This is a genomic window from Gordonia paraffinivorans NBRC 108238 (genome assembly GCF_000344155.1).
Lineage (GTDB): Bacteria > Actinomycetota > Actinomycetes > Mycobacteriales > Mycobacteriaceae > Gordonia > Gordonia paraffinivorans.
The window spans coordinates 57,672-114,751 of record NZ_BAOQ01000006.1 but is presented as its reverse complement, the minus strand read 5'-3'; the positions used below and the strand labels follow the sequence as shown (position 1 = coordinate 114,751).

Below are 57,080 nucleotides of genomic sequence, written 5' to 3'. Positions count from 1 at the left end.
CGCCAAGGTCGACGTCGGCAACCCGCACCTGGCCTGCGTCGTGGAGGGACTCACCGCGGAGGGACTCGCCGCGGTCGATTTCTCTGCGGGCGTAACCATCGATGCCGGCGACTTCCCGAACGGCGCCAACGTGGAGCTGCTCACCCCGCCGTCCGAGGACGCCGACGGCGGCCTGTACGCCCGGATGCGGGTCTTCGAACGCGGCGTCGGGGAGACCCGCAGCTGCGGAACAGGCCTGGTCGCGGCCACCCGGGCGGCGCTCGACGCACGCGGGCAGGCCACCGGCGCACTCCGCATCGGGATTCCCGGCGGCGAGGTCACCGTCACCATCCGGGAGGACGGGGCGACCCTGCGCGGACCGTCGATGCTCGTCGCCGACGGCGTCCTGCGGCCCGGCTGGGACCGCTGAGCACGATATTCAGGTGCCCGCCGACCCCGCGGCGTGAGACCATGGATCACGTATGACCGAATCATCTGCACAGATCCTCTCCGCCGAAGACCTCGACGAGCGTCCGGACGACGCCCCGACCGTCGGCGAACTCCAACTCTCCGAGCGCGCCTCGCTGCAACGCGTCGCCGGACTCTCCACCGAACTCACCGACGTCACCGAGGTCGAGTACCGGCAGCTGCGCCTCGAGAAGGTGGTGCTCGTCGGTGTCTGGACCGAGGGCACGGCCGCCGCGGCCAAGGCGAACATGGCCGAACTCGCGGCCCTCGCCGAGACCGCCGGCTCCCAGGTACTCGACGCGGTGATCCAGCGTCGGTCCAAACCCGACCCGGCCACCTACATCGGCTCCGGCAAGGCCGACGAGCTGCGCGAGATCGTGCTCTCCAGCGGCGCCGACACCGTCGTCTGCGACGGCGAGCTGACCCCGGCGCAGCTGACGGCGCTGGAGAAGGTCGTGAAGGTGAAGGTCATCGACCGCACCGCGCTGATCCTCGACATCTTCGCCCAGCACGCCTCTTCGCGAGAGGGCAAGGCGCAGGTCTCGCTCGCGCAGATGGAGTACATGCTCCCGCGCCTGCGCGGCTGGGGCGAGTCGATGTCCCGGCAGGCCGGCGGTCGCGCCGGCAGCAACGGCGGCGTGGGGCTGCGTGGTCCCGGTGAGACCAAGATCGAGACCGACCGTCGCCGCATCCGCGAGCGGATGGCCAAGCTGCGACGCGAGATCCGCGACATGAAGAAGGCCCGCACCACCAAGCGGGCGGCGCGCAACCGGTCGTCGATCCCGTCGATCACGGTGGCCGGTTACACCAACGCCGGCAAGTCGAGCCTCGTCAACGCGATGACCGGGGCCGGCGTGCTCGTCCAGGACGCGCTGTTCGCGACCCTCGATCCCACCACGCGCCGCGCCACGCTCGACGACGGCCGCGCGGTGGTGTTCACCGACACCGTCGGATTCGTGCGGCACCTGCCGACCCAGCTCGTCGAGGCGTTTCGGTCCACGCTGGAGGAGGTCGTCGACGCCGACCTGCTGCTGCACGTGGTCGACGCTTCCGATCCGTTCCCGATGGACCAGATCTCCGCGGTGCGTCAGGTGATCAACGAGATCGTCGCCGAGGAGGGCGTCGACGCGCCGCCGGAACTGTTGGTGATCAACAAGATCGACGCGATCGACGGCAATCGGCTCACCGAGCTGCGCGGCGCGGTGGGCGCAGACGCGGTGTTCGTGTCGGCCCGCACCGGGGAGGGACTGCCCGAACTGTTCGACCGCGTCCGCGAATTCGTCGGTCGCGGCGATGTCGAGATGACCATCGCCGTGCCGTTCTCGCGCGGTGACCTGGTCTCGCGCATCCACACCGAGGGCGAGGTCCTCGACTCGGAGCACACCGAGACCGGGAGCACGATGAAGGTCCGCGTCCCGGCCGCGTTCGCGGGCGAGCTCGCGGACCTCCGGATCTGACAGGCGATCCGGCGGGTCAGACCCGCCGGATGACGGTGACGACCTTTCCGAGGATGACCGCCTCGTCTCCCGGGATCGGGTCGAACAGCTCGTTGTGGGGCATCAGCCACACATGGCCCTTGTCCCGCTTGAAGGTCTTCACGGTGGCCTCGCCGTCGATCATCGCGGCCACGATGTCGCCGTTGTCGGCCACGTTCTGCTGACGGACCACGACCCAGTCGCCGTCGCAGATCGCCGCGTCGATCATCGACTCGCCGACGACCTTGAGCAGGAACAGCGATCCCTCGCCGACGAGTTCGCGGGGGAGCGGGAAGACGTCCTCGACGGCCTCCTCGGCGAGGATCGGGCCGCCGGCGGCGATCCGGCCGAGGACCGGGACGAAGGTCGGCTCGGGGAGCGGCTCGCCGTTGGGGGAGGTCGGGGTCGGAGGCTCGTTCGGGGCTATGTTGACCGCGCGCGGACGGTTGGCGTCGCGCTTGAGGAGTCCCTTGCGCTCGAGCGTGCGCAACTGGTGGGCCACCGAGGAGGTGGAGGTGAGGCCGACCGCGTCGCCGATCTCCCGGATGCTCGGCGGGTAGCCGCGCTCGCGCACCGACTTGCGGATCACCTCGAGGACGCCGCGCTGACGCGGCGTGAGGGAGGCCTCCGCAGCCGCGATGTCCTCGGGGCTGACGGGCTCGTCGGCGCCCCGCGGTGGAGTGCGCTTACCGCCGTCATCGCTCATGGTCGGGTTCCTCTCGATTCCGAACGTGCTGGTAGATGGCTTCGACTGCGGACGAGCCTAACCGAGGATCCCGCCCGCATCAAACATTTGTTCGACGTGTCGCGAGACATTGTCGGAGCCGCGTGGTAGAAATCGAACATCAGTTCATCGAACAGGTGATCGACTGTCGAACGGTTCGAACACCCGGTTCGACCGACCACACCGGAGGGCCCCATGCGCACCGCGACTCTCGCCGACCCGATCCGCGTCGACACCCCGCGCCCCGATGTCGTGCGCGCCGGTACCGGCCGCACCCGCCTCGTCCCCGGCGACGCCGATCGCGTCGTTCCCGGTCGTCGCGCCGTCCCGCGCCGGCGCCCGGCGGACAACCGGGCCGCCGACAACCGACCCGCACCGGAGTCGGTGATCTACGGTCCCCGGATCGCCGCGACGCGGTGTGCGTCGCCGGTCGGCACGCGAGGGCGCGGTCTCGTCCCGGCTCGCGTGGATGCCGACGATCGCGCGCTGCGCGTCGCGGCGCCGGCGGCGATCCGCCGTCGCCGGACCGCGGTCGCGATCCTCGCCGGGGTCGGCCTGGCACTCGCGGTGTGGGTGCTGTCGGTCGTCGGCCAGAACTACGCGGCGTCGGTCGCGCCTTCGGCGGTCGGCACCGAGGTGGTGCACGTGCGCTCGGGTGACTCGCTCACCGGAATCGCCGCCCGGGTGGCGCCCGACCTGCCGCGTGAGGCGGTCGTCGAGGACATCATCCGACTGAACGACCTGCCGTCGAGCGGTCTTCGCGTCGGTCAGCCACTCCTGACGCCGAGGTACCGATAGGCCCGACGGTATCCTCGATGTCACAGGGACCGGCCGAGACACGGCCCGACGCGGCGAACGCCGGCGCCGAGAGGTCCCGCGACCCGCGTGAGGATACGATGCGCTGCCCCTTCTGCAAGAACGACGACACCAAGGTCATCGACTCGCGTGTCGCTGACGAGGGACAGGCCATCAGGCGTCGTCGTTCCTGTGTCGCATGCGGCCGCCGGTTCTCCACGGTGGAGAGCGCGGTTCTGGCCGTCGTCAAGCGCAACGGCGTCACCGAGCCGTTCAGCCGCGAGAAGGTGATGCGCGGTGTGCGGCGTGCCTGCCAGGGACGCGATGTCGCCGAGGACGCGCTGGCGCAGCTCGCCCAGCAGGTCGAGGACACGGTCCGGGCCAGCGGTTCGGCCGAGATCCCCAGCAACGAGGTCGGTCTCGCGATCCTGAAGCCGCTGCGCGACCTCGACGAGGTGGCCTACCTCCGGTTCGCGTCCGTGTACCGGTCATTCGACTCGATCGACGACTTCCAGCGCGAGATCGACGATCTCCGGTCGGCCAGGGAGTCAGCCGAGTCGGTCAAGAGTTCGTAGGACCCGCTTCTCCGACACCGGATAGGCGGTGCCGAGCCGCTCGGCGAACAGACTCACGCGGAGTTCCTCCACCAGCCACTGCGCTTCCTCGTTGACGTGGTCCCGGCGATGCTCGGGAACCTGCGTCAGGCGCTGCGCCCAGCGCTCGGTCACCCGATCCACCACGGCCACTCCGGCCTGATCCCGTGCCGCCGAGGCGGGCAGGGCCTGCAGTCGGGCCTGTGCCGCCTCGAGGTAGCGGGGGACGTGTTGCAGATGCCTACGCGGGGTGGCGGCGACGAATCCGTCGAAGACGAGGTTGTCGAGTTGCTCGGCGACGTCGTCGGCGGCCAGCGAGCCGGCGTGGCGGTCGACCGCCGCGCGCACCGGTGCGACCCGGCGGAGAACCTCGACGGCGAGATCGAAGTAGGCGGGCGCGGCCTCGGCGACTCGCGGACGCACCTTCTCGGCCAACGCCCGGAACGCCTCCGGCGACCGGATTCCGGCGAGAGCCGACGGATCGAGCGCCTCGACGGTGTCGCGGATCGAACGCCGCGTGCAATCGGCGAGCAGCGAGTCGAGATCGGGGTACGGACTCTGGCTCAGCGCGAGCCGGTCGGTGGAACCCAGCGATCGGGCGATCCGTCGCTGCAGCGGCGGTATCGCGAGATCGAGAAGAGCCACGATGCCCCTGCGCAGCAACCGGTCCCGGACCTGCTCGGACGCGGCGTCGACGACGACCACACCGCGCGTGCGGCCGGCGTCGTCGGTGACCGCGTCGATGGTCGGATACCTGGTGAGCTGCTGCCCGGCGACCTTCACGGTCTTCTCCGGCGGGAGGGTGCCGATGCCGTCGGCGGTCCACTCCCGGTACAGGGTCTTCTTGACCGTCTTCGGCGCGGCGGTCTTCGTGGTGCGCTGCAACTCGGAGAGCTCGTCCGAGCGCGCGAGCACGTTGCCCTTGGCGTCGACGACGGCGAAGTGCATCCGCAGGTGGGTGGGGATGCGGCCGGTGTCGAAATCCGCCGGGGTGACGGTCATCCCGGTGATCGCCGACAGTTCGCGCGCCAGCCCGGTGACCAGGGGCTCGCTGCGCGGCTTGAGCCGGGAGAGTGCGAGGTCGGCGAACTGCTGCGCCGGCGACATCGATTTGCGCAGACGTTTGGGCAGCGATTTCACCAGTGCAGTGGCGAGTTCGGAGCGCATGCCGGGCACCGACCAGTCGAAACCGACCGGCCGGACATGCGGCAGCAGTGCCTGCGGGATCACCACGGTGACGCCGTCGTCGGGTGCTCCGGGCTCGAAGCGATAGCGCAACTCCAGGCGGGTGTCGCCCTGTTGCCAGGCGCCCGGGTAGTCGGTGGGCGCCACCGAGGTGGTTGACGCCACGTCCTCGGGCTTGAGGTCGAGCAGCGCGGGGTTCTTTCGACGTGCCTTCTTCCACCAGGTGTCGAAATGGCGGGCCGAGGTGACCTCGGCGCCGATGCGCTTGTCGTAGAACTCGAAGAGTTGGTCCTCGGTGATCACCAGACCGCGCGTCCGCGTGCGGTTCTCGACGTCGGACGCGGCCTCGAGCAGCGCGCGGTTGCGTTCGAAGAACGGATGATTCGTCTTCCAGTCGCCCTCGACGAGGGCATGCCGGATGAACAGCTCGCGCGAGACCACCGGGTCGACCGGCCCGTAGTCGACGCGACGGCGAGCCACCAGGGTGACCCCGTAGAGCGTCACCCGCTCGTAGGCCATCGCGGCCCCGCGCTTGGCCGACCAGTGCGGCTCGCTGTAGGAACGCTTGACCAGATCACCGGCCAGTTTCTCGGCCCAGAGCGGATCGATGCCGGCGACCGTGTGCGCGAACAGGCGTGAGGTCTCGAGGATCTCGGCGGCCATGATGAACGCCGGCGGCTTCTTCGCCAGCGGCGACGCCGGGAAGATCATCAGGGTGGTGTTGCGGGGGCCGGTGTACTCGCGGCCCTCGGTGTTGCGCGCGGCGATGTTCGACAGCAGGCCCGACAGGATCGCCTGGTGGACGGAGTCGGCGTCGACCTCGCCGGGTTCGGCCCCGGGCGGGTTCACCTGCCAGTCGAGGTCCTTGACGATGTCGGTGAGCTGCCGGTGCAGGTCCTGCCACTCGCGGATCCGCAGGTAGTGCAGGAACTCGCGCTCGCACATCTTGCGGAACTGGTTGTTGGAAAGCTCATTCCGCTTCTCGGTGAGATGTCGCCAGAGTTCGATGTAGCCCAGGAAATCCGATCCGGGGACGTCGAAGCGCCGGTGCAGGGCGTCGGCGGCCTCCCGGTGCTCGGCGGGGCGCTCGCGAGGGTCGGGCAGGCTCATCGCCGACGCGATGACCAGGAGGTGGTCGAGGCACCCTAGATCGTGGCCCGCGATGAGCATGCGGGCGATGCGCGGGTCCACCGGTATGCGCGACATCGTGCGGCCGATCGCGGTCAGGCGCGGGGGAGTGCCGTCGCGTCCCGGCTTGATCGCCCCGAGCTCGGTGAGGACCGCCATGCCGTCGCGGATGGCGCGTTCGTCGGGGGCCTGGACGAACGGGAAGTCGGCGATCTCACCGAGCTTGAGCGAGGTCATCTGCAGGATGACGGCGGCGAGGTTGGTGCGCAGGATCTCCGGGTCGGTGAACGCCGGACGCGATTCGAAGTCGTTCTCGCTGTAGAGCCGGATGCACACGCCCGGTGCGACTCGGCCGCACCGACCGGCGCGCTGGCGGGCACTGGCCTGCGAGATCGGTTCGATGGGAAGGCGATTGACCTTCGTGCGCATCGAGTAACGGCTGATGCGGGCGGTGCCGGTGTCGATCACGTAGCGGATGCCCGGCACGGTCACCGAGGTCTCGGCGACGTTGGTGGCCAGCACGATCCGGCGTCCGTCGGAGGGGGTGAACACCTTCTGCTGGTCGGCGATCGACAGGCGTGCATAGAGCGGCACGATCTCGGCGCCGCCGCGGCGTCCTCCGAGCGTTCGCCGCTTGAGCGCGTCGGCGGTCTCGCGGATGTCGCGCTCGGTGGGCAGGAAGATCAGGATGTCGCCGCGCTCGTGCGCCCACAGCTCGTCGATGGCAGCGTCGATGCCCTGGATCTGGTCGAGATCGGCATGCTCTCCGCCGCCGTCCTCGTCGCCGGTGTCGGGCCGTTCGGACAGGCTCAGCGGGCGGTAGCGGATCTCGACCGGATAGGTGCGACCGGACACCTCGATGACCGGCACCGGGTTCTCCGGCGTGCTGAAATGCCGTGCGAACCGGGCGGGTTCGATGGTCGCCGAGGTGATGATCACCTTCAGGTCGGGGCGCTGGGGGAGCAGCCGCCGCAGATACCCCAGGATGAAGTCGATGTTCAGGCTGCGCTCGTGCGCCTCGTCGATGATGAGGGTGTCGTAGCGGCGCAGCATCGGGTCGGTGGCGATCTCGCGCAGCAGGATGCCGTCGGTCATCACTCGCACGAGGGTGTCGGCGCCGGACCGGTCGGTGAACCGCACCGAGTAACCGACGGCGTCGCCGAGTTCGGTGCCCGTCTCGTCGGCGATGCGCTTGGCCACCGAACTGGCCGCGATGCGGCGGGGCTGGGTGTGTCCGATGGTCCCGAGGATGCCGCGACCGAGTTCGAGACAGATCTTCGGCAGCTGCGTGGTCTTGCCCGAGCCGGTCTCGCCCGCCACCACGACGACCTGGTGGTCGCGAATGGCCTCGGCGATCTCCTCGCGTGCCGCGGAGACGGGCAGTTCGTCGGGGAAGGTCAGCTCGGGAACCGTCGCCTTACGGCGCTCGATACGCTGCTGCGCCTTCGCCACGTCGGCGACGAGCCGCGCCCACTTCTCCGGTTCGGGGTCTCGGCCGAGTTGATCGACGCGGCGTCGCAGACGGTGCGCGTCGGCGATCCCCACCTCTCGCAGCGACCGCAGGACCTCGGAGCGGGACGGCGAGGTGGCTGGGGAATGAACCGGCATGATGCTCCCAGGATATGGGGCGGTCGGCCGCGCTCCCACCTCGCCCGGCATCATGATGGGCATGTCTGAATCTTCGGGAGCGCTCTGGCACGGTTTCGCCGACATGGGTGCCGTGACCGCCAACGGCCCCTTCGTCGTGACCAGGGGCGAGGGAACCCGCATCTACGACCGGGACGGCAAGGAGTACCTCGACGCGACCGCCGGCCTGTGGTTCACCAACATCGGCCACGGCCGCACCGAGATCGCCGAGGCGGTCTCGCGTCAGCTGACCTCGATCGCGCACTACTCGAACTTCGGCGACATCGCGAGCGACGTCACGCTTCGGCTCGCCGAGGAGCTGGCGCAGATCGCGCCGGTGCCGGGGTCGAAGATCTTCTTCACCTCCGGCGGCAGCGACTCGATCGACACCGCGGTCAAGCTCGCGCGCCGCTACTGGGTCGAGCAGGGCAAGCCGGAAAAGCGCGTCGTCGTCAGCCGCACGAAGGCCTACCACGGCATGCATGCGGCGGGCACCTCGCTGGCCGGCATCCCGCTCAACCACGACGGCTACGGCGAGCTGATGCACGACGTGCAGAACGTCGACTGGGACGACGCCAAGAGCCTGCTGGGTCTCGTTGAGCGCGTGGGCGCGGAGAACATCGCCGCCTTCTTCTGCGAGCCGATCATCGGCGCCGGCGGCATCTACCTGCCGCCCGAGGGCTACCTCGCGGAGGTGCGCGCGATCTGCCGCGACCACGACATCCTCTTCGTCGCCGACGAGGTCGTCACCGGCTTCGGTCGTATCGGCGGCGACTCGTGGTTCGCCTCGGCGCGCTTCGACCTGCAGCCGGACATGATCACCACAGCCAAGGGCCTGACGAGCGGCTACGTCCCGATGGGCGCGGTCTTCGCCGCACCGCGGGTCGCCGAACCGTTCTTCGCCGGCGGCGTGTGGTTCCGCCACGGCTACACCTACGGCGGTCACGCCGCCGCGGCGGCGGCCGCCCTGGCCAACCTCGACATCATCCGGCGAGAGGGGCTGCTCGCCGAGGCGACGCGCCTGGAGGGCGACCTCGCGGCGGCGCTGTCCCCGCTGGCCGAGCTCGACTCGGTGTCCGAGGTGCGGACCGGCCTGGGCGCGGTGACCGCGGTCCAGCTCGCCGACCCGTCGACCGCGCCCGCCGCGGTGCTGAAGCTGCGCGAGCACGGCGTGAGCACCCGCGCCGCCGGTCAGGGCGCGCTCCAGATCTCCCCGGCGTTCGTCATGACCACCGCGGAGGTGGGCGAGCTGGCCGACCGGATCCGGACCGCCCTGAGCTGAGTCTCCGGGCCGGGTTCTCCCGGCCGAACACCGGTCACAACGCAACGAGGCCCGGCTGCCTTTGGCAGCCGGGCCTCGTTGTCACCGGAGAAGCCGTGTGACGCTTTCGATCAGGCGTTCGCGAGGACCTCGGTGGTGGCGAGGGCCTGGGCGACGCCGGCGACGATCGAGGCGACCTTGAGGGCCTCGAGGATGGCCTCACGCTCGACGCCGGCCTCACGCAGGGTGTTCTCGTGAGCGGCGACGCAGTGGCCGCACCCGTTGATCGACGAGACGGCGAACGACCACAGCTCGAAGAGGGCCTTGTCCACGCCCGGGTTGCCGATGATGTTCATCCGCAGGCCGGGACGCAGGTCGTCGTACTTGCCGTCGAGGAAGCCGCGACCACGGTAGAACACGTTGTTCATGCCCATGATCGACGCAGCACCGAGGGCGGCGTTGTAGGCCTCGGCCGACAGGGTGTCGGCGGCCTCGTCGGCGATCTCGCTGAGCACCTTGGCGTTCTTGGTGGCAGCAGCGGTCGACAGCAGGGTGCCCCACAGCTGCTCCTCGTTCAGCACGGTGGTGCGGCTGATCGAGCCGAGGTTGAGCTTGAGGTCCTTCGCGTACTCGGGAAGGGCTTCCTTCAGGTTGTCGATGCTCATCGGCTCTCCTCTCAGACGCCGGCCGACATGAGCTCGCCGGCGTTGATGGTCGGGTCGCCCTTCTTCCAGTTGCAGGCGCAGAGCTCATCGGACTGCAGGGCGTCGAGGACGCGCAGGACCTCGTCGACGTTGCGGCCCACCGAGCCGGCGGTGACCGACACGAACTGGATCTCATTGTTCGGGTCGACGATGAAGGTGGCGCGATCGGCGACACCGTCGGCGTTGAGAACGCCGCAGGCGGTGGCGAGCTCGCGCTTGATGTCGCTCAGCATCGGGAAGGGGAGGGTCTTCAGGTCCTCGTGCTGTGCACGCCACTGGAAGTGGACGAACTCGTTGTCGACCGAGGCGCCGAGGACGACGGCGTCGCGGTCCTCGAACTCGTCGTTCAGCTTGCCGAAGGCCGCGATCTCGGTCGGGCAGACGAAGGTGAAGTCCTTCGGCCAGAAGAAGACGACCCGCCACTTGCCCGGGTGGTCGTCGGAGGTGACGGTGGTGAAGTAGTCGTCGGGCTGCTGGGCGTTGACCTTGCTGAGGTCGCCGCCGATGACGGCGGTGAGGTTGTAGGCGGGGAACTGGTCACCGATGGTGAGCAGGGCCATGTGTCGCTCCTTCAGCTTGGATTGGTGTACCTGAGTTGCACGCGAAGTTCTTTCGCGGCGTACGAGTACTATCGTGCCCGATTTTCGGAGAAAACGAAAGGTGATTAGTAGCACTATACTGATAGCCATGCCCGATAGAACCTATCAGCCGACGATCGCCGGACTCCGCGCCTTCGTGGCCCTCGCGCAACGTCGGCACTTCGGTGCCGCGGCCACCGACCTCGGCGTCAGCCAGCCGTCGCTCTCGCAGGCGATCTCGGCGCTCGAGACCGGGCTCGGCGTCGCCCTGGTGGAACGCACGACCCGTCGCGTGCACCTCACCCCGGACGGCACGGAACTCCTGCCGAAGGCGATCGCGGCGGTGGAGGCGGTCGACCAGTTCACCGCCGCCGCAGCCGGGACCGGGGACCCCCTGAGCGGTTCGATCCGCTTCGGCGTCATCCCCACCGTCGCGCCGTATGTGCTGCCCGCAGTTCTCCGCGGGCTCGCCGACGAGCTGCCGGACCTGCGTCCGCGCGTCGTCGAGGAACAGACCGCACGTCTCGTCGAGCAACTTCGCGGGGGGACCCTCGACGTCGCCCTGCTCGCACTCCCGCTGGATGTGCCGGGGATCGTCGAAGTGCCGCTCTACCAAGAGGATTTCGTGCTCGCGCTTCCCGCCGGGCACACCCTGGCGGGCAAGAAGCGGCTCGATCCCAGCGCGCTGGCGGACCTGCCGCTGCTGCTCCTCGACGATGGGCACTGTCTACGCGACCAGGCGCTCGAGGTCTGTGCGCTCGCCGGCGTCCGGCCCGACCTCGGGCAGACCCGGGCCGCCTCGCTGACCACCGCCGTGCACTGCGTCGTCGGGGGACTGGGCGTGACGCTGATCCCGCAGACCGCGGTTGCCTCGGAGACGGCGTCGGGCGACCTCGCGATCGCGACGTTCGCCCCGCCCCGGCCCGGACGCCGGATCGGCTTGGTGTTCCGCAACTCCGCGCGGCACGACGAGGCCTACCGGAAGCTGGCGCAGATCATCGGCCGGTTGGTGTCGGCCACCGGTGCGGTGCGGCCGATCTGAGGCCGGCCCACGCGTCGCCGGCCGGTCGGAGTCGACCCGTGGGACTCACTCCGACGCGGCCTCGGCCTGGGAGAGTGCCTCCCACTCGTCGACCAGACTCGAGTCGACCTCGCGCACCATGGTGCCGAGATCGGCGACGATCTGCTCGATCTCCGGGGTCACCGCACTGGTGGGGACTCCTTGGCGGAGAACGCGATAGCAGTCCGACAGGTACCGCAGTACCACTCCCTCGCTGCGGGCGAGGCCGTAGGCGGAGATGAGCTCGGTGAAGGTCATCGCCTTCTCCAGCATCTCGCGCAGCACCGACTTCGGCGACGGCGGGAACGACGACACCCACGGGTGTCCGCGCCGGTAGATGTCGAAGGCGGCGAAGATCTCGTCGCGCAGCGGCTGCGGCCAGGTGATCTCCTCCAGCCGCGCCATGCGTTCCTCGTACTCGATTCCGTCGGCCTTCATCTCCGCGATCGCGGCGTCGCGGGCGGCCTTGCGCTGCGCGATGAGCAGCGGTCGCGGGTCCTCCAGGGTCGACTCCAGGACGGACACGACATCCAGTGCGTACGTGGACGATTCGGGGTCGAGGACCTCGAAGGTGGCCAGTGCGAACGCCGAGAGCGGATTGGTGAGGGCGAAGTTCTCCGGCATGTCGACGCTCATTGCGATGTGCCGGCCGGTCTCGTCGGGCTCGTCGAGCTGCATGACGATCCCCGCGTCGCGCAGGCCCCGGTACAGCTCGATGGTGTGCTTGATGTGGCGCAGCCGGCGATCGCGCGGCTCGTGGTTGTCCTCGAGCAGATGGCGGACGGCCGCGAAGCAGTCGCCGGGTCGCGAGAGCACCTCGAGCAGCATCGCGGTGGTCATCTGGAAGTGGGAGCGCAGCGGTTCCTCGGGGGCGTCGACGAGCTGGGTGAAGGTCTTCTCGCCCCAGGAGACGAAGCCCTCGGGTGGCTTGCGGCGCACGATCTTCCGCAGCTTCTTGGGGTCGTCGCCGGCCTTCGCGACCGCACGCGCGTTCTCCACGTCGTGCTCGGGTGCCTGGGCGACGACGTAGCCGACGGTGTCGAAGCCGGCGCGGCCCGCGCGTCCGGCGATTTGATGGAACTCGCGCGCCCGGAGGCGGCGCACCCGGCGCCCGTCGTATTTGCTGAGCGCTGCGAAGAGCACGGTGCGGATGGGCACGTTGATCCCGACGCCGAGCGTGTCGGTGCCCGCGATCACCTTGAGCAGGCCCTGCTGGGCCAGCCGCTCCACGAGGCGGCGGTAGCGGGGGAGCATGCCGGCGTGGTGGACGCCGATCCCCGAACGCAGCAGCTTGCTCAGGTTGTTGCCGAAGCCGGTGGAGAAGCGGAAGTCGCCGATGGCCTCGGCGATCGCGGCCTTCTCCTCCTTGCTGCAGATCTTCACGCTGAGCAGGGCCTGGGCGCGTTCGACGGCCGCCGCCTGGGTGAAGTGCACGACGTACACCGGTGCGCGCCCGCGCTCCACGAGATCGGCGATCGTCTCGTGGATCGGGGTCATCGCATAGTCGTACTCGAGCGGCACCGGGCGCTGGGCGCCGGTGACCTCGACAGTCTGGCGGCCGGTCCGCCGGGTGAGGTCGTCGACGAAGAACGACACGTCGCCCAGCGTCGCCGACATCAACAGGAACTGGGTGCGCGGCAACTCGATCAGCGGCACCTGCCACGCCCAGCCGCGGTCCGGGTCGCCGTAGTAGTGGAACTCGTCGGCGACCAGGGTGCCGATGTCGCTGTCGGGCCCGTCGGAGAGGGCGAGGTTGGCGACGATCTCGGCGGTCGCACACACAATCGGGGCGTCGGGGTTCACCGAGGCGTCACCGGTCAGCAGGCCGACCTGGTCGGCACCGAACATCCCGCACAGCTCGAAGAACTTCTCGCTGACGAGCGCCTTGATCGGCGCGGTGTAGAACGCCCGCTCGCCGCGGCATCGCGCGAAGTAGAGCGCGCCGGCGGCCACGAGCGACTTCCCCGAACCGGTCGGGGTCGCCAGGATCACGTGGCTGCCGGCGAGCAGCTCGAGCAGGGATTCCTCCTGATGCTCGTACAGGTCGATGCCGCGTTGCGTCCACCATTCGGTGTACCGCTCGAGCGCCAGGTCTTCGTCGTCGACGGGGACCAGCCCGGCCGACTCGGCGGTGGTCAGATCGACGATTGCGGACCCTCGTCTCCGGGTTCGTCGCCGCCGGGGCCGTTCTCGCCGAAGCGGCCTTCGGTGGGTCCGCCCAGGCTGCCGTCGACCGAGCCGCCGTTCCCGGCGTGCTCGGCCAGGAACCGCTCGAGCTCGGCGCCGAGCTCCTCGCCGCTGGGCAGGGACTCCTCGGCAGCGAGCAGCGAGGCGCGCTCCTCGGCCGCCTGGTGGTAGGCGTCGTACTGGGTCTCGAGCGCGGCGACGACCTGTTCGATCTCCGCGTTGCCCTGGACCTCCTGGTCGACCTGCGCCCGGACCTTGTCGGCGGCGCTCTCCAGCGCGGCCAGCGAGAACTCGAGACCGGTCAGCTCCGACACCGCGCCCAGCAGACGGGCGGACGCGGCGGGGTAGTTGGTCTGGGCGAGGTAGTGCGGGACGTGGACCGACAGGCCCGACGCCCGGTAGCCCGCCTCGCCCATCCGCAGCTCCAGCAGCATCGACGCGCTGGCCGGCAGTTTCATCGCCGAACCCCACCGCGGCAGGTCACCGAGCGAATCGGGGTCGGTCCCGTGCGCGGTGATCGACGGCGGCCGCGTGTGCGGCACCGCCATCGGGATCGCGTTGAGGCCGATCACGTCGGTCACGCCGAAGCGCTCGGCCAGCCTGCGGACGGCGTCGACGAACTGTTCCCAGCGCAGGTCGGGCTCGGCGCCGGCGAGCAGCAGGAAGCCGCGACCGGTGGTATCGCGGATCGCATGGAGCGTCAGCTTCGGCATGTCCACGTCGGTGAACGTCTCGCCGCTGAAGGTGATGGTCGGGCGGCGCGAGCGGTAGTCCATCAGCTCGTCGGACGAGAACGTCGCCACCAGCTCCGACTCGAGGCTCTCCCGCAGATGGGCCGCCGAGAGCGCGACCGCATGACCGGCGTCGGCGAAGCCCTCCAGGGCATGGATCAGCACCGGGCCGGTGCCGTCGGCTCGGCTCACCTGCGGAGCGGGAAAGGCGAGCTCGTACAGCGCGTCGTTGCGCGCCGGATTCTCGTCCACGTCGTCCCTCCTTACACGTGTGGCGGCGTCCACGGCGGACGCCGGAGTCGTCGACGTCCGTGGCGGACGTCATCGAGATCATCGGCCCCCATTGTCTCCTACCGCCATTGTCTCCTACGGCGAGGACATGCGGGCACGGGTGGGCCGTTCGAGGGGATCAACACCCGGAGGCGGCCGGTGATTCCCGGGACGGGTGAGGCGTGCGTGGTGTGTCACCCCGGGCGCGGGACGGCCGCGGTGGCACAGTAGTGCGTTGTGACCCCGGCTACCGCTCACCGTCCCACCTCCACGGCACGTCGTGTGCCCGCGCTGCTGCTGGCCGCCTGCGCCGTTCTCGCCGGCGGGGTGCTGTCGGCGTGCTCGGTCAGCGGCGACGCACAGTCGTCGAACGCCGATCTGTCGTCCCGCTCGGTGTCGGCGTCGGACTTCCCGTCCGGCTCGGCCGACCGCATCCCGCCGCCGGCGGTCGGGAACGCGCTCGCCGACGTCACCGGCGCCGCGGTGCCCGGGCAGGCGAAGGACACGAGCTTCGACCCGGCCGACTGCGCGCCCGAGCCGGTCTCGGCCGACGGCGCGGTGGCCTTCCTCGGCTACGGCACGGTGGACCGGTCGACACTCACGACGGTCGTCGCGCACGTCACCGCGCCGCTGGCCGAGGTGGTGGATAGGGCCAGGCGCTGCCCGGAGTTCACCCGCACCACCTTCGGTGCGTCGTCGACGGTGACCACCGAGGTCCTGCCGGCGCCCCCGGCCCCCGACGGCGTCGCGACCGCGACGCTCAGGAGGACGATCGTCACCGGCGGCGAGGCCGCGCCGGTGACGACCAGCACGCTGACGCTGCTCGGCGAGCGCGACGACGTCCGCGTCTACGCCGAATGCCGTTGGCCCGGAGACTCTCCCGTCGCGCCGGAGGATTCCGCGGCGCTCGACGAGCTGTTCACCAAGGCCCTGGCCGCCGCCTTCGGCTGAGTGCTGGCCGCCGCCTTCGGCTGAGTACAGGCTGTGGATGACCCGAGCCGGGTTGTCCACAGTCGCCGCCGGGGCGGGTCGAGGGCGTCGGCACGCGCCGATGCTGTCGGGCATGTCCTCACTCACCCCGAAGCCGTCCTCGCCGCGCGGCCCCCTCGACCCGACGACGCTCCTCACCGCCGTGCCCGCCCTGATCGGTTTCCTGCCCGAGCGGTCGATCATCGTGATCGCGTTCGGCGCGGGTCGCGCGTTGTCGGCGACGATGCGTCACGACCTGTTCCTCGACGGGGCGGGCGCACCCCGACCCGAACTGTCCGGTCTGCTCGCCGATCTCGGGACGATCACCGACTCCTACGGCGTGGAGGAGGTGGCGGTGATCGTCGCCGACGACCGTCATCGGATCGACGGCCCCGAGTACCGGCGGGTCGTCGAACTCGCCGACCGGCATTTCTCCGCGATCGGCGGCGTCGCCGCGGGCTTCGCGCTCGCGGAGTTCCGCGCCGGCGCGCCGTGGACGACGATCTGGTGCCCCGACGACCAGACGTGGGCGGTCGACATGAGCGGAGGACGCAGTGGTCTGCTCGGGGACCCGCACACCTCGCCGACGGCGGTCGCCACGGCGGTGCGAGCCGGGCGGCGCATCCTGGCGCGCCGGTCGGAGATCCGGGCGATGCTCGACCCGCTTCCGGGGGAGTGCAGCCGGCAGCGGCCGGACCGCGACTGCCCCGGCTGCGCAGCCGAGGGCGTCCCGAGATCGGATGCGGCCACGGCGGCCTCACCCGCGGACCTGCTGGAGTGTGCGATCGGGTCGGTCGTCAGGGCGACGGAGCCCCTGGATTGTCGGAGTCTGCCCGTGCTCGACCGCGCCGTGAGCGATGTCCGCGTCCGGGATGCGCTGCTCGGCCTGGCGGTCACCGACCTGCGGGATCGGGCCGAGACGCGGTGGCGCGAACTCACCCGGCGCCTGACCGGCCGCGGCCGGGCGGCCGCCGCGACGCTGCTCGCGCACCTGCACTACGTCGCGGGGGAGGGTGCCTACGCAGGGACGGCCCTCGACGTCGCGCTCGAGGCCGACCCCGGGTACGAGCTGGCGCGGATGCTCGACGAGTGCCTGCGATCGGGACTGCGCCCGGCGAAGGTGGCGCAGCTGGCCGACGTGGGGTACGACGCAGCCGCCCGCCTGGGTGTACGGCTGCCGCCGATCACCAGGCAGGCGGCGGGGTGATCGGCGGAGGTCTCGACTAGACCTTCTCGACGACCTTTTCCACGAACACCGAGTGCGCCATGTCCGGGGAGAGCTCCAGGCCCTCGTGGCCCGGGGTGTTGATGGTGATCGTGCCGGCCTGGTTGGTCACGGTGACACGGGCGTTCGGCACCACGCCGGCCTCGCGCAGCTGCGCGATGAGCGACGGGTCGGACTGCACGTGCTCCGATAGGCGCCGGATGATCACGGCCACGGTGTCGCCCGGCGGGAGCTCGGCGACGCGGGTGGCGCCGTCGTCGGTCGGGGAGAGTTCCACGCCCAGCAGATCCAGGCCCGGGATCGGGTTCCCGTACGGCGACGTCGTCGGGTAGTCGAGGACGGCGAGCAGTCGGCGCTCGACGTTCTCGCTCATCACGTGCTCCCAGCGGCAGGCCTCCTCGTGGACCTGATCCCAGGGCATGCCGATGATGTCGACCAGCAGGCGCTCGGCCAGGCGGTGCTTGCGCATGACCGCGATCGCCAGCGAACGGCCCCGTTCGGTGAGTTCGAGGTGACGGTCGCCGGCCACCCGGAGGAGTCCGTCGCGTTCCATCCGGGCGACGGTCTGGGACACGGTGGGACCGCTCTGGTCCAGGCGCTCGGCGATACGCGCCCGCAGCGGCACGATGCCTTCCTCTTCGAGGTCGTAGATCGTCCGCAGGTACATCTCGGTGGTGTCAACCAGATCGTTCACTGTGCCCAATCCCTTTCGTCTCCGCCCAGATTACCCTGCGCACCCCGGGTGACCTCGGACGCTGAGTGCCGGCGACGCGTGCCTCACCCCTGACCGTACCGGGGTGTGCGGGATGTGACACCGATGCCCCGGCTGCGAGGTGAACCACTAGCCTGAAGGCGTGAGCGATATTTCCACGGCCGTCATCTGGAGCGAGGACTTCCTCTCCTATCGATGGGCCCACACCCATCCCATGAACCCGGTGCGGCTGGCCCTGACGATGACCCTCGCTCAGAGCCTGGGAGTCCTCGACGGCATCGAGACGCTGCCGCCGAAGAACATCGACGACGACGCCCTCACCGTCGTGCACACCCGCGACTACATCGACGCCGTCCGCGCGGTCGGCTCGGGAACGGCATCGCTGTCCGGGCCGCTCCTCGAACGGCTCTTCGGGCTCGGCGACGCCGACAACCCGGTCTTCGCCGGGATGCACGAGGCCGCGCGACTGCTCGTCGGCGGCACCCTGGCCGCTGCGCAGGCCGTCGCCACGGGAGCGGCCACCCGCGCGGTCAACATCGGCGGCGGCATGCACCACGCGATGAAGGCCCGCGCCGCGGGGTTCTGCATCTACAACGACTGCGCCATCGCCATCCGGTACCTGCTCGACCAGGGTTTCGACCGCATCGCCTACATCGACGTCGACGCCCACCACGGCGACGGGGTGCAGGTGGAGTTCGCCGCCGACCCGCGCGTGATGACCGTCTCGCTGCACCAGCACCCGGCGACCCTGTGGCCGGGCACCGGCTGGCCGACGGAGATCGGCGACGGCGACGCGCAGGGCACCGCGGTCAACCTCGCGCTCATGCCCAACACCGAGGACCGCCTGTGGCTGCGTGCGTTCCACGCCGTCGTCCCGTCGTTGATCGCGGACTTCAAGCCCCAGATCATCGTCAGCCAGTGCGGCGCCGACAGTCATCGCGCCGACCCGCTCACCGACCTCTCGCTCACCGTGGAGGGCCAGCGCGCGGCGATGATCGCGATGCGTGATCTTGCCGACAAATACTGCGAGGGACGGTGGATCGCCGTCGGCGGCGGTGGCTACGGCGTCGTCAACGTCGTGCCGCGCAGCTGGACGCACCTGCTCGGCGTCGCGCTCGGCCGGGAGATCGACGTCACCACCGAGATCGACGAATCCTGGTGTGCCACAGCAGAACAGATCGCCACCCAGGTCCACACGGACTATGCGCGCCCGCCCGAGCGGGTCATGGGCGACGGCGGCGACGTCGACTTCCAGCCGTGGGACGGAGACGCCGGGCAGGAGCCGCCGGAGGGGGTGAGCGCGACCTCACAGCGACAGACCGATCGTGCGATCCTGTCGACGCGCCGTGCGGTGTACCCTCTGCACGGTCTCGACCCGGAGGATCCACGTGACTGACAAGGACGCCCCGACCCCGCCGAAGTCCGATTCCGCGTCCACCGCGCAGGCGACGGCCGACAAGCCCGAACCGCGCGAGGCGTGGGACTATCCGCGACATTGGATCGCGGACGTGCTGGCCGCCGACGGCGGCGTGGTCCACCTGCGTCCGATCGTCCCCGACGACGCCGAACGGCTCGTCGAGTTCCACTCCAAGCTCTCCGAACGCACCCGCTACATGCGGTATTTCGGTCCGACGCCGACCCTGCCGCCGCGCGAGGTGGCCCGGATGACCACCGTCGACCACAAGCAGCGCGTGGCGATCGTCGCGATGCTGGGCGGCGAGATGATCGGCATGGGCATCTACGAGGGACTCGCCTCCGAGGGTAAGCCCGAGTCCGCCGAGGTCGCCTTCGTCATCGCCGACGAACACCAGGGACGCGGGCTCGGCCCCATCCTGCTCGAGCACCTCGCCGGCGCCGCCGCCGAGAACGGCTTCACCCGCTTCGAGGCCGAAGTCCTCAGCGAGAACCCGAACATGGTGGCGGTCTTCCGCGACGCGGGCTACCAGCTGTCGCGCAGCTTCGACGGCTCCACCGTGCACGTGGAGTTCACCATCGATCCCACCGAGGCCCTGCTGTCGGTGCGCAACGCACGCGAGCGCGCGTCCGAGGCCCGCAGCGTCGCCAACCTGCTGCGCCCGGCCTCGGTGGCCGTCATCGGCGCGTCGACCGACCCGAAGAAGGTCGGAAACGCGTTGCTGGCCAACATCATCGCCGGCGGGTTCACCGGTCCGGTGTTCCCGGTCAACGGCCCCGCCCGCGTCGAGGAGGGAGAGGACCCGAGGCGCCGCGGTCACGGATCGGTCGCGTCGGTGTCCCCGCGACAGCGTCGGGTGCGGCCGCGCCCGCCGTCGGTGCGCGGCATCCGCGCCTACGAGACCGTGCGCGACATCCCCGACCCCGTCGACCTCGCGGTGGTCGCGGTGCCCGCGTCCCAAGTCGACGACGTGCTCGACGACTGTCTGGTCAAGGGCGTGCGCACCCTCGTCGTGGTCTCGTCGGGCTTCGGCGACTCCGGCGAGCAGGAGGGTCTGGAGAACGAGCGGCGCCTCGTCGCCCAGGTGCGCGAGCACGGCATGCGCCTGGTGGGTCCCAACGCGCTCGGCGTGGCCAACAACGACCCGGAGATCGCGCTGAACGCCACCCTGGCCCCGCACATCCCGGCCGCCGGGCGCGTCGGCTTCTTCTGCCAGTCCGGCGCCCTGGGCATCGCGATCCTCGACACCGCCGCACGGCGCCAGATCGGCCTGTCGACCTTCGTCTCTGCCGGCAACCGCGCCGACGTCTCCGGCAACGACGTGCTGCAGTACTGGGACAGCGACGCGTCCACCGACGTGATCCTGCTCTACCTCGAGAGCTTCGGTAACCCGCGCAAGTTCTCCCGCATCTCGCGGCGCGTCTCCCGGTCCAAGCCGATCATCGCGGTCAAGTCGGGCAAGGGTGCGATGAGCCCGGTGCGCAAGGCGCGCGCCGCCGCCAACTTCGACGACGAGATCGCGCGCATGATGCTCGAGCAGGCCGGCGTCATCCAGGTCGAGACGATCCCCGAACTCTTCGACTGCGCAGCGCTATTCGCCTATCAGCCGTTGCCGCGCGGTCCGCGCGTCCGCATCATCGGCAACTCCTCGGTGCTCGGCAGCCTGGCCGCCGACACCGCCCGCAGCGGGGGACTCGAGGTCGTCGACACCGTAGACCTCGGTGCGGGCGCCACCGAGGAGCAGTTCGAGGACGCGGTCTCGGCGGCGATGCGCGACCCCGGCGTGGACTCGATCGTGGTCGTGTTCGTCCCGCCGGTGGCGGTCGACGCCGACTGGCACGCGCGGGCGCTGGTGGCCGCGGCGAACATCCCCGACGCCGACGGCGCCAAGCCCATCGTGACGACCTTCCTCGCCGTCGACGGCATCCCGCCCGGCCTCACCAAGCCCGGGCCGAACGGCCTGCCCGAGCGCGGGTCGATCCCGTCGTACGCCAGCCCCGAGCGCGCGGCGACCTCGCTGGCGCGGGCCTGGCAGTACGCGAAGTGGCGTATGCGCCCGGAGTCGGAGATCCACCGGCCCGAGGGCACCGACCCCGAGGCCGCGCGCATGTTCGTGCGCGAGGCCATGGCCGCGCCCGACGGGCACGTGGACGGGGCCCGCACCGCGGAACGGCAGCTGTCCGCGGTGGACTCGGCGAAACTGTTGCGCTGGTACGGGATCGGCGTGGTCCCGTTCCGCGAGGTCACCACGATGCACGAGGCGTCGGCGGCGGCCCGCGAACTCGGGTTCCCCGTGGCGGTGAAGGCGACGTCGTCCAAGTGGCGGGGCCGCCTCGACCGCGAGGGCGCCCGTCTCGACCTCCCGGACGCCACCGCCGTCGTCAACGCGTTCGCCGAGCTGCGCGAACTGACCGGCGACGAGGTGCTGCACGTGCAGAAGATGGCGCCGAAGGGCGTCGGCACGGTCATCCGGGTCCGCGACGACCAGTCGTTCGGGTCGGTCATCTCGTTCGGGTTGTCCGGACGCACCTTCGAACTCCTCGGCGACCACGGCTACCGGGCGATCCCGCTCGCCGAGCTCGACGCCCGGGAGCTGATCGACGAGCCGCGGTCGTCGCCGCTGCTGGCGGGATACCGGGGAGAGGAGCCGGCCGACAAGGAGGCGCTCGTCGACCTGCTGCTGCGGATCTCGACCCTGGTCGACGACATCCCCGAGGTGCGCGAGGTGCTGTGCGATCCGATCCTCGCGTCGGTCGACGGGGCGTCGGTGCTGAACGCGCAGGTACGCGTCGGCCCGGTGCCCGACAGGCGGGACACCGGGCCGAGACGGCTCAACTAGGCGGGGAGAACCCCGGCGGGGTGAGGGTCAGCTGGCGTAGGCGCGGAGACGTTCGGCACGCTCGCCGGCGCGCAGCTTGCCCATCACCTCGCGCTCGATCTGGCGGACGCGCTCGCGCGACAGGCCGAACATGCGGCCGATCTGGTCGAGGGTGCGCGGCTGCCCGTCGTCGAGGCCGTAGCGCATCCGGATGACCTGCTGCTCGCGCTCGTCGAGGGTCGCGAGGACCGCCCGGATGTCGGAGTGCAGGAGACCGGCGATGACCGCGTTCTCGGCGGAGGTGGCCTCGGCGTCCTCGATGAAGTCGCCGAGCGGGGCCTCCTCGTCGTTGCCGACCGGCATGTCCAGGCTCACCGGGTCGCGGCTGTGGTCGAGCAGATCGGCGATCTTCTCCGCCGGGATGCCCGACTCGTTGGCCAGTTCCTCGTCGGTGGCCTCGCGGCCGAGCTGCTGGTGCAGCTCGCGCTTGATGCGGGCCAGCTTGTTGACCTGCTCGACGAGGTGGACGGGCAGGCGGATGGTGCGGCTCTGGTCGGCCATGCCGCGGGTGATGGCCTGACGAATCCACCAGGTGGCGTAGGTCGAGAACTTGAAGCCCTTGGCGTAGTCGAACTTCTCCATCGCGCGGATCAGACCCAGGTTGCCCTCCTGGATGAGGTCGAGCAGCGGCATACCCCGACCCGTGTAGCGCTTGGCCAGCGAGACCACGAGGCGGAGGTTCGCCTCGAGAAGATGCGCTCGTGCGGCCTCACCCTCACGGACGATGATCTGCAGGTCGCGCTTCTTGGCGGCGGACAGGCGCTTCTTGGTCGCGAGGAGGTGCTTGGCGTAGAGACCGGCCTCGATCTGCTTGGCGAGCTCCACCTCCTGCTCGGCGTTGAGGAGTGCGGTACGGCCGATCCCGTTCAGATAGACGCGGACGAGATCCGCGGCAGGAGACTGGGCATCGAGATCCTGCTCCGTCATCGCCGGCCGGGTGCCGGCCTCGGACGGCTCGGCGAAGGTGGTGGTGGTGGTCGGGGTCGAACGTGCAACTGTCGAGCGTGACATGCGGCCTCCTGACTTGAGTGCGTTCAATGGGTTCAACGTCCGCTTGCGGGCGATAGTTCCCGGAAGTGGTTCGTCGCAAACCCGACGGAGGCTGGGTCATCCCGCGGATGACCTGCGAAGACGGATCGTTGTCCGATCCGCGGTGCTGAGAAGTTGCTGAGATGTTCTCCCCGCGGGAACGCGGAGGGTACCGCGTCCGGTCACGGAGGACCGGTCGATCGCGGAGTCGCTCCCGGACGTCAGTTGTCGTCCGGCCGGGGATCGACGACCTGTCCCTCGATGACGCGTCCGGCCGCGCGCGGGTCCTCGGCGGTCCGGTCCGGACCCCCCTCGTCGAGGCGGCCGGACCGTGAGAGCGACTGCGGGCCGAGCACGTCGTGGGGCAGGTCGTACATGTAGTGCGGGGACTCGCCGCGCTTGCGGGGCGGGCGGTCGTTGGCGATGAGCACGGCCATCCAGGGCAGCGGGATCGACACCGCGACGATCGCCAGGGCCAGCAGTCCCGAGCCGGTCGCGCTGTAGACGATGCCGGCGATCACCAGCGCGGGCACGCGGACGGACATCATGATGAGGTACTTGCGCACACGGGCGCGACGCTGAGCCTCCAGCGAGTCCTCGGCGGCGGTGATCAGGAAGGTCTCGGGGGAGAGGTCGGGGCGATCGGTCCGTCCCCACTGGCCCCCGGGGTCTTCGGTGTCGTGCGGTCGACGGCCGTTCGCGTCCATGGAATCCCCTTGTTCGAACACCGTCTCCACTGTCCCACTTTCGTTCGGCGAATGCACTCCCGGTTCCCCGGTGACGCACAATAGAGCAATGGCAACTGAAACCATCGAACGCCCCGATCTCGACGAGCTGACCGACACCGAGACCGACGAGCGGCCCGACGCCGACTCCACCGACTCCGGCGACGACGACCGCCCCAAGTTCTTCCACTACGTCAAGAAGGACAAGATCGCCGAGAGCGCCGTGATGGGCACCCACGTGGTCGCGCTGTGCGGTGAGACCTTCCCGGTCACCCGGGCCGCGAAGCCGGGCTCGCCGGTGTGCCCGAAGTGCAAGAAGATCTACAGCAAGCTCCGCAAGTAACGGCTCACGTCGTCGGGGCCGGTCAGTCGCCGGTGGAATCAGTCCTGCCGGCGGCGTCGCCGGTTTCGTCGCCGCCGCGCGACGGGCGACGGATCGGTCCCGACGAGAGGCGGTCGGGGATCGTCTTGAGCTGATCGGTGATGTCGGAGGTCTGCGAGTTCACCCAGTGACGGACCCGGGTGGTCGGGGAGGCCTTGGCGGGCCAGAACTGCTGCACCGCGGCGTTGAACTCGGCGCCCGCGACGATCCCGAAGCCGAGCGAGAACGCGAACAGCAGGAACGCGATCGGCGTCGCGAGCGCGCCGTAGGAGACGCCCGCCTCGGTGATCTTCGTCAGGTAGATGCGCAGCACGTAGCTCGCCACCCAGAAGAACACGCCGGCCACGATGGCGCCCCCGATGAGCCGATGCCAGGGCAGGGGATCGGGCAGTGCCATGTGGTACAGGGTGGTGAGCACGAGCAGCAGCAGGATCGCGACGGTCGGGAAGTAGCCGTAGTTGATCAGCGTGGTGAGGAACGAGCCCCACGATTCCGGCACGATCTTGCGGAGATAGTTGGGTCCGAGCGCGACCAGCGGGAGCAGGAACACCGCCACGAACAGGAACCCGATGTAGAGGAACAGCGCGAAGAACCGCTGCCACACCGGATGCCGGACCTCGTGCTGGTCGTGGGCCTTCGCGATCGAGGCGATGAAGCACGACATCGCCGACGACCCGGCCCACAGCGACAGGATGAAGCCGACCGACATCAAGCCGATGCGTCCGCGCCCGAGGACGCTGTCGACGGTCGGCGTGATGAGGTCGTCGACGACGGTCTCGGTGAACGTGCGCTCGGCGAAGTCGATGATGCGGTCGTAGACGACGTCGACGGTGTCCGGCCCGAACCAGCCCGACACATAGCCCACCGAACCCAGCAGACCCAGCAGCAGCGGCGGCAGCGACAGCGCCTGCCAGAACGCGGCCTGCGCCGCCCAGCCGATGATGCCGTCGTCGAACGACTTGACCATGGTGCGCCAGATGACCCGGTGGATGTTCGGCAGGATCGGGAGCCCGCGCTCATCGGCGTCGGCCGTCCGTTCCGAGGTCTCCTGCTCCGGTGCCGCCGGGATGGGGTCGGCGGTGCCGCCGCCGGTCGCATACGGCCCTGCGGGGCCGGCCTGCGCCGCGTCGAGGTCGAGGTCGGCGGACAACGGCGCCGGCCGGCGGGCACGGCCCGGGGTCGGGCGGGTGCCGATCGGCTCGGTCACCGCGTTCGACGCCGTCCCGTTCGACACCGTCCCGTTCGACGCCGCCGGATTCGGGCGCCGAATCCCGGTGGCGGCCGGTTGCGGGCGCGCTCGACCCGCCGACGACACCCCGTCGTCGGTCAGCGGGACCGGAGTTCTCTTGCGCGTTGTGATGAGTTCAATATCCCCGATCCGGGCTCCGGCCGGGTATCCGGGTCACCGGGCGAGTCGTTCAGATCACGTACGCCTGCCACCCGTGGCGCGTGCTCCGGGCGGGTGTCGCGATGCGGGCGCCGGCGCGCTCCGGCGGTAAGATCGGCTCGTCCCCTCACGACCGCGGGTACCGCAAGCGAGGGGACGTCTCATGCCCGGCAGGGAACCGAACGCCGTCAGGAGCAGCACACACGTGACGTCAGCCGAACCCTCCACCAGCACTCCCACAGGTTCCGGACCCGCCAAGCCCAACCTCCCGTCGCTGCGCGCGTGGCAGCGTCGCGCGCTGACCAAGTACCTGACGCGCAAGCCGAAGGACTTCCTCGCGGTCGCGACGCCCGGCGCCGGCAAGACCACCTTCGGGCTGCGGGTGGCCCGTGAACTGCTCGACGACCGCACCGTCGACCAGATCACCGTCGTCGCGCCCACCGAGCACCTCAAACACCAGTGGGCCGAGGCCGCCGCCCGCGTCGGCATCGCGCTGGACTCCAACTTCTCCAACTCGACCGGTTCGACGAGCTCCGACTTCCAGGGCGTGTGCCTCACCTACGCGCAGGTCGCCGCCCACCCGGCGAAGCACCGCGTCCGCACCGAGAACCGGCGCACGCTGGTCATCCTCGACGAGATCCACCACGGCGGCGACGCCAAGAGCTGGGGCGAGGCGATCCGCGAGGCCTTCGACGACGCCGAGCGCCGGCTGCTGCTCACCGGTACGCCGTTCCGCTCCGACGACTCGCCGATCCCGTTCGTCACCTACGAACCCGAGCCCGGCGGGCTGATGCGGTCCAAGGCCGATCACACCTACGGCTACGCCGACGCGCTCAAGGACGGCGTCGTGCGTCCGGTGGTCTTCCTGGCGTACTCCGGCGAGGCCAGCTGGCGGACCAGCGCCGGCGAGGAGTACACCGCGCGACTCGGCGAGCCGTTGTCGGCCGAGCAGACCGCCCGTGCCTGGCGCACCGCACTGGACCCGCACGGCGACTGGATCCCCGCTGTGCTCACCGCCGCCCACACCCGCCTCGGACAGCTGCGGGCCAGCGGCATGCCCGATGCCGGCGGGCTGGTCATCGCCACCGACCAGTCGACGGCGCGCGACTACGCCGAACTCCTCGAGGCCATCACCGGCAAGAAGCCGACACTCGTGCTGTCCGACGACCCGAAGTCGTCGTCGCGCATCGCCGAGTTCTCCGAGGGCACCGACGAGTGGATGATCGCGGTCCGCATGGTGTCCGAGGGCGTCGACGTCCCGCGGCTGGCCGTGGGCGTGTACGCGACCAGCTCGTCGACCCCGCTGTTCTTCGCCCAGGCCATCGGCCGGTTCGTGCGGTCGCGGCGCCCGGGCGAGACCGCGAGTGTGTTCCTGCCCTCGGTGCCGGTGCTGCTCGACCTCGCCAGCCAGATGGAGGCCGAGCGTGACCACGTCCTGGGCAAGCCGCACCGGGAGAGCAACGGCCTCGACGACCAGCTGCTTGTCGACGCGAACAAGCAGAAGGACGAGCCGGGGGAGGACGAACCCGCCTTCCAGTCGCTGCACGCCGACGCCGAACTCGACCAGGTGATCTTCGACGGTGCGTCCTTCGGCACCGCGACCTTTGCCGGCAGCGACGAAGAGTCGGAGTACCTGGGTCTGCCGGGTCTGCTCGACGCCGACCAGGTTCGAGCGCTGCTGCAGAAGCGGCAGGCCGAGCAGGTCGCGGCGCGCGCGACGAAGAAGGCCGCGCCGGAAGCGCAGGAGCAGCCCGTCCGTCGGCCCGAGACCACCGGGGAGAACCTCCACGCGTTGCGCAAGGAGCTCAACACCCTTGTGGCCATGCACCATCACCGCACGGGCAAGCCACATGGCATGGTCCACAACGAACTGCGCAGCCGCTGCGGCGGCCCGCCGACCGCGATGGCCACCGCCGAGCAGCTCAAGGAGCGGATCGCGGCCCTGCGCGAGTGGCGCTGACGGCGACACCGCACGATCGGCGCTCACGAGCGCACCCGACACACGAGAGAACCCGGCCGGAGAGTCTCCGGCCGGGTTCTCGTCGGTCTACGTCTGTGGCTCGCCCGTCGGGCCATGACGAGTGTCAGACCAGTTCACCCTCGGACTCGATGACGGTGGCGCTGAGCTCCACCAGGCGGGCCTCGTGCTCGTTGAAGTGATGGCGGCAGAAGAGGAGTTCGCCGCCCTTGGGCATGACGGCACGGACCTTGGCGGCCGCGCCGCAGCGATCACACCGATCGGCAGCGGTCAGCGGCATGAAGATCGGGGCTGTGGTGGTGGCGATGTCAGTCATTGTTCCTCCGTCCCGGTCGGGCGCCGGTGGCCGGTCGCCGTCCCTTCGAGCCGACACATCCGGGCGATGCGTCAACCTCACTCTGTCAGACGTTCGGCACGTTCGTATTGTTCCGGCAGGTGCCCTCGGTGTGTCGTCACTCACCGTTTACAACCCGCAACACACCGAAAACGTCTGTGATGGAAGTGATGCGGCCCGGATCACATTCCCGGGACGCACCATCCGGATACCCCTCCGGGCGGGTTCCAAACCACCGAACCGCCGTTTTTTCCGGGGGGGTGGCCTTGACAACGGGTCCGGGGCACCGGCTCAATCGCGTGCGTGCCGACCGATCATCCTGTTCTCACGCATCTGATCACCGCCGACGCCTGGGAGGCGAGCCGGGGCTCGACGCACCTGCGGCCACCGTCCCTCGCCGAGGCCGGATTCGTCCACCTCTCGACGCCGCAACAGGTCCACCTGCCGGCGAACCGGCTCTTCGCCGGGCGGCGGGACCTGCTGCTGCTGGTCCTCGACCCGGCCCGCCTCGACGCCGAGATCCGATGGGAGCCGGGGGTTCCGACCGACCCGGCGTCGATGCTCTTCCCACATCTGTACGGCCCGCTGCCGCTCGACGCCGTCGTCGAGGTGCGTGAGTACCTGCCCGGCCCCGACAACGCATTCGCCCCCGTCGCCGGGTGACGGCGACGGGGGCGAGCGCGAATCCGGGGTGACCCCGACAGGAGGTCAGTCGAGGTAGTCGCGGAGCACCTGCGACCGCGACGGGTGGCGCAGCTTCGACATCGTCTTGGACTCGATCTGACGGATGCGCTCACGCGTCACGCCGTAGACCTGGCCGATCTCGTCGAGGGTGCGCGGCTGTCCGTCGGTCAGGCCGAAGCGGAGACGGACGACACCGGCCTCGCGCTCGGAGAGCGTCTCGAGCACCGACTGCAGCTGATCCTGGAGCAGGGTGAAGCTCACCGCGTCGACCGCGACGACCGCCTCGGAGTCCTCGATGAAGTCGCCGAGCTGGCTGTCGCCCTCGTCGCCGATGGTCTGGTCGAGCGAGATGGGCTCCCGGGCGTACTGCTGGATCTCCAGCACCTTCTCCGGGGTGATGTCCATCTCCTTGGCGAGCTCTTCCGGGGTCGGCTCGCGGCCGAGGTCCTGGAGGAGTTCGCGCTGGATCCGGCCGAGCTTGTTGATGACCTCCACCATGTGCACCGGGATGCGGATGGTGCGGGCCTGGTCGGCCATGGCGCGGGTGATCGCCTGGCGAATCCACCACGTGGCGTACGTGGAGAACTTGTAACCCTTTGTGTAGTCGAACTTCTCGACCGCGCGGATCAGACCGAGGTTGCCCTCCTGGATCAGGTCCAGGAACGCCATGCCGCGGCCGGTGTAGCGCTTGGCCAGCGAGACCACGAGTCGGAGGTTCGCCTCCAGGAGGTGGTTCTTGGCGCGGTTGCCGTCGCGGGAGATCCAGTTCAGGTCACGCTTCTGCGCGGTGCTGATCTTCTCGCCGGACTCCATGATTCGGCGCAGGCGCTCGGTGGCGTACAGCCCCGCCTCGATGCGCTTGGCGAGCTCGACCTCCTCCTCGGCGTTGAGGAGCGCGACCTTGCCGATCTGCTTGAGGTAGGCGCGGACGCTGTCGGCGGAAGCGGTGAGCTCGGCGTCCTTGCGGGCCTGGCGGAGGGCTTCGGACTCTTCCTCGTCCCACACGAAGTCGCCCGACTTCGCGTCGGCCTTCGCGGCCTTGCCCTTGCCCTTGTCGTCGGCCTCGTCGGACTCCTCGTCCTCTTCCTCGGAGTCGTCGGCCTCGTCGGTCTCGTCGTCGTCGACCTCGATGTCGTCGATCTCCACGTCCTCGAGATCGGTGTCGGGCACGTCGATGTCGTCGATCGAGTCGACCTCGTCGGCCTCGACGTTCGGGTCTTCACCCTTGGCCGCGGTGGCCTTCTTGGCCGCCTTTTTCGCCGTCGTCTTCTTGGTCGCCTTCTTCGCTGCGGCCTTCTTCGCGGGCGCCTTACGGGCAGCGGTCTTCTTCGCGGCCTTCTTGGCGGTCCGCTTGACCGGGGTGGAGGCGGTGGTCGACTCGGTCGATTCGGCCTCGGCGTCCCCCTGTTGGGTCTTGGTGGCTGCCACGTACAACCTTTCGAAACTGTCTTCGGTGGTGTCTTCTGTCGGTGTCATGCGCCGGCGCCTGCCAGGCGTCGGAGGTCGGTCGGCGTCGTCGCTGTGACACGTGACGCGGCAGCAGGGGCTGCCGTGGACAAGGGCTTGGTTTCTCGGCTCAGCTGACCGTGACGACCATTGTAACGACATCGTCCGGTCGGGTGTGACAAAGCCCTGGTCAATCCGCGGGCTGGCCCTCGTTCCGGGGACGCCGGGCGAGCGTGCCGGCGCCCGGCTAGATCTTCAGGCCGCGGGTGACGGCCATCGCCGCGCCGACGATACCCGCGGTGTTGCGCAGGGTGGCCGGCACGACCGGGGTTTCATTGGTCAGCAGGGGAATCCACTTGTCGGCCTTGCGGCTGATCCCGCCGCCGGCGATGAACAGCTTCGGCCAGAACAGCGCCTCGTAGGCCTTGAGCACGTCGGACACCTTCTCGGCCCACTTCTCGTAGGACCAGCCCTTCTCTTCCTTCACCCGCGAGGACGCCTGGTGCTCGGCCTCCTTCTTGCCGACCTGCATGTGGCCGAGTTCGGTGTTGGGCACCAGTGTTCCGTCGATGAGGATCGCCGAGCCGATGCCGGTGCCGAAGGTCAGCAACATCACCACGCCGTCGACGCCCTTGCCCGCGCCGTAGGCGTCCTCGGCCATGCCGGCCGCGTCGGCGTCGTTGAGGACCGCGACCTGCCGGCCGCCGAGATGCCGGCTGAACAGCTCGTCGACGTCGGTGCCGATCCAGGCCTTGTCGATGTTCGCCGCGGTCCGCATCACGCCGTCGGTGACCACGCCGGGCAGGGTGATCCCGACCGGGCCGTCCCACCCGAAGTGGGCGACGACCTCGGCGACGCCGCCGGCGACCGCCTCCGGGGTCGCCGGCTGCGGGGTCAGCACCTTGAACCGCTCACCGACGAGCGCGCCGGTGTCCAGATCGACGATGCCGCCCTTGATCCCCGAACCCCCGACGTCGACCCCGAAACCCAGGTTGGTGGGAGCGGGCGAGCCTGCGGCGGTGGGCGTGTCGGTCATGGTGTGATTTCCCCTTCCGGGACGGTAATGATCGTCACTCAGGCTATCGGCGCGACCGGCAGCCCGCGCGTCATCGGCGTGTCCGATTCGCTCTGGATACGGCACCCCGGGTCGCCGGTGGAGCGGGCGGCGATCGCATGTGCTGACATTGTCTACGTGGAGCAGACGATTCCGGTGGACGAACTGGCCGCCATCGCGGTGGACGTGGCGCAGGAGGCGGCCGCCCACGTACGACGCCGCCGTCCCGAGTTGTTCGGCCCTGGGTTGTCCGGCACGGCGCCTTCCGCAGACGCCCCGCCCGCGTGGACCGAGCCGACGGAAGCGGCCGCTTCGACCGAGTCGGCCGAAGCGGTCGTGTCGACCAAGTCGACGGAAGCGGTCGTGTCGACCAAGTCGACGGAAACCGACCCGGTCACCGTCGCCGACACCGAGACCGAACGCCTCGTCCGCGAGCGGCTGCGCCGGGCCCGCCCGGACGACGACATCCTGGGAGAGGAGGACGGCGGCACCCGCGCCGTCCCGTCCGGTGTGCGGTGGGTGGTCGACCCGATCGACGGCACCGTCAACTTCATGTACGGCATCCCCGCCTACGCGGTGTCCGTCGCCGCCCAGGTCGGCGGCCGGTCCGTCGCCGGCGCGGTGGTGGACGTGGCCCGCGGCATCGTCTACGGCGCCACCCGCGGCGGCGGGGCGTGGATGTCCGACGGGACCGGCGCCCGCACCGAGCTGCGCTGCAACCCGGTGGAGCGCACCGAACTCGCGCTCGTCGCAACGGGGTTCGGCTATGCCGCCGGACGACGACGCGCGCAGGGACGCATCGTCGCCGAGTTGCTGCCCCGCGTGCGTGACATCCGGCGGGTCGGCGCCGCCGCCCTCGACCTGTGCATGGTCGCGTCGGGCGCGGTGGACGCCCACTACGAGCACGGACTGAGCCCGTGGGACTGGGCGGCCGGCGGACTCATCGCCGCCGAGGCCGGGGCCGTGGTGATCACCCCGCCGCCGGATTCCCGCGCCGACGAGGGGCATGTGACGGTCGCGGTCGCGCCCGGCATCGCCGACGAGTTCCTCGCACTGCTCGACGAGTTGGGCGCGCGCGAACCCATCGCCTGACGTTCGGACTGCGGCCGTCGGGCGAGTGCTGCCGGCGACCTCGGTCGCGCGGCCTCTAGCAGGGAGCGGAGTGGACGGCCTTCACCAACGCCGGATCAGCTCCCGTGTCCGGGTTGGTGGGATCCGCCGAGCGCAACGCCTCGAGGGCGGCCTGTGCGTCCTGGGAGAGTTCGCCGCTCGAGTGGTGGACTCCGAGGGCGACGTCGACCACGGTGCCGCGACGGTCGTCCTCGACGAGCTCCGCGCACGGGAACGCCAGCCACGCGGCCGCGGCGGCGGCCCGACCGGACGGTCCGAATCGGATCTGGCCGACGCAGTTGAGGTCCTGGTTCTGGTAGATCGTGTCGTCGGCGTACGGCGTGTCGGGCGCGGGGGTGAAGCCATGTGCCGCGAGATCCTCCGACACCGACCGGGCGGCGCCGCGTTCGCCGGATGCGTTGAGGACGCGCACCTGGAAGGACGGCAGCGGCGCCGGGGCGACGTCGAGCATCTCGTCTCGCGGCACCCGCGTCAGGGTGGGCGGGGCGGGCTGCGGTGTGCCCGCGTCCGCGGTCTCGGTCACCGACGGCGGGCTGGGCTGGTTGCACGCGGTGGGCACCGACGCGTCGCCGTCGGAGGTGAGGACGACCGACCAGACGATCACACCGAGGACCAGTAGGACGGCGACGGTGATCGCGGCCGGCGCGTACCTGCGGCGCTTGTAGGGGCGGCCCTGTTCGTCGGTCGGGTAGCCGGTCGTGATTTTCGAGACCACCTGGACTGACTCCTCACTGGCGCTGCGAACCGGGCTGATGCCGGGGCGGACGGACCGGCCGGGCCGTTCCCCGCACGATCCGCCGATCACTCTAGAGGTTCCGTCGCGGGAGGCGGGCATGCCTCGCCGGTCGACGCGCGCCGGGCCGCGAGCACTCGGTCCCACCAGCGTGGGACGACCGTTTTCGGACCTATTCGTGTCGGCGTATTGACGATGGCGGGGGCGTGGTCTATTCTTCGGGCGCCCGCGCTTCCAGCATTGGGGTGCAGCCGATATCTAACCGTGACGGAAGTCACACAATACGCCGGTCCGCCGGGAACGAATTCCGCCCGATCGGACGTTGTCAGTGACCCACCGGCAAGACAATCCCGGCGGAGTCGTGCGCAACCCTGGGTCACGGCCACAAGCCGCGGCCGAGAGCGCCCCCTCACACTCTCAGACAAGAAGGCACACAATGGCTACTGATTACGACGCGCCACGACGCACGGAGACCGAGGACCTCAGCGAAGACTCTCTCGAGGAGCTGAAGGCCCGCCGCAGCGAGGCGCAGGCCGCGGCGGTCGACGTCGACGAGTCCGACACCGCCGAATCCTTCGAGCTCCCCGGCGCCGACCTCTCCGGCGAGGAGCTGTCGGTGCGGGTCATCCCGAAGCAGGACGACGAGTTCACCTGCAGCAGCTGTTTTCTCGTCTACCACCGCAGTCGGCTGGCCGAGGAGAACGGCAACCAGCTGATCTGCGTCGACTGCGCCTGATCGACCGGACCGACGACGAGGGGCCTGCGCCACGCGGCGCGGCCCCTTTTTGTCGTCTTCGGGTCTGGTCGTCCTCGGGTCGTCTGTCGGCAGGGGAGCGGGAGCGCCGCTTCACATGCCAGATCTCGGTCGGGACCGGAGCCGGCTAGGCCCGCGGTTCCGGCCGGTCGGCGGCGGCGTCGGACAGGCCGAGCGCCTCGAGGACCTTCTCCGGGTGGCGCGTGGACACCAGCCAGTACGGCGTGGGGTCGTCCGGGTCGTCGAGGACGAGCAACACCATGGTCTTCACCCAGAAGCGGTGCACGAGATAGGCGGCCGGGTCCAGCTGGCGCCCGAGGGCCGCCGACTTCGCGCTCGGCGGGACGGTCGCCCCGCGGGCGATGACCGAGCGGGGGAGCCGGGCGCGGTGCGCGTGCAGCTCGCCGTCGGCGGTCACCCGGATGCGGGTGCGGCTCATGGAGATCAGGAGCATGACCGCGATGAACGCGGTGGCGACGTAGCCGATGATGCTCCACTTGCTGCCGTGCGCCAACAGCTGGATCTCGTAGCCGACGACCCCGGTCACGACCACTGCGGCCAACCACCACCACCAGGGGACGACCAGTCGTTCGTCGTAGAGGTCGGCGCCGCCGTTGCTGTCTGGATGAGGTGCGCTCACTCGCGTCAGCGTAGTCTGCGTGCGTGACCTCAGATCTCCCCCCTCTGCCGCCCATCGCGGTACGACGCCTCGACCCCGATCTGCCGTTGCCGACCCGCGCCCATCCCGGGGACGCGGGAGTCGATCTGTGTTCGGCGATCGACCTCGAACTCCCCGCCGGCCGCCGGCAGCTCGTCGGCACCGGCATCGCGATCGCGCTGCCGCACGGCACCGTCGGGCTCATCCATCCGCGCTCCGGGCTGGCGGCCCGCGCCGGCCTGTCGATCGTCAACACGCCGGGAACCATCGACGCCGGATACCGCGGCGAGATCAAGGTGTGCCTGATCAACCTCGACCCCGAGCAGTCGATCACCATCTCCCGCGGGGATCGGATCGCGCAGCTGATCGTGCAGCGCGTCGAGCTCCCGGAGTTCGTGGAGGTCGACGAACTCGACGAGACGAGCCGCGGCGAGGGCGGCTACGGCTCGAGCGGCGGACACGCCATCCTGGGTTGAGATCGCATGACGGAGGTCGCCGGGCACACGTCGATTAATGTTCATGACGTGATGCCGGCGACGAGGAGTAGGCGATGACGAACAACACCTCCGACGGGCTGCGGGTCGGCGAGGCTCGCGGTCCCTACGACATCGATGCTCTGGAGACCGATCCCCGGGAGCTGGAGAACTCGCATCTCGACCTGGGGTCGGTCCTCGTCCCGGTCGTCGAGGGCGGCCAGGTCACCGTCGAGATGTCGGAGGACCACCAGCCCCAGAACGTCTATCTCGTCACCCCGATCGGTCGGATCTCGGTGAGCGCTTTCGCCGCCCCCAAGACCCCGGGACTGTGGCGGGAGGTGGTGCGCGAGCTCGCCGAGTCGCTGCGCGACAGCGGGGCCGCCACCAGCGTCGAGGACGGTCACTGGGGACGCGAGGTGGTCGCCGAGGCCGACGGCGCGACCCATCGTTTCATCGGCGTCGACGGTCCGCGCTGGCTCGTTCGGTGCGTGGGCAGCGGGCCCACCGAGGCCGCGGACGACCTCGCCCGCCTCAGCCGGGCCGTGCTCGCCGAGACCGTGGTGCGTCGCGGCTCCGAGCCCTACCCGCCGCGCGACCCGCTGCCGATCGTCCTGCCGCCGGTGCTCGCCGATCAGGTCGCCGCAGCCCGGCAACAGATGTTCGGCGACCAGGAGGGACAGCCCGCCGAGGCCACGGGACAGGTGCCGCAGGCACCCGAGACCGGCGGCGCGCCCGCCCAGGCGGCGGGCGCCACCGTGCTCGGCGACGATGCCTCAGGTGCCGTCGGTGACACCGGAGCGCCTGCGGCCGCCGACCCCGCCGCCGACGAGGAGCCGCCGCTGCCGCCGTCGTCGGGTTCGGCGATGCAGCGGTTCTTCCGCCGTCGGTGACCCGTCCGGGTGCGGACCCCGGCGAGTGTCAACCGGCGAGCGGCTATGAGCCCCTGAGACCCCGGTAGGCCGCCGCGCAACTGTCGCCCAGCAGGGCGGGCTCGCGGCCCCAGCCCTCGAGGGTCACCTCGACGAGCGCCGCTCGCGGTGCCGCGTCACGCCATGCACGCGCCACGGCGAGCGGATGGATCGGGTCGTCGTCGGCCGCCACGATCGCCAGGGGCACCTCGAGGGTCGCGATCCGCCCGAGAGTGGGTGCCGTGTACGACGCCGCTTCGCGGAGCTGGCCGACGAGCGCGGGGTACAGGCGTCGCCACGACCGCGACAACTCCGCGGCGAGCCAGTCGGGGCTGCCGGCCGCCATCGCCGCGATCGTCGCCTCGAGCCCATCGGCCTCGAGGGCGTCGGCGGTGGCGCGTGCGCTTGCCGCCGCGAGCGCGGCGTCGGCAGCGCCGCTCCAGGCCGGCAGTGCGGCGAACACCCCGGCGCATCCTGCGCCGCCTGCCCGCAGTGCCCAGTCCACGGCGATCGCCGCGCCGATCGACACCCCGCCGACCAGAATCCGGCCGTGCTCGGCGGCGGCGCGTTCCAGCCCCGCCACGTGACCTGCGATCAGCGACGCCGTCGGTTCGAGGGCGATGAGGTCGACCCCCAGCGAGCGTGCGGCCGGTCCGAACGCCCGGGTGACGTGATCGGCGTCGGAACCGGTTCCGGGAATCGCCACGAGTGCCGCGGGCTCGGGCGGCCTTCCGGTCGGGGCGTCGGTGATCGGCACGCGACGATCATGCCCTAGGGTGTCCTCCGGACCGGGCCGGAGGTGTCCTCCGGACGGGGTCAGAGGGGCTCCGCCCGTCGGGGGCCGGGGCCCGGCCGTCGACATTGTCACCGGCCGACACCGGGTCTACGCTGGCGGGAGTCACCGATCATGTGTTCGGTGGCGCCGGCACCGCCCGCGTGGGTCACGGTGCCGTCCGAAACACCTGGGAGGTTGGGATGCCCACAGCCGGCTATCTCAAGCGACTGACCCGTCGGCTGACCGAGGACCTCGGGGACGTCGACGCCGAGCGCATCGCCGAGGAATCCAAGGCGACCGGCGCTCAACGCGCGTCGGATTGCGCGCGCGGCGACGAGGTCACCATGCACGGTGAGCTCCGCGCGGTCGAGACCTGCTCCCGCGCCGCGAAGGCGGGGGTGAAGGCGGAGTTCTTCGACGGGACCGACGTCGTGCTGCTGAAGTGGCTGGGCCGTAACCGGATCGCCGGACTCGAACCCGGCCGCAAGCTGACCGTGCGGGGCCGCGTCGCCGTCCAGGACGGCCACAAGGTGATCTTCAACCCGTACTACGAATTGCAGGGCACCGACGAGTGACCTTCGATCCCGGGACCGACGAGTCCCAGCAACGCCCCCTCCACGACGAGAACGGGCCTGTGACGAGCGGACCCGAGCCCGCGCCGGACACCGAGCCGGAGGTGCCGGCGCCCACGGTTCTCGAACAGATGGGCGGCGTCTCCGGGCTGGTCTACTCCACCATCCCGGTGGTGGTGTTCGTGCCCGTCAACTCCTTCTTCGGCCTGCGGGCCGCCATCATCGCCGCGCTGGTGGTCGGCGTCGGGATCTTCGCGGTGCGGCTGCTGCGCCGCGAGCGCCTCACCCCGGCGCTGTCGGGTCTGCTGGGCGTCGCGATCTGCGTGTTCATCGCCCACCGTGTCGGTGACGCGAAGGGGTACTTCCTGTTCGGGATCTGGACCACCCTCGCCTACGCGATCCTGTTCGCCGGGTCCATCCTCGTCCGGTGGCCGCTGATCGGCGTGGCCTGGCACCTCGTCAACGGCGAGGGGACCGCATGGCGCCGCCATCGGCCGACCTTGCGCGCCTACGACATCGCGACCGCGCTGTGGGCGCTGGTCTTCCTCGCGCGCTATCTCACCCAGTCCGAGTTGTACGACGCCGGCGCGACCGGATGGCTCGCGGTCACCCGCATCGCGATGGGGTGGCCGCTGACGGCGCTCGTCGTGCTCGCGACGATCCTGCTCGTCCGCCGCGCCGTCCGCGAGGAACACTCCGTCGAGGCCTGAGCGGCGCTCGACCGGGTTCAGCGCGCGATCTTCATCGCCTCGTAGAGCGCGCCCTCGGCCTCCTCGGGCGCGATGAAGATCAGTTCGTCGTCGCCCTCGATCGGGTCGTCGGACTGCGGCACGATGACCCGTCCGCCCCGCAGGATCGTCACCAGCGCGACATCGTGGGGGAGTTCGAGCCTGCGCACCGGCTTGCCGGCCAGCGGGGTGTTCGACGGGAGCGTGAGCTCCACCAGGTTGGCCTGGCCCTGACGGAACGTCATCAGGCGGACCAGGTCGCCGACCGACACCGCCTCCTCCACCAGCGAGGCGAGCAGCCGCGGCGTGGACACCGCGACGTCGACTCCCCAGTCCTCCCCGAACAACCATTCGTTGCGGGGGTCGTTGACCCGGGCCACCACGCGGTTCACGGCGAACTCGGTCTTGGCCAGCAGGCTGACGACGAGGTTGGCCTTGTCGTCGCCGGTGGCGGCGATCATCACGTCGAAGGTCTGCAGCTGCGCCTCCTCCAGACGCGACAGCTCGCAGGCGTCGGCGAGGATCCACGACGCGCCCGGCACCGAGTCCGGGTCGATGTGGTCGGCCTTGCGCTCGAACAGCGTGACCTCGTGGGCGTTGGTCAGCAACTCACGGGCGATCGAACGCCCGACCGCGCCGGCCCCGGCGATGGCGACCTTCACGACTCCTCCTGCCAGAACGGTTTCGCGGCGACCTCGCGCGCGTACTTCAGGTTGTCGAGCAGGACGGCGCCGTAGACGACGTCGTCCTGCTGCAGGACGGTCTTGGCGTCGGGGAGGATCGGCCGCCCGACCCGGTTGAGGAACGCCACCCGGGCGCCGGTCACCTCCTGGAACCGGGTGACCGTCACGCCGATCCACGACTCGTCGACGTCGATCTGCGCGATCGCGAGCCCGCCGGAGGGATCGCGCCACTCCGTCGTGGCGGTCTCGCCGAGGGCGGTCACGAAACGCTCGGTGGTCCAGGGCACGGTGGCGACGGTGGGGATGCCGAGACGCTCGTAGACCTCGGCGCGCTTGGCGTCGTAGATGCGGGCGACCACACGCTCGACGTCGAAGGTCTCGCGCGCGACACGGGCGGAGATGATGTTGGAATTGTCACCGGAACTCACCGCGGCGAAGGCGTCGGCATGCTCGATGCCGGCCTTGACGAGGATGTCCCGGTCGAATCCGACGCCGACGATGGTGCGTCCGGCGAACCCGGAGCCCAGCCGGGCGAAGGCGGAGGGGTCGCGGTCGATGATCGCGACGTCGTGTCCGCGCTTCTGCATCGCCATGGCGAGCGACGAGCCGACGCGCCCGCAACCCATGATGACTACCTGCACGACATTCCTCTCGTGACGCGGCTCGGGTGCCGCGAGTCGAACCTACCCGCCGTGAGGCGGAGGCTCTAGGGTTGCCTGGTGTCCACCCTCACCAAGGTGTCGAAGCGACTGCTGCTCGGCAGACCGTTCCGCAGCGACAAGCTGGGCCACACGCTTCTCCCCAAACGGATAGCCCTACCCGTCTTCGCATCCGACGCGATCAGCTCGGTGGCCTACGCGCCGCAGGAGATCTTCCTCGTCCTGTCGGTGGCGGGCCTGTCCGCGCTGGCGTTCACCCCGTGGGTGGCCGTCGCGGTCGCGGTGGTGCTCGCGGTCGTGGTCGCCGCCTACCGCCAGAACGTGCACGCCTACCCGTCGGGTGGCGGCGACTACGAGGTCGTCACCCTGAACCTGGGGCCGAACGCGGGCCTCACCGTCGGCAGCGCCCTGCTCGTCGACTACGTGCTGACCGTGGCCGTCTCGGTGACCGCAGCCGCGGAGAACATCGGGTCGGCGGTCGGCTTCGTCGACGACCACAAGGTCTGGTTCTGCGTCGGCGCGATCGTCGTCCTCGCGGCGATCAACCTGCGCGGCATCAAGGAGTCCGGGGCGCTGCTCGCACTGCCGACCTACGCGTTCATCATCGGCGTGTTCGCCATGCTCGTCTGGGGGTTCACCGAGATCTTCGTCCTGGGGGAGGAGGTTCGTTCGGAGACAGCCGATTTCGGGATCCGAGCCGACGACGGTGACCTGACCGGCCTGGCCCTGGTGTTCATCGTCGCCCGGTCGTTCTCCTCCGGGTGCGTGGCGCTGACGGGCGTGGAGACGATCAGCAACGGCGTCCCGGCGTTCCGGAAACCGAAGTCGCGCAACGCGGCGACGACACTGGTGATGGTCGGAGCGCTGTCGATCACACTGCTGCTGGGTATCGTGGTCCTCGCGCAGGAGATCGGCGCGAAGTACGTGATGGACCCGGCCGCCGACCTCGTCGGCGCACCGGACGGCTACCAGCAGAAGTCGATGATCGCCCAGATCGCGCGGGCGGTGTTCGACTCCTTCCCCGCGGGCTTCTACCTCGTCGTGATGGTCACCGCCCTGATCTTGATGCTGGCGGCCAACACCGCCTTCAACGGGTTCCCGGTCCTCGGTTCGGTTCTCGCGCAGGATCGCTACCTGCCGCGGCAGCTGCACACGCGCGGCGACCGCCTGGCGTTCAGCAACGGCATCCTGTTCCTGTCGGTGGCCGCGATCGTCTTCGTGGTGGCCTTCGACGCGCAGGTGACCACTCTGATCCAGCTCTACATCGTCGGGGTGTTCGTGTCCTTCACGCTCGGCCAGCTGGGCATGGTGCGTCACTGGTCCCGGCTGTTGCGCACCGAATCCGATCCGAGCGCCCGCCGTCGGATGATCCAGTCGCGGATCGTGAACTCGATCGCCTTCCTGCTGACCGGGACCGTGCTGGTCGTCGTGCTGGCCACCAAGCTCACCTCCGGCGCCTGGATCGCGGTGCTCGCGATGGTGGCGCTGTTCGTGCTGATGAAGCTGATCCACCGCCATTACGCCAGCGTCCAGCACGAGCTGGAGCTGGCCGAGGCCGAGGACGAGGGCGTGCTGCCGAGCCGGACCCACTCCATCGTGCTGGTGTCGAGCCTGCACATGGCCTCCAAACGCGCCCTGCGGTACGCGCGGGCGACCAGGCCCGACGTGCTGGAGGCGATCACGGTCAACGTCGACGACCGCGACACCCGAAAGCTGGTCGGCGAGTGGGAGGCCAGCGACATCACGGTTCCGCTCAAGGTCATCGCCTCGCCGTACCGGGAGATCACCCGCCCGGTCATCGACTACGTGCGGCGCGTGCGGCGCGAACACCCGCGCGACGTCGTCACCGTGTTCATCCCGGAGTACGTCGTCGGTCACTGGTGGGAGCAGATCCTGCACAACCAGTCCGCCCTGCGGCTCAAGGGGCGCCTGTTGTTCGAGCCGGGCGTGATGGTGACGTCGGTGCCGTGGCAGCTCAGCTCGTCCGACCGGCGCAAGGACACCAAGCGGTACATGGCGCCGGGCGTGACGCGCCGTGCGCTCGGGGAGACGGAGGAGCGCCGATGAGCGCGGACACGACTGCACGAAGGATCGAGGTCGCCGTCGACCGGCCGGCGAACGGCGGGGAGGCGGTCGGTCGGGCCGACGGCCGGGTGGTGTTCGTGCGCGGCGCGATCCCCGGCGAGCGGGTCGTCGCCGAGGTCACCGACGACCGCCACGACTCGTACTGGCGGGCCGACGCGGTCGAGATCCTCGAACCGTCGCCGCACCGCGTGCCGACGCCGTGTCCGGCCGCGGCCGCCGGTGCCGGCTGCTGCGACCTCGGGCACATCGACCCCGACCACGGGCGGAACCTGAAACAGGCCGTCCTGCTCGACGTGCTGGCCCGCGTCGGCCATCTCGACGAGGCCTCGGTCTCCCACACCGAGCTCGCCGGTCGCGGGGTGGGCCGGTTGCCCGGCCCCGACACCGGCTGGCGGGTGCGGACCCGCCTCGCCGTCGACGGGACCGGTCGCGCCGGACAGCGTGCGTTCCGCGGCGCCGGGGTCGTCCACGAGGCGTGCGTGCAACCCGCGCCGGGAATGGTCGACGACCTCGCCGCCCGCCGCTTCACCCCGCACGCCGAGCTCGCGGTGGTCCTCGACACCGACGGCGTCCGCCACATCACCGAACTCGCCCCGGTCACCGAGGTGCGCCGGGGAGACCCGCGGCGTCGCGCCCAGAAGAACCGGCAGCGTCGCACCGGACGCCGCGCGCAGACGGTCGTCGAGGGCGACGCCGCCGCCGTGCGCCGTGTCGGCGGACGCGAGTGGCAGATCCCCGTCACGGGTTTCTGGCAGGCCCACCGCGCCGCCCCGCAGACCTACGCCGACACCGTCGTCGGGTTCGCGCGGGAACACCTCGACGCCGCTCCGCGGATCGCGTGGGACCTCTACGGCGGCGCGGGGGTGTTCGCCGGAGCCCTGCTCGACGCCGACGGGTTCGGCGGGCTGGAACAGGTGCACGTCGTCGACTCCGATGCCGGGGCGCTCGCCGCGGCCGACCAGACCTTCGCCGGCGATCCGGTGACCACCCATCGCGGCGAGGTGGCCGCCTGCCTGGCCGCCCTCGAGGCCACGCCCGACATCGTCGTCCTGGACCCGCCGCGGACCGGTGCGGGGGAGAAGGTGATCGGCGCGATCGCCGCGGCGCAACCGGCCGTCGTGGTCCACGTCGGGTGCGACGCAGCGCGATTCGCGCGTGATCTCGGTCTCTTCGCGCGGGCCGGCTACCGGATCGCCGGGATACGGGCCTTCGACGCGTTTCCGCTGACACACCACGTGGAGGCGGTCGCGTGCCTGGTCCGGGGTCGGTGACCGCCCCGGCCGGGGTGCGTCCGGGGCGGCGGAGGGCCATCCGCGACGCGGGACGGGTCCGAATGCTTCCGTAGACTGACGGGTTATGAACCGGGGGATCGACCCCGCCGGTTTCGGACCGGGATTCCACCCGGGTGCGTCACGCGATGGAGGAAACGATGGGTGTGCTCGACCGGATCAACTCGCCGGCCGATCTCCGGTCCCTGTCGGAGACGGAGATGAAGACCCTGGCCGCCGAGATCCGGGCCTTCCTGATCGAGAAGGTGGCGGCGACCGGCGGGCACCTCGGGCCCAACCTCGGCGTCGTCGAGCTCACGCTGGGCATCCACCGCATCTTCGACTCGCCGCACGACCCGATCATCTTCGACACCGGGCACCAGTGCTACGTCCACAAGATCGTCACCGGACGCAAGGACGGCTTCGACCACCTGCGCCAGCGCGGCGGCCTCACCGGGTACCAGGAGCGGGCCGAGTCCGAGCACGACTGGGTGGAGTCCTCCCACGCGTCGGCGGCGCTGTCCTACGCCGACGGTCTGGCGAAGTCCTTCGAGCTGACCGGCCAGGGCGACCGCACCGTGGTCGCGGTGGTCGGCGACGGCGCCCTCACCGGCGGCATGTGCTGGGAGGCGATCAACAACATCGCCGCCGCCAACCGCCCGATCGTCATCGTCGTCAACGACAACGGCCGCTCCTACGCCCCGACCATCGGCGGACTCGCGCGTCACCTCTCCGGTCTGCGCCTGCAGCCCGGATACGAGCGGTTCCTCGACGAGAGCCGCCGCGTGGTCAAGCAGGTCCCGGTGGTCGGCGAGCCCGCCTACGCAGTCCTGCACGGCATGAAGAGCGGCCTCAAGGACCTGCTGAGCCCGCAGGCGATGTTCACCGATCTCGGCCTGAAGTACGTCGGCCCGGTCGACGGGCACGACATCGGTGCGGTCGAGACGGCGCTGCGCAACGCCCACGACTACGGCGGCCCGGTCATCGTGCACACCGTCACCAGAAAGGGGATGGGGTACGCGCACGCCGAGAACCACGAGGCCGACCAGATGCATGCCACCGGCATCATCGACCCGGTGACCGGCCGGCCGACCAGCGTGGCGCCGCAGGACTGGACCTCGATCTTCTCCGCGGCACTGCTCGAGGCGGGCGCGAACCGTCCCGACGTCGTCGCCATCACTGCGGCCATGCCCGGCCCGACGGGTCTCACCCCGTTCTGCGAACGCTACCCCGACCGCTTCTTCGACGTCGGCATCGCCGAGCAGCACGCCATGACGTCGGCCGCCGGCCTCGCCCTCGGCGGCCTGCACCCGGTCGTCGCGATCTACTCGACCTTCCTCAACCGCGCCTTCGACCAGCTGCTGATGGACGTCGCGCTGCTCGAGCAGCCGGTCACGCTGGTGCTCGACCGCTCCGGCATCACCGGCCCCGACGGCCCCAGCCACCACGGCATGTGGGACCTGTCGCTGATGTCCATGGTCCCGGGGCTGCGCGTCGCCGCGCCCCGTGACGCGGTGCGCCTGCGTGAGGAGTTCGACGAGGCGCTCGCCGTCGACGACGGTCCCACCGCGTTGCGCTTCTCCAAGGGCGCGGTGCCCGAGGACATCCGGGCCGTCGAACGGCTCGACGACGGGGTGGACGTGCTGCATCGCGCCGACCGCCAGGCCGGTCCGGCCGGCGGCGACGTGCTCATCGTCGCGGTCGGCGCGTTCTGCGCGCTGGCCGTCGACACCGCCGAACGCCTGGCGCAGCAGGGGATCGACGCGACCGTCGTCGACCCCCGCTGGGTCCTGCCCGTCCCGGCCTCGGTGGTCGAGGTGGCCCGCAACCATCGTCTCGTCGTCACGCTCGAGGACGGCTGCGTCAACGGCGGCGTCGGTTCGGCGGTCGCCGGGGCGCTGTCGGCGGCCGAGGTGACCGTCCCGGTCCAGATCAAGGGCATCCCGCAGGAGTTCATCCCGCACGCCTCGCGCGGCGAGATCCTCTCGGACCTCGGGCTCACCGCCCAGGACCTCGCCCGCTCGATCACCGCGACGGTCGCGGGCATGCATGCCACGCCCGGCATGGGGGCCGAGGACGCATCCGACCGGAGCGCGGTCGAGACGCCCGCCGAGGCGCCGGTCGAGGCACCGGGTCAGGACTGACGGTTCTCCGGCCGCAGCGCGGACCGGATGCGGCGACCCGGACCGACGGCCCGGGCCTGCTCCGTGCGGAAGTCAGTGCAGCGCGGCCAGATTCGAGATCGACCGGTGCACGTCGGACTCGAGGACCTTGGCGACGAGTCGGCCGACCGGCCCGTTGAGCAGACCCCCGGAGATGTCGGCCGACAGGTCGAAGCGTGATCCGTCGGCGATGTCGTCGACCTTCATCGCCAGGTCGATGTGCACGCCGCCGCGACCCTTTCCGGACAGCGCGATGAGCCTCGGCTCGTCGTAGTCGGTGATGGTCCAGTGGATGACGTTGCGGAATCCCTTGACCTTGATCAGCGACGAGATCGTCGTCCCCTCGCCGAGCGTCTCGGGCACGGGGGACTTCCAGCCGCCGAAGATCGTCATCCACTCGTCGAAGCGCGACAGGTCGCTGGCGAGGGCCCACGCCTCGGCGGGCTCGAGGTCGGAGTCGATGCCGACGGAGACTGTGGCCACGGGGTTTCTCCCTGTTCTCTCGGGTGATCGGGGTTCTGTCGCGTCTCGTACCCAGAACCCCGCCCGGTTACTCGGAAGAGTCCGTCGCCCCGTACGTCCCGTCGGTCGTCCCGGCGCCCTCCGTAGCCCCGTCCAGTGCCTCTGCCAGGGCTTCCGCGGTGAGCGAGCGCTGCCATGAGCGGGCACCCGCGGCCGCGAGGTGCGCGTCGACCGCCTCGACGGTGACCGGCCCGGAGATGCCGTCCCAGGCCAGCTGCCGGACGAGGTCGGGCGCCAGGAGGTTCTCCACCGGCAGGTTGTTCTCCTCGGCGATCTCCTTCAGTGCCGGGCGGATCCGCTGCATCCGCGCGGCGGCCTCGGGGTTGCGCTGCTCCCACCGGTTCACCGGGGGCAGGCCGGATCCACCGGTCTTCTTGGAGGGCAGCTCGCTCTCGGGGAGCTCGCGGGCGCGCTTGAGCGCGTTGAGCCAGATCCCGGCCTGACGCCGTTGCCGCGGGCCGCCGAACACCGGGAGCCGGGTCAGCTCGGCACTCGTCTTGGGGTCGGCGGTCGCGGCGTTGACGATCGCGGCATCGGGCAGCACCCGGCCCGGGGCGATGTCGCGTCGCTCGGCCAATTGCTCACGGGCGGTCCACAACTCACGTACCGCGGCGAGCGCGCGCGCCGACTTCACCGTGTGGATGTTCGAGGTCTTGCGCCAGCGGTCGGTCCGCGGCGGGGCCGGCGGGCGCGACAGGATGTAGGCGAACTCCTCGCGGGCCCAACGATCCTTGCCGGCCTCGACGAGCGCGGCGTCCATCGCGTCGCGCAGCTCGACCAGTACCTCGACGTCGAGGGCGGCGTAGTTGAGCCAGTCGTCGGGAAGCGGGCGGCGCGACCAGTCGGCGGCCCCGTGCCCCTTCACCAGGCCGAGGCCGAGGAACTGGGCGACCATCGCCGCGAGGTTGACCTTGCTGAGCCCGAGGAGGCGTCCGGCGAGTTCGGTGTCGTAGAGCTCGACGCAGACGAAACCGAGTTCGCGGAGGCAGGGGAGATCCTGGTCGGCGGCGTGCAGGACCCATTCGGGGCCGCGCAGTGCCTCGATGACCGGCGCCAGCGCGTCGGGGTCGGCGATCGGGTCGAGCAGGAAGCTGCCCGCTCCGCGGCGCTTGATCTGGATGAGATAGGCGCGCTGCGAATACCGGTACCCGGACGCCCGCTCGGTGTCGACGGCGATGGGGCCCTCGCCGGCGGCGAGCGCGTCTGCGGCGTCGGCGAACTCCTCGGCCGTCGACAACACCGGCGGCACCCCGTCGGCCGGGGTGAGCAGCGGTTCGACCTCCGGGTCGTCGGGCGTCGGCTCCCCGGGGGTGTTCACCGCGCTCACGTGGTGGTGCCCAGCTGGGTCACGCCTGCCGGCGGGAGTCCGGCGGCGGAGGCCAGCACGTCGCAGAACGCCTCGAGGTGGCCGTCGAGGCCCTGGGAGGACAACGCGGTCCAGCTGGCGCGCACCTCGAGCTGGTGGGCGCGCGGCGGCCCGGCGATGTCGCCGTAACGGACGGAGGTGGTCGAGGTGACGGTGCCGCCGAGGGCGGTGACCGCGACCCGGCTCGACGATCCCTCCGGCGTGGCGCTCTCGCCGACCGGGACGCCGAGCGCGTCCGACAGCCAGCTCCACGCGACCTCGGGCAGCAGCGGGTCCATGGCCAGCGCGGCCTCGACCTCGGCCTGCAGGTAGGCGACGAGGCGGATCGTGCCGTTCCAGGCGTCCTGCCCGGCTGGATCGTAGAGCAGGATGAGGCGGCCGAAGGCCGAACCCTGGGAATCGGTGGGGACGATGTCGGCGTCGTCGGGCGGGCGTACCTCGGCGCCCACGGCGTAGCTGTACGGTGCGAGGCGCTGCGGCGGGCGGATGGGTCCGACCTCGATCTCACGGCGGACCCGGGCAGCGTGCAGCGACTCCACCGCAGCGCGGAAATCAGCAGGCTCGTCCGGAGCTCCCGAAGAAGTCACCGTTCGACCGTAGGTGTGTATCGCCTGGCTGCGGCGGAGGCGCGCCGATCCGAGGCCCCAGTGGTGGGGACGCAGGAGTGGAATCGGACGATTCGGGCCGGAGTCGGACGGGTCGGGGCGGCTCTCACCGCCGAACATGGCAGAGTGATCGGTGATGTCGAACGCAACTGGTACCCGGGTTCATCGGTCGCACCTGCCGCTCGTCGCGGCCGCCACGGGTGGGACCCCGTCACGCCGACCGGTGTGGTTCATGCGGCAGGCCGGTCGGTCGTTGCCGGAGTACCGCGCCATCCGCGCGAACCACGGCATGCTCGAGTCGTGCTTCGATCCGGAGCTCGTCTGCGAGATCACCATGCAGCCGGTCCGCCGCCATGACGTCGACGCGGCGATCCTGTTCTCCGACATCGTCGTCCCGCTCAAGGCCGCGGGCATCGACCTCGACATCGTCGCGGGCACCGGCCCGGTGATCGCCGAACCGGTCCGCACCCCCGCCGACGTCGACCGCATCCCGCGCCTGGAGCCGGCCGCGGTGGGCGCCATCGCCCACGGCGTGCGCCTGCTGCTCGAACAGCTCGACGACGCGGCGCTGATCGGTTTCGCCGGAGCGCCGTTCACCCTCGCGTCGTACCTCATCGAGGGCGGTCCGAGCCGCAACTACGAGCGCACCAAGGCGATGATGCACGGCGACCCGCAGACGTGGTCGAAGCTGATGGGCCGCCTGGCCGACATCACCATCGCGTTCCTGCAGGTGCAGCTCGACGCCGGCGTCGACGCCATCCAGCTGTTCGACTCCTGGGCGGGCATGCTGTCGGCCGCCGACTACGAAACCTACGTCGCCCCGCACAGCACCCGCGTGCTGGCCGAGATCGCCCACTACGGCGTCCCCCGAATCCACTTCGGCGTCGGCACAGGCGAGTTGCTCGCTCCGATGGCCCACGCGGGCGCCGACGTCATCGGCGTCGACTGGCGCGTCCCGCTCGACGAGGCGGCCCGCCGGGTCGGCCCCGGCAAGGCCGTGCAGGGCAACCTCGACCCGACCCTGCTCTTCGCGGGCCCGGAGGTCGTCGAGCGCGAGGTCCGCCGCGTCGTCGCCGACGGCGAGCGCGCGATCGCGGCCGGCGCCGTCGGCCACATCTTCAACCTCGGCCACGGCGTCCTGCCCGCCACCGACCCCGACGTGCTCACCCGCGTCGTCGAACTGGTCCACAGCATCTGATGTCCGGCGGGGTGCGCATCGCGGTCGTCGGCGCAGGCGTCTCCGGCCTCACGGCCGCCTACCGTCTGCGACAGCACCTGGGCGCCGCTGCGCGCATCGACGTCCTGGAGGCCTCCGACCGGATCGGCGGCATCCTACACACCGCCACCGTCGGTGGACTGTCGGTCGACGTGGGTGCCGAGGCGTTCATCGTCCGTCGGCCCGAGGCGCTCGGTCTGGTGACCGAGTTGGGGTTGGCCGATCGGGTGGTGTCGCCCACCGGACGCCGCCCCGCGGTGTGGTCGGGCGACCGCCTGCATCCGCTGCCCGCACCCGCGCTGATGGGCATCCCCGCCGCGCCCGAGGCCGTCGCCGGCCTCGTCGAGCCCGCCGACCTCGACCTGGTCCGCACCGAGCCCCAGCGTGCCCTGACCTGGGACACCTCGGCCGACCCGACCGTCGGCGAGCTGGTCGCCGACCGTTTCGGCGAGTCGGTGGTCGCCCGCAGCGTCGACCCGATGCTCGGCGGCGTGTACTCCAGCCTGGCCGGCGACATCGGCCTGCGCGAGGCGCTGCCCGCACTCGCGGCGAGGCTCGACGCCGGCGCGACGAGTCTCACCGAGGCGGTCAACGCGCTCATCACCGCAGCCACGGGCTCCGGTCCGGTCTTCGGCACGCTCGTCGGCGGCTACCGCGTGCTGCTCGACGCGCTCGTCGCGGCCGCCGGGGTCGAACCCGAGATCGGTTGCGCCGTCACCGGACTCGAGCGCGCCGCGACCGGCTGGCGCCTCGCGACCGGGGACGGGGGAGAGCGCGATTACGACGGCGTGATCCTCGCGATCCCGGCCTGGGACGCGGCGCGGACGCTCGGTGCCGCCGAGCCTGATCTGGCCGGCCGCCTCGCCGCGGTGCAGGGCGCCTCGTCGGTGGTGGTCTCGATCGCACTCGAACCCGGCACGCGGCTTCCCGAACACTCCGGCGTGCTCGTGGCGACGGGGGAGGGCCTGCGCGCCAAGGCCTTCACGCTCAGCTCGCAGAAGTGGGGACATCTCTCGCACGACGACGCGCTGGTCTCGGTGCGCGCGTCGTTCGGCCGGTTCGGCGCGCCGGTGCCGGATGCGGACACCGAACCCGGCGTCGACGACAGGTTGCGCACCGAGGCGCTCGCCGACCTCGACCGGGTCTGCGGTGCCGCCGGCGTGGAACCGGTGTCCTCGCGGGTCGTCGACACCTACGTCCAGCGGTGGACCGACGGCCTGCCCGTCTACCGATCGGGGCATCTGGCCGCGATGGAGGAGGCGCTCGGCGCCCGCCCGCGCCGCCTCGCCCTGGCCGGGTCGTCGTACAGCGGCGTCGGTGTCCCGGCGTGCATCGCGCAGGCCGGACGTGCCGGGTCGGCGCTGCTCGCCGACCTCGCGTGAGCCCGACCTGACTGCATCGGCCGGCGGGTGCGGTGGCACGATGTGAGCATGGCCCGCTTGGATTATGCAGAACTCAACTCCACGATCCGCTACGTCATGTTCTCGGTGTTCGCCGTGCGCCCCGGCGAACTCGGTGACGACCGTGACCAGGTGAAATCGGATGCCGCCGACTTCTTCAAGTCCCTCGAGGACTCCGGCGTGGTGGTTCGCGGCGTCTACGACGTCTCGGGCCTGCGCGCCGACGCCGACTTCATGATCTGGTGGCACGCGGCCGAGGTCGAGGCGATCCAGGCCGCCTACCAGCGCTTCCGTCGCGAGACGCTGCTCGGTCGTGCCGCCGACGCGGTCTGGTCCAACGTTGCGCTGCACCGGCCGGCGGAGTTCAACAAGAGCCACATCCCGGCCTTCCTCGCCGGCGAGGAGCCCGGCAACTACGTCTGCGTGTACCCGTTCGTCCGGTCCTACGACTGGTACCTGCTGCCCGACGAGGAGCGTCGCAAGATGCTCGCCGACCACGGCATGGCCGCCCGCGAGTACAAGGACGTCCGTGCCAACACCGTGGCGTCGTTCGCGCTCGGCGACTACGAGTGGCTGCTGGCTTTCGAGGCGCCGGAGCTGCATCGCATCGTCGACCTCATGCGCGACCTGCGGGCCACCGAGGCGCGTCGCCACGTCCGCGAGGAGACCCCGTTCTTCACCGGCCCCCGCGTCGAGGTGTCGGCGCTGATCGACGCGCTGCCCTGATCGGTCCGGGTGGCCCGGGTTTCTGATTCGTCACGCATGCGGCGGTCGTCGAATCGCTGACCGATTCCGTTCTCGCTCATCCGAACCGGTTGAGCGAGAACGGATGTCGTGACCGTTGCTCATCTCGGCGCCGATCGGCGCGCGGCTTCGGCGTGTGTTTCCCGTTGTGGCACAGTTGACTTGGTCAATCGTTCGTATTGTCCGACATGACTGACTCTGTTAATTGTAGAGGCCGCCGGCGCGGTCTCGGGTGAGACGGCGTCAGGCAGAGGCGACGCCGACGACGGTCCGATCGGCGAGCACGAGGTGAGCATCCCGCAGCCCGACGACGACCCCAAGGATTCGGGCAGCCCCGGCGGCGTGGACACCCCGCCGAAGGACGAGAAGGACCCGGACAAGCTCAAGGAAGAGCAGGCGCAGAAGGAACGCGAAGAGCGCGCGAAGGCCGAGAAGGAAAAGGCCGAACAGGCCGAGAAAGAGAAGGCCGAGAAGGAAAAGGCCGAACGAGAGAAGCAGGAACAGGCCGACAAGGAGAAGGAACAGAACCAGCCGTAGGTCCGGCGGCCGCCTCGAAGGCCTCCGAGCGAGTGGCGTTCCCGCACGGGATGCGCTCGCCCGGAGGCCTTCTCGCGTCTACTCGGCCGGTTCGAGTCGAAGGCTGATCGAGTTGATGCAGTAGCGCAGGTCGGTGGGAGTGCCGTAGCCCTCGCCGGCGAACACGTGGCCGAGGTGGCTCTTGCAGTTGGCGCACAGCACCTCGACGCGCTTCATGCCCAGCGAGTTGTCCTCGCGCTCGATGATCCGGTCGCCGGCCAGCGGGGAGAAGAACGACGGCCAGCCGCAGTGCGAGTCGAACTTCGTCTCGCTGCGGAACAGTTCGGCGTCGCAGGCCCGACAGCGGTACACGCCGACGGTCTTGGTGTCGGTGTACTCGCCGGTGAACGGCGCCTCGGTGCCCGCCTGGCGCAGTACCCGGTACTCCGCGGGGGTGAGGCGCTTGCGCCACTCTTCCTCGGAGAGGTTCGCGAGGTCCTCGGGCGTGGTGGTGTCGGTGTCGGGCTTGCTGTCGGTCATGAGACCACGGTAGCGCGGAGCGCGGCGGCTGCTCGGCAGGTGCTGGACGACGCTGCGGCCGACCGCCCGGTGGCGCGCAGCGGTGGCCCTACTTCGACAGCGACAGCGAGGCGTCGTCGGTGTTCCGGGGCTCGGCCGCCGGACGGGCGGTCGTCGGGGCCGGCCGCAACTGCCCGTCGGCGACGCCGTCGGCGCGCATGTCCAACCACCGGAACAGCAGCGAGCAGAAGACCGCGATCATCAGCAGCGACCAGCCGTAGGTCACCTTGTTGTACTCGACCATCCAACCGAACGAGGTCCAGCGTTCGGAGTAGAAGCTGTCGAAGGTCATGCAGCCGTAGACGCCGAGCCAGGCCGGCCAGTTGCGCATCGCCGATCCCGGCAGCAGCACGGTCATGAGCAGCGGGAACAGCAGCATCGAGTAGTAGCCCTGGCCCAGCGACCCGACGAGGAAGGTCGTGCACAGGAGCACGCCCGACGACGTCGTCATCCACAGCAGCTCGTTGGTGGTGCGGTAGTAGCGGTAGAGGAACCACAGCGAGAACGCGGCCATCGCGACGAAGGCGATGCGCAGCAGCAGGATGAGCCACGGGTCGACGCCGAAGTAGGCGCCGTTGCCGGCGATCGAGCTGTTGTAGTAGTCGCGGGCCTCACCGAGGTAGGGGACGGTCCGGGCGATGAAGTCCTCGGCGTCGACCGACAGCGGCCACGCGACCGCGGTCAGCACCAGTGGGACGATGATCGCGAACGCGAAGACCCGCCACTGCCGGTTGAGCAGGGGGAGCAGCATCAGCGGCGCGAGCACGGGCTTCACCGCCAGCGTGAGTCCCATCGGCACGCCGGCCCACCAATCGTGGCGCGACCGCATCAGCATCAGGAACGCGAGCATGCCCAGCAGCACGAACGAGTTGAAGTTCGTGAAGATGAGCGTGTGGGAGACCGACTCGGTGAAGAAGAACACGAACAGCACCGTCGGCATCACCCACGAGTTCAGCCGGTACCCGAACATCCGGGTGAGCAGGTACGCGCAGATCAGCAGTGCCACGACGCTGACCGCGATGAACGCCCACCGGGCACGTTCGTAGTCGATGACCGCCACCGGCGACATCAGCAGGGTGCCGGAGGGCGGGTACAGGTAATGCGGGTCGACGGTGTCGTAGTTCTCGCCGTAGACGGGCAGGTTGTTGAGGAAGTTGTAGGCCGCGGCGTACACCGGCTTGAAGTCGTCGGTGCGGTCGCCGTTCACACCCAGGAACACCGAACGGTGCACGACCATCAGCAGACTGACCGGCCACAGGATCATCGGGATGATCCGCTGCGCACTCATCTGGGGATAGAGGTACCTGTCGAGATTGGCCACCCGCGCACCGTACTACGAGTCGCCTCACGCGCTGGGTAGAACCCCGGGGCGTCGGCGTGCTGCGCGCCGGTTCCGGCCTCGTGCGACGGCCCGCGGGATCAGGCGGGGCAGCCCCGCTGCGTCGGACCGCCCAGCGGCGCCTTCGCGACGTACTCGGCGACCACGCCGGCCGCGCAGTCGCTGCGGGCGAGGACCGAGTAGCCGAGTCCGTCCCAGCTGACCGTGACCGGCTCCGCGGAGGCGTTCAGGAAGACCGGAGCCAGTGCGTTCGCGCCCAGGCCGCCGTTGATCGGGTCGCGGGTGCCGTTGAGGACCAGCGGGTCGGCGGGCAGCGAGGACGGCGCCCGCACGGCGGTGCCCGCCGCCCAGCCGTTGCACCGCACCAGCGACAGCGCGGAGTCCGATCCGGTCAGCGAACTCTGCTTGGACCAGGCGTCGACCAGACCCGGTACCTCGTTCTGGCCGACCGGCCCGGTGACGTCGTTGCAGCGCGACACGATCGCGCCGTCGGGAAGGCGCAGCTCGTCGGCTCGTTCGGCCAGCCGCACCAGGGCGGCGGTGTTCCCGGAGTCGGCGGCGGAGATGGCGCGGGCGAGGTCGAGGAGCGCGTCGGGACGGTCGGGGGCCAGGGCCAGGGTGGTGGTGATGGCGTTGAGCGCCGAGGTGTCGGAGAGCCCGTCCAGGCGACCGGCCCGGGCCTTGGTCAGCACGCTGTTCATCACACCGACGCCGTTGGTGCCGAGCGGGCAGCCGTCGAGCGTCGAGCACCGCTGTGCGAAGCCCTGCAGCGCGGTCTGCACGCCCTGGGCGCGGAGCTGGGCGCGGTCGCGGGCGTTGGCCCCGAACGGCGTGGGGGTGTCGAGGATGATGCGCCCGGCGCGGCCGCCGTAGAGCGATGCGTAGGCCAGCACGACGTCGGAGCCCTCGCCGACGCCGATGAGGCCGAGGTGTTCGACGCCCCACCTGCTGCGCAGGGTCTCCAGATCCGACGCGGCGAACCCCGCGGAGAAGTTGAGCTGGTACGGCGTCAGCGTCTCGGTGCATCCGTCCGACGCCGACGAGGCGGCCGACGCCAGCCGGGAGATGCGTGCCTGGGTGGACGCGCCGCGCGGGGTGAGGCCGTTGCTCGCGATCGTCGCGCGCTCCTCGCGCGTCATGCAGTCGACGTCGCCGGACAGCGGGATGCCGCGGTGGTCGACGGCGACCACCGGATGGGTGTCCAGGATCGCCCGGCCCCGGCCCGACGCCAGCACCATCAGGGTGCGCGAGGACGGCATGTCCGAACCGGAGGTCAGCACGAGCGGCGCCGCGTCGGCGGGCGTCTCGGCGGTCCGCGCGCGGGTCACGGCGATGGTCAGCGCCTCGCCGTCCGGCTTGTCGCGGTCGATCGGGGAGCGGTATTCGGCGCACTCGATCGTCACGTCCGCCGGACGCCCGACGCCGTAGCGCTGGGCCGTGGTGCCCGCGCATTCGGTCCACTCGAGATCGGTGGCGGGTGCGGTCAGGGTCGGCGCGGGGTCCGGCGCCGCCGAGGACGGCACCGAACCGGCGCCCTTGCCGCCGCCGGGGACGAGGTCGGGGCCGGGGTCGGGGCCCACCGCGCACGACGACACGACCATCGCGACGATCGCACCCATCAGTGCCCCGGGCAATGACGCCTTGACGGCGCGCGCTCTACGCATGACCGCGAGGGTATCTGCTCAGTGGATCGACGAGCGGTCGTGGCGCACCCAGCGGGTGAAGACGAAGCCGTCGTCGTCGGTCATGATCGCCGCCGGGGTCATCCCTCTCGACGCTAGGCCGGCACCGTCGGCCCGCGTGTCTGCCACGATGCGACCGGCGTCGCCTCCGGCGAGGATCGGGCTGGTGGTCAGGCACAGCTCGTCCAGCAGATCGGCGGCGACGACGGCTCCGAGCAGCTGGGGGCCGCCCTCGCACAGCACGCGTGGCCATTCCCGGCGTCCGCACTCGGCGATGATCTCCTCGGTCTCGACCGTGTCGTCTCCGCAGTCGACGAGGGTCGCCCCGGCGTCGAGCAGCGCCGCACGCCGGTCCGCCGGCGCCGCTGCACAGGTCAGCACGACGGTGTTCTCGTGGGTGAGTGGTGCGTAGTCGGGCGGGATCGACAACGAGCGCGACACCAGGGCCAGCGCCGGGGCGGGTGCCTGACCGTTGCCGGCGCGGAGCTCGGCGAACACGGCGTCGGGCTCGGGCAGGCGGTAGCCCTCGGTGATCGCGGTCCCGGCCCCCACCAGGATCACATCGGCGAGTCCGCGCAGCGTCCGGAACACGGCCTTGTCGCCGGGGCCCCCGAGCCCGCCCGAGCGGCCCTCGACCGTGACCGCGCCGTCGATCGAGGCCACCATGTTGGCGCGCACGTAGGGCGCCCGGGCGCCCGGCCCCTCAGCCGCCCGAGGCGGGTAGGGGTACTGCCGCGCGAGTTGCCGCAGCGTCTCCGATTCGCCCTCGTCGGGTGTGACCTGGGTCGCTTTGTGCAGGTGGAACATGGGTCCATCATTCCCCGGGTGGTTAGGCTCCACTCATGGCGGCTCGACTTTGCGATCGCAATCCTGCGACCTCGGCGGATGCACTCATCGATGAGATGGTTCCCCCGTCCACCTTCGATGACGTGAGCTTCGACTCCTACATCCCCGACCCGAACGAGCCGACCCAGGCCGCGGCGGTGGCCAAGGCGCGCGAATTCGTGGAACGGGCCTCGAAGGCGCGTTCGGGCAAGCGGAAGGGCCTGTTCGGCCGCAAGACACCGACGCAGGGCGTCGGCCTCTACCTCGACGGCGGGTTCGGCGTCGGCAAGACCCATCTGCTCGCCTCGATCTACCACTCGATGCCCGAGCCCAAGTCGTTCGCGACGTTCGTCGAGGTCACCCACGTGGTGGGTGCGCTGGGCTTCACCAACGCCGTCGAGCGGCTGTCGAAGCACACCGTGCTGTGCATCGACGAGTTCGAGCTCGACGACCCGGGCGACACCATGCTGGTCTCGCGCCTGCTCACCGAGCTCACCGCCGCCGGCGTGAACGTCGCCGCCACGTCGAACACGCTGCCCGGCCAACTGGGCGAGGGACGCTTCGCGGCCCAGGACTTCCTGCGCGAGATCCGCAAGCTGTCGTCGGTGTTCGAGACGATCCGCGTCGACGGCCCCGACTATCGTCACCGCGACCTGCCGCCGGCCCCGGACCCGCGCGCCGACGCCGAGCTGGTCGAGATCGCCGAGAACACCGAGGGCGCGACGCTCGACGACTTCGACGCGCTGTGCGAGCACCTCAGCAGGCTGCACCCGTCGAAGTACAAGGATCTCGTCGACGGCGTCTCGCTGGTGTGCATCACCGGTGTGCACCCGGCCGAGGACCAGTCGGTGGCGCTGCGCCTCGTGGTGCTCGCCGACCGTCTCTACGACGCGAACATCCCGGTCACGGTGTCGGGCGCCAAGCTCGACGAGATCTTCACCGAGGAGATGCTCGCGGGCGGCTACCGCAAGAAGTACCTGCGCGCCACCTCGCGCCTGCTCGCACTCTCCCGTTTCGCCGAGACGGCGGTCTGAGGGCCGTCCGGCCCGATTCGGGACAGGCGCACCGGCGCATCCGCCTCAGAGCGGCAGCGTGTACACGTAGTCGTGTTCGACGCTGTCGCCGAACGTGAACGTCTTCACCCCGGCGCGGGTGAATCCCATCTTGACGTAGAAGCGCTGGGCCCGGACGTTGAGCTGGTTGACGCCCAGCCACGCCAGGACGCTGTCGCGCTCGCGCGCGCGGTCGACGGCGGCGCGCATCAACACGTGCGACGGGGTGTGGCCGGGACGCGAATGATGCTCGGGCGCAACGTACATCTTGGAGATCTCGCTCACCGGCCGCTGCGTCACCACTGCGGCGACATCGGGATGCGTCGGTTCGGCGTGCAGCACGAGGGCGTAGCCGATGATCGGGCCGTCCGTCCCCTCGCGCGCGACGAGGACGTCCGCATCGGGATCGGCGATGTGGGCGCGAAAGTTCTTCTCGCCCAGGTTCGCCGCGATGAACGCGGCGATGTCGCCGGGATCGGAGTGCGGCGGGCAGGCGAGCGGGAAGGTCGCGCCGGCCACCTCGGCGACCGGTGCGGCCAGATCGGGGTCGGTGACGGTCTCCACCATCACCGGCGGGTGCGTCGTCGTCACTCCGGTGCGTCCCCCGTGGTGAGCGGCCGGGCGGGATCGGCGGTCCAGGCGTTCATCGAGCCGTCGTAGA

54 protein-coding genes (2 of these 54 cut by a window edge) are annotated in these 57,080 nt (G+C 70.5%); 27 read left to right on the top strand and 27 right to left on the bottom strand.

Annotated elements, in window-relative coordinates; translation table 11 throughout:
• Together dapF and hflX are read left to right on the top strand one after the other, a co-directional pair.
• Positions 1-409, top strand: the 3' end of a protein-coding gene (dapF, locus tag GP2_RS03985) for a diaminopimelate epimerase (RefSeq protein WP_006899184.1). The gene continues 488 nt to the left of window position 1, outside the view; 409 of the gene's 897 nt are visible here — the last part of the coding sequence; the start codon falls outside the window, past its left edge; it ends in the stop codon at positions 407-409.
• A gap of 52 nt (positions 410-461) precedes the next feature.
• Positions 462-1,904: a GTPase HflX gene (hflX, locus tag GP2_RS03980; RefSeq protein WP_006899183.1), complete on the top strand. Its 1,443-nt coding sequence runs from the start codon at positions 462-464 to the stop codon at positions 1,902-1,904.
• A gap of 16 nt (positions 1,905-1,920) precedes the next feature.
• On the opposite strand, the gene lexA is transcribed toward hflX, so the two are convergent.
• Positions 1,921-2,628 carry a transcriptional repressor LexA gene (gene lexA / locus GP2_RS03975; protein WP_006899182.1) on the bottom strand — a complete coding sequence of 236 codons (708 nt, stop codon included), beginning with the start codon at positions 2,626-2,628 and terminating at the stop codon, positions 1,921-1,923.
• A 213-nt stretch (positions 2,629-2,841) separates the two neighbouring features.
• On the opposite strand from lexA, the gene GP2_RS03970 reads away from it, so the two are divergent.
• Together GP2_RS03970 and nrdR are read left to right on the top strand one after the other, a co-directional pair.
• Complete coding sequence (locus GP2_RS03970) at positions 2,842-3,444, top strand: LysM peptidoglycan-binding domain-containing protein (protein WP_006899181.1); 603 nt, start codon at positions 2,842-2,844, stop codon at positions 3,442-3,444.
• A 98-nt stretch (positions 3,445-3,542) separates the two neighbouring features.
• The gene (nrdR, locus tag GP2_RS03965; RefSeq protein WP_040526372.1) at positions 3,543-4,016 is read left to right on the top strand and encodes a transcriptional regulator NrdR; all 474 of its coding nucleotides are present in this window, start codon (positions 3,543-3,545) and stop codon (positions 4,014-4,016) included.
• Here the strand turns inward: nrdR and hrpA are convergent.
• The gene (hrpA, locus tag GP2_RS03960) at positions 3,990-7,955 is read right to left on the bottom strand and encodes an ATP-dependent RNA helicase HrpA (protein WP_006899179.1); all 3,966 of its coding nucleotides are present in this window, start codon (positions 7,953-7,955) and stop codon (positions 3,990-3,992) included. The genes nrdR and hrpA overlap by 27 nt on opposite strands.
• A gap of 61 nt (positions 7,956-8,016) precedes the next feature.
• Between hrpA and GP2_RS03955 the strand changes: the two genes are divergently transcribed.
• Positions 8,017-9,255 carry an aminotransferase family protein gene (locus GP2_RS03955; protein ID WP_051997160.1) on the top strand — a complete coding sequence of 413 codons (1,239 nt, stop codon included), beginning with the start codon at positions 8,017-8,019 and terminating at the stop codon, positions 9,253-9,255.
• Positions 9,256-9,365: 110 nt separating this feature from the next.
• Here the strand turns inward: GP2_RS03955 and GP2_RS03950 are convergent, their stop codons facing one another.
• Both GP2_RS03950 and GP2_RS03945 read right to left on the bottom strand, forming a co-directional pair.
• Positions 9,366-9,899 (bottom strand): alkyl hydroperoxide reductase, encoded by a 534-nt coding sequence (locus GP2_RS03950; protein ID WP_006899177.1) that lies wholly within the window; start codon positions 9,897-9,899, stop codon positions 9,366-9,368.
• An 11-nt stretch (positions 9,900-9,910) separates the two neighbouring features.
• Positions 9,911-10,498 carry a peroxiredoxin gene (locus GP2_RS03945; protein ID WP_006899176.1) on the bottom strand — a complete coding sequence of 196 codons (588 nt, stop codon included), beginning with the start codon at positions 10,496-10,498 and terminating at the stop codon, positions 9,911-9,913.
• A gap of 127 nt (positions 10,499-10,625) precedes the next feature.
• Between GP2_RS03945 and GP2_RS03940 the strand changes: the two genes are divergently transcribed.
• Positions 10,626-11,558: a hydrogen peroxide-inducible genes activator gene (locus GP2_RS03940; RefSeq protein ID WP_006899175.1), complete on the top strand. Its 933-nt coding sequence runs from the start codon at positions 10,626-10,628 to the stop codon at positions 11,556-11,558.
• A gap of 45 nt (positions 11,559-11,603) precedes the next feature.
• Here the strand turns inward: GP2_RS03940 and GP2_RS03935 are convergent, their stop codons facing one another.
• Entirely contained in the window at positions 11,604-13,568 is a 1,965-nt protein-coding gene (locus GP2_RS03935; RefSeq protein ID WP_006899174.1) for a DEAD/DEAH box helicase, read from the bottom strand.
• A 143-nt stretch (positions 13,569-13,711) separates the two neighbouring features.
• Positions 13,712-14,746 (bottom strand): PAC2 family protein, encoded by a 1,035-nt coding sequence (locus GP2_RS03930; protein ID WP_006899173.1) that lies wholly within the window; start codon positions 14,744-14,746, stop codon positions 13,712-13,714.
• 255 nt (positions 14,747-15,001) lie between these two features.
• Between GP2_RS03930 and GP2_RS03925 the strand changes: the two genes are divergently transcribed.
• Both GP2_RS03925 and GP2_RS03920 read left to right on the top strand, forming a co-directional pair.
• On the top strand, positions 15,002-15,715 hold the full coding sequence (locus GP2_RS03925; protein WP_174320691.1) for a hypothetical protein: 714 nt from the start codon (positions 15,002-15,004) through the stop codon (positions 15,713-15,715).
• 112 nt (positions 15,716-15,827) lie between these two features.
• On the top strand, positions 15,828-16,940 hold the full coding sequence (locus tag GP2_RS03920; RefSeq protein ID WP_040526366.1) for a DUF4192 domain-containing protein: 1,113 nt from the start codon (positions 15,828-15,830) through the stop codon (positions 16,938-16,940).
• 16 nt (positions 16,941-16,956) lie between these two features.
• Here the strand turns inward: GP2_RS03920 and GP2_RS03915 are convergent, their stop codons facing one another.
• Positions 16,957-17,652: an iron-dependent transcriptional repressor DtxR gene (locus GP2_RS03915; RefSeq protein WP_006899170.1), complete on the bottom strand. Its 696-nt coding sequence runs from the start codon at positions 17,650-17,652 to the stop codon at positions 16,957-16,959.
• 169 nt (positions 17,653-17,821) lie between these two features.
• On the opposite strand from GP2_RS03915, the gene GP2_RS03910 reads away from it, so the two are divergent.
• Together GP2_RS03910 and GP2_RS03905 are read left to right on the top strand one after the other, a co-directional pair.
• A complete protein-coding gene (locus GP2_RS03910; RefSeq protein WP_040526364.1) occupies positions 17,822-19,066 on the top strand; it encodes an acetoin utilization protein AcuC in 1,245 nt (414 codons plus the stop codon).
• Positions 19,059-21,923, top strand: a complete 2,865-nt coding sequence (locus GP2_RS03905; RefSeq protein ID WP_006899168.1) for a bifunctional acetate--CoA ligase family protein/GNAT family N-acetyltransferase — start codon at positions 19,059-19,061, stop codon at positions 21,921-21,923. The genes GP2_RS03910 and GP2_RS03905 overlap by 8 nt, the downstream gene beginning before the upstream one ends.
• A 27-nt stretch (positions 21,924-21,950) precedes the next feature.
• On the opposite strand, the gene GP2_RS03900 is transcribed toward GP2_RS03905, so the two are convergent.
• Both GP2_RS03900 and GP2_RS03895 read right to left on the bottom strand, forming a co-directional pair.
• Entirely contained in the window at positions 21,951-22,973 is a 1,023-nt protein-coding gene (locus GP2_RS03900; RefSeq protein ID WP_006899167.1) for a sigma-70 family RNA polymerase sigma factor, read from the bottom strand.
• Between the two features lie 239 nt (positions 22,974-23,212).
• Positions 23,213-23,698, bottom strand: a complete 486-nt coding sequence (locus tag GP2_RS03895; protein ID WP_006899166.1) for a DUF3099 domain-containing protein — start codon at positions 23,696-23,698, stop codon at positions 23,213-23,215.
• A gap of 88 nt (positions 23,699-23,786) precedes the next feature.
• On the opposite strand from GP2_RS03895, the gene GP2_RS03890 reads away from it, so the two are divergent.
• Complete coding sequence (locus tag GP2_RS03890) at positions 23,787-24,059, top strand: DUF3039 domain-containing protein (protein WP_006899165.1); 273 nt, start codon at positions 23,787-23,789, stop codon at positions 24,057-24,059.
• Between the two features lie 22 nt (positions 24,060-24,081).
• On the opposite strand, the gene GP2_RS03885 is transcribed toward GP2_RS03890, so the two are convergent.
• Complete coding sequence (locus GP2_RS03885; protein ID WP_006899164.1) at positions 24,082-25,332, bottom strand: YihY/virulence factor BrkB family protein; 1,251 nt, start codon at positions 25,330-25,332, stop codon at positions 24,082-24,084.
• 358 nt (positions 25,333-25,690) lie between these two features.
• Here GP2_RS03885 and GP2_RS03880 point away from each other — a divergent pair, with 358 nt between their 5' ends.
• On the top strand, positions 25,691-27,445 hold the full coding sequence (locus GP2_RS03880; protein ID WP_006899163.1) for a DEAD/DEAH box helicase: 1,755 nt from the start codon (positions 25,691-25,693) through the stop codon (positions 27,443-27,445).
• 124 nt (positions 27,446-27,569) lie between these two features.
• Here the strand turns inward: GP2_RS03880 and GP2_RS03875 are convergent, their stop codons facing one another.
• Positions 27,570-27,779, bottom strand: coding sequence for a DUF7455 domain-containing protein (locus tag GP2_RS03875; protein WP_006899162.1), 210 nt, complete (start codon positions 27,777-27,779; stop codon positions 27,570-27,572).
• A 321-nt stretch (positions 27,780-28,100) separates the two neighbouring features.
• Between GP2_RS03875 and GP2_RS03870 the strand changes: the two genes are divergently transcribed.
• Complete coding sequence (locus GP2_RS03870; protein WP_006899161.1) at positions 28,101-28,460, top strand: DUF952 domain-containing protein; 360 nt, start codon at positions 28,101-28,103, stop codon at positions 28,458-28,460.
• A gap of 45 nt (positions 28,461-28,505) precedes the next feature.
• Here the strand turns inward: GP2_RS03870 and GP2_RS03865 are convergent, their stop codons facing one another.
• Positions 28,506-29,957: an RNA polymerase sigma factor gene (locus tag GP2_RS03865; protein WP_131733611.1), complete on the bottom strand. Its 1,452-nt coding sequence runs from the start codon at positions 29,955-29,957 to the stop codon at positions 28,506-28,508.
• 217 nt (positions 29,958-30,174) lie between these two features.
• Complete coding sequence (gene ppgK, locus GP2_RS03860) at positions 30,175-30,963, bottom strand: polyphosphate--glucose phosphotransferase (protein WP_006899159.1); 789 nt, start codon at positions 30,961-30,963, stop codon at positions 30,175-30,177.
• Between the two features lie 147 nt (positions 30,964-31,110).
• Between ppgK and GP2_RS03855 the strand changes: the two genes are divergently transcribed.
• A complete protein-coding gene (locus GP2_RS03855; protein WP_040526360.1) occupies positions 31,111-32,073 on the top strand; it encodes an inositol monophosphatase family protein in 963 nt (320 codons plus the stop codon).
• A gap of 55 nt (positions 32,074-32,128) precedes the next feature.
• Here the strand turns inward: GP2_RS03855 and cei are convergent, their stop codons facing one another.
• Positions 32,129-32,827 (bottom strand): envelope integrity protein Cei, encoded by a 699-nt coding sequence (gene cei, locus GP2_RS03850; RefSeq protein WP_006899157.1) that lies wholly within the window; start codon positions 32,825-32,827, stop codon positions 32,129-32,131.
• Between the two features lie 454 nt (positions 32,828-33,281).
• Between cei and GP2_RS03845 the strand changes: the two genes are divergently transcribed.
• Positions 33,282-33,581 (top strand): DUF4193 domain-containing protein, encoded by a 300-nt coding sequence (locus tag GP2_RS03845; RefSeq protein WP_006899156.1) that lies wholly within the window; start codon positions 33,282-33,284, stop codon positions 33,579-33,581.
• A 145-nt stretch (positions 33,582-33,726) separates the two neighbouring features.
• On the opposite strand, the gene GP2_RS03840 is transcribed toward GP2_RS03845, so the two are convergent.
• A complete protein-coding gene (locus GP2_RS03840; RefSeq protein ID WP_006899155.1) occupies positions 33,727-34,239 on the bottom strand; it encodes a DUF3093 domain-containing protein in 513 nt (170 codons plus the stop codon).
• A gap of 23 nt (positions 34,240-34,262) precedes the next feature.
• On the opposite strand from GP2_RS03840, the gene dut reads away from it, so the two are divergent.
• Positions 34,263-34,733 carry a dUTP diphosphatase gene (gene dut, locus GP2_RS03835; RefSeq protein ID WP_006899154.1) on the top strand — a complete coding sequence of 157 codons (471 nt, stop codon included), beginning with the start codon at positions 34,263-34,265 and terminating at the stop codon, positions 34,731-34,733.
• 74 nt (positions 34,734-34,807) lie between these two features.
• Positions 34,808-35,623 (top strand): DUF3710 domain-containing protein, encoded by an 816-nt coding sequence (locus tag GP2_RS03830; protein WP_006899153.1) that lies wholly within the window; start codon positions 34,808-34,810, stop codon positions 35,621-35,623.
• Between the two features lie 43 nt (positions 35,624-35,666).
• On the opposite strand, the gene GP2_RS03825 is transcribed toward GP2_RS03830, so the two are convergent.
• The gene (locus tag GP2_RS03825) at positions 35,667-36,398 is read right to left on the bottom strand and encodes an alpha/beta fold hydrolase (RefSeq protein ID WP_006899152.1); all 732 of its coding nucleotides are present in this window, start codon (positions 36,396-36,398) and stop codon (positions 35,667-35,669) included.
• A 218-nt stretch (positions 36,399-36,616) separates the two neighbouring features.
• Here GP2_RS03825 and GP2_RS03820 point away from each other — a divergent pair, with 218 nt between their 5' ends.
• Both GP2_RS03820 and GP2_RS03815 read left to right on the top strand, forming a co-directional pair.
• Positions 36,617-36,991, top strand: a complete 375-nt coding sequence (locus GP2_RS03820) for an OB-fold nucleic acid binding domain-containing protein (RefSeq protein ID WP_006899151.1) — start codon at positions 36,617-36,619, stop codon at positions 36,989-36,991.
• Positions 36,992-37,119: 128 nt separating this feature from the next.
• The gene (locus GP2_RS03815) at positions 37,120-37,698 is read left to right on the top strand and encodes a DUF3159 domain-containing protein (protein ID WP_083900186.1); all 579 of its coding nucleotides are present in this window, start codon (positions 37,120-37,122) and stop codon (positions 37,696-37,698) included.
• Between the two features lie 17 nt (positions 37,699-37,715).
• Here the strand turns inward: GP2_RS03815 and GP2_RS03810 are convergent, their stop codons facing one another.
• Together GP2_RS03810 and GP2_RS03805 are read right to left on the bottom strand one after the other, a co-directional pair.
• Positions 37,716-38,378, bottom strand: coding sequence for a potassium channel family protein (locus GP2_RS03810; RefSeq protein ID WP_006899148.1), 663 nt, complete (start codon positions 38,376-38,378; stop codon positions 37,716-37,718).
• Positions 38,375-39,040, bottom strand: a complete 666-nt coding sequence (locus GP2_RS03805; RefSeq protein ID WP_006899147.1) for a potassium channel family protein — start codon at positions 39,038-39,040, stop codon at positions 38,375-38,377. Before GP2_RS03805 ends, GP2_RS03810 begins: the two co-directional genes overlap by 4 nt.
• 78 nt (positions 39,041-39,118) lie before the next feature.
• On the opposite strand from GP2_RS03805, the gene GP2_RS03800 reads away from it, so the two are divergent.
• The 3 genes from GP2_RS03800 to dxs all read left to right on the top strand — a co-directional run bounded on the left by GP2_RS03800 (position 39,119) and on the right by dxs (position 44,555).
• The gene (locus tag GP2_RS03800) at positions 39,119-41,125 is read left to right on the top strand and encodes an APC family permease (protein ID WP_006899146.1); all 2,007 of its coding nucleotides are present in this window, start codon (positions 39,119-39,121) and stop codon (positions 41,123-41,125) included.
• On the top strand, positions 41,122-42,414 hold the full coding sequence (locus GP2_RS03795) for a class I SAM-dependent RNA methyltransferase (RefSeq protein ID WP_006899145.1): 1,293 nt from the start codon (positions 41,122-41,124) through the stop codon (positions 42,412-42,414). The genes GP2_RS03800 and GP2_RS03795 overlap by 4 nt, the downstream gene beginning before the upstream one ends.
• Positions 42,415-42,572: 158 nt before the next feature.
• Complete coding sequence (gene dxs, locus GP2_RS03790) at positions 42,573-44,555, top strand: 1-deoxy-D-xylulose-5-phosphate synthase (protein WP_006899144.1); 1,983 nt, start codon at positions 42,573-42,575, stop codon at positions 44,553-44,555.
• 72 nt (positions 44,556-44,627) lie between these two features.
• On the opposite strand, the gene GP2_RS03785 is transcribed toward dxs, so the two are convergent.
• From GP2_RS03785 to GP2_RS03775, 3 genes are all read right to left on the bottom strand, one after another.
• Positions 44,628-45,056, bottom strand: a complete 429-nt coding sequence (locus tag GP2_RS03785) for a type II toxin-antitoxin system Rv0910 family toxin (protein WP_006899143.1) — start codon at positions 45,054-45,056, stop codon at positions 44,628-44,630.
• Between the two features lie 67 nt (positions 45,057-45,123).
• The gene (locus GP2_RS03780) at positions 45,124-46,413 is read right to left on the bottom strand and encodes an HRDC domain-containing protein (protein ID WP_006899142.1); all 1,290 of its coding nucleotides are present in this window, start codon (positions 46,411-46,413) and stop codon (positions 45,124-45,126) included.
• A 5-nt stretch (positions 46,414-46,418) separates the two neighbouring features.
• Positions 46,419-47,048, bottom strand: a complete 630-nt coding sequence (locus GP2_RS03775) for a DUF3000 domain-containing protein (RefSeq protein ID WP_006899141.1) — start codon at positions 47,046-47,048, stop codon at positions 46,419-46,421.
• A 154-nt stretch (positions 47,049-47,202) separates the two neighbouring features.
• Here GP2_RS03775 and hemE point away from each other — a divergent pair, with 154 nt between their 5' ends.
• The 4 genes from hemE to GP2_RS03755 all read left to right on the top strand — a co-directional run bounded on the left by hemE (position 47,203) and on the right by GP2_RS03755 (position 50,963).
• Positions 47,203-48,264 carry a uroporphyrinogen decarboxylase gene (hemE, locus tag GP2_RS03770; RefSeq protein ID WP_083900182.1) on the top strand — a complete coding sequence of 354 codons (1,062 nt, stop codon included), beginning with the start codon at positions 47,203-47,205 and terminating at the stop codon, positions 48,262-48,264.
• Positions 48,264-49,664 (top strand): protoporphyrinogen oxidase, encoded by a 1,401-nt coding sequence (gene hemG, locus GP2_RS03765; protein WP_006899139.1) that lies wholly within the window; start codon positions 48,264-48,266, stop codon positions 49,662-49,664. The genes hemE and hemG overlap by 1 nt, the downstream gene beginning before the upstream one ends.
• Positions 49,665-49,712: 48 nt before the next feature.
• Complete coding sequence (gene hemQ / locus GP2_RS03760; protein WP_006899138.1) at positions 49,713-50,408, top strand: hydrogen peroxide-dependent heme synthase; 696 nt, start codon at positions 49,713-49,715, stop codon at positions 50,406-50,408.
• A 306-nt stretch (positions 50,409-50,714) separates the two neighbouring features.
• Complete coding sequence (locus tag GP2_RS03755; RefSeq protein WP_006899137.1) at positions 50,715-50,963, top strand: hypothetical protein; 249 nt, start codon at positions 50,715-50,717, stop codon at positions 50,961-50,963.
• Positions 50,964-51,041: 78 nt separating this feature from the next.
• Here GP2_RS03755 and msrB read toward each other — a convergent pair whose 3' ends face one another.
• The 4 genes from msrB to GP2_RS03735 form a co-directional block, all read right to left on the bottom strand.
• Entirely contained in the window at positions 51,042-51,482 is a 441-nt protein-coding gene (gene msrB / locus GP2_RS03750; RefSeq protein WP_006899136.1) for a peptide-methionine (R)-S-oxide reductase MsrB, read from the bottom strand.
• Between the two features lie 88 nt (positions 51,483-51,570).
• The gene (locus GP2_RS03745) at positions 51,571-52,842 is read right to left on the bottom strand and encodes a glycosyltransferase family 87 protein (RefSeq protein ID WP_006899135.1); all 1,272 of its coding nucleotides are present in this window, start codon (positions 52,840-52,842) and stop codon (positions 51,571-51,573) included.
• A 98-nt stretch (positions 52,843-52,940) separates the two neighbouring features.
• The gene (locus GP2_RS03740) at positions 52,941-54,524 is read right to left on the bottom strand and encodes an alpha/beta hydrolase (protein ID WP_051997157.1); all 1,584 of its coding nucleotides are present in this window, start codon (positions 54,522-54,524) and stop codon (positions 52,941-52,943) included.
• A gap of 18 nt (positions 54,525-54,542) precedes the next feature.
• The gene (locus GP2_RS03735; RefSeq protein ID WP_006899133.1) at positions 54,543-55,349 is read right to left on the bottom strand and encodes a dihydrofolate reductase family protein; all 807 of its coding nucleotides are present in this window, start codon (positions 55,347-55,349) and stop codon (positions 54,543-54,545) included.
• Between the two features lie 35 nt (positions 55,350-55,384).
• On the opposite strand from GP2_RS03735, the gene zapE reads away from it, so the two are divergent.
• Complete coding sequence (gene zapE / locus GP2_RS03730; RefSeq protein ID WP_006899132.1) at positions 55,385-56,401, top strand: cell division protein ZapE; 1,017 nt, start codon at positions 55,385-55,387, stop codon at positions 56,399-56,401.
• Positions 56,402-56,446: 45 nt separating this feature from the next.
• Here the strand turns inward: zapE and GP2_RS03725 are convergent, their stop codons facing one another.
• Together GP2_RS03725 and GP2_RS03720 are read right to left on the bottom strand one after the other, a co-directional pair.
• A complete protein-coding gene (locus GP2_RS03725; RefSeq protein ID WP_006899131.1) occupies positions 56,447-57,010 on the bottom strand; it encodes a GNAT family N-acetyltransferase in 564 nt (187 codons plus the stop codon).
• Positions 57,007-57,080, bottom strand: the 3' end of a protein-coding gene (locus tag GP2_RS03720) for a sulfurtransferase (RefSeq protein ID WP_006899130.1). It continues 769 nt past the right edge of the window; 74 of the gene's 843 nt are visible here — the last part of the coding sequence; the start codon falls outside the window, past its right edge; the stop codon is at positions 57,007-57,009. Before GP2_RS03720 ends, GP2_RS03725 begins: the two co-directional genes overlap by 4 nt.

Coding starts and splice junctions, on each gene's coding strand:
- GP2_RS03945 (WP_006899176.1), bottom strand. CDS start 10,498: ATGGCCCTGCTCACCATCGGTGACCAGTTCCCCGCCTACAACCTCACC.
- ppgK (WP_006899159.1), bottom strand. CDS start 30,963: ATGACCGACACGCCCACCGCCGCAGGCTCGCCCGCTCCCACCAACCTG.
- lexA (WP_006899182.1), bottom strand. CDS start 2,628: ATGAGCGATGACGGCGGTAAGCGCACTCCACCGCGGGGCGCCGACGAG.
- GP2_RS03820 (WP_006899151.1), top strand. CDS start 36,617: ATGCCCACAGCCGGCTATCTCAAGCGACTGACCCGTCGGCTGACCGAG.
- GP2_RS03845 (WP_006899156.1), top strand. CDS start 33,282: ATGGCTACTGATTACGACGCGCCACGACGCACGGAGACCGAGGACCTC.
- GP2_RS03940 (WP_006899175.1), top strand. CDS start 10,626: ATGCCCGATAGAACCTATCAGCCGACGATCGCCGGACTCCGCGCCTTC.
- GP2_RS03900 (WP_006899167.1), bottom strand. CDS start 22,973: ATGTCACGCTCGACAGTTGCACGTTCGACCCCGACCACCACCACCACC.
- GP2_RS03735 (WP_006899133.1), bottom strand. CDS start 55,349: ATGTTCCACCTGCACAAAGCGACCCAGGTCACACCCGACGAGGGCGAA.
- GP2_RS03830 (WP_006899153.1), top strand. CDS start 34,808: ATGACGAACAACACCTCCGACGGGCTGCGGGTCGGCGAGGCTCGCGGT.
- GP2_RS03875 (WP_006899162.1), bottom strand. CDS start 27,779: ATGACTGACATCGCCACCACCACAGCCCCGATCTTCATGCCGCTGACC.
- GP2_RS03970 (WP_006899181.1), top strand. CDS start 2,842: ATGCGCACCGCGACTCTCGCCGACCCGATCCGCGTCGACACCCCGCGC.
- hflX (WP_006899183.1), top strand. CDS start 462: ATGACCGAATCATCTGCACAGATCCTCTCCGCCGAAGACCTCGACGAG.
- hemG (WP_006899139.1), top strand. CDS start 48,264: ATGTCCGGCGGGGTGCGCATCGCGGTCGTCGGCGCAGGCGTCTCCGGC.
- GP2_RS03795 (WP_006899145.1), top strand. CDS start 41,122: ATGAGCGCGGACACGACTGCACGAAGGATCGAGGTCGCCGTCGACCGG.
- GP2_RS03865 (WP_131733611.1), bottom strand. CDS start 29,957: ATGACACCGACAGAAGACACCACCGAAGACAGTTTCGAAAGGTTGTAC.
- GP2_RS03895 (WP_006899166.1), bottom strand. CDS start 23,698: ATGGACGCGAACGGCCGTCGACCGCACGACACCGAAGACCCCGGGGGC.
- GP2_RS03740 (WP_051997157.1), bottom strand. CDS start 54,524: ATGCGTAGAGCGCGCGCCGTCAAGGCGTCATTGCCCGGGGCACTGATG.
- GP2_RS03920 (WP_040526366.1), top strand. CDS start 15,828: ATGTCCTCACTCACCCCGAAGCCGTCCTCGCCGCGCGGCCCCCTCGAC.
- hemE (WP_083900182.1), top strand. CDS start 47,203: ATGTCGAACGCAACTGGTACCCGGGTTCATCGGTCGCACCTGCCGCTC.
- GP2_RS03890 (WP_006899165.1), top strand. CDS start 23,787: ATGGCAACTGAAACCATCGAACGCCCCGATCTCGACGAGCTGACCGAC.
- GP2_RS03955 (WP_051997160.1), top strand. CDS start 8,017: ATGTCTGAATCTTCGGGAGCGCTCTGGCACGGTTTCGCCGACATGGGT.
- GP2_RS03950 (WP_006899177.1), bottom strand. CDS start 9,899: ATGAGCATCGACAACCTGAAGGAAGCCCTTCCCGAGTACGCGAAGGAC.
- hrpA (WP_006899179.1), bottom strand. CDS start 7,955: ATGCCGGTTCATTCCCCAGCCACCTCGCCGTCCCGCTCCGAGGTCCTG.
- dxs (WP_006899144.1), top strand. CDS start 42,573: ATGGGTGTGCTCGACCGGATCAACTCGCCGGCCGATCTCCGGTCCCTG.
- hemQ (WP_006899138.1), top strand. CDS start 49,713: ATGGCCCGCTTGGATTATGCAGAACTCAACTCCACGATCCGCTACGTC.
- GP2_RS03815 (WP_083900186.1), top strand. CDS start 37,120: ATGGGCGGCGTCTCCGGGCTGGTCTACTCCACCATCCCGGTGGTGGTG.
- msrB (WP_006899136.1), bottom strand. CDS start 51,482: ATGACCGACAGCAAGCCCGACACCGACACCACCACGCCCGAGGACCTC.
- zapE (WP_006899132.1), top strand. CDS start 55,385: ATGGCGGCTCGACTTTGCGATCGCAATCCTGCGACCTCGGCGGATGCA.
- nrdR (WP_040526372.1), top strand. CDS start 3,543: ATGCGCTGCCCCTTCTGCAAGAACGACGACACCAAGGTCATCGACTCG.